Consider the following 57671-nt stretch of genomic DNA (forward strand, 5'->3'; position numbering starts at 1 on the left):
GACCACATGTGAAGACCCACAGAAAAAGCATTTTTTGTGCCATATTTATAATAATCTTCACAAAGATATTAAAATCAATGCTTTACTGAGGTTTCATCCTGAATTTTGTCGACTAGGCCGATGATTCAGATTCGGACCATTTGCGATAGAATACAAACAGGGGGCTGGAAATTTTCCAGCCCCCTGTCGTTATGGTGTAGAACCCGGTGTGAGCTCTTTACTTAACCGTCAGTTTGGTGGTGATATGATTTTTCTCACCGATGATGCGCATGACATAGATGCCCGGAGCTATACCGTTCAGCGATACGGGCGTCTGTTCACCAGCCTGTATGTCGCCGGCATATTGACTGTACACCTCGGCACCGTTGAGGGCATAGAGGGCAACCGTCACGTGCTGGTCGTCGCTGGGCAGCAGGAAATAGCAACTCTCTGCGGCCGGGTTGGGATAGACCATCGGGCGGGTAGGAGCTCCCACCTCTTCGATACCCGAGAGTTCGAGACAATCGACCAAACCGTTGTAGGCATCGATTTTACCATAGCCCCACAGGTTGTTGCCCACGCCGGCAATGTCGCCCGTGTAGTTGTCGGTCTTGGCCGACTGGGCAAAGATTTCGCGCACCTGCTCGGGTGTGAGAGTAGGTCGGGCCTGCAACCAGGTAGCCAATACACCGGTGACTACCGGCGAGGCCATCGAGGTACCTTCCATCGAACCAAAATAATAGCTCTTGCCGTTGACACTTTCCTCTTCGACTACAAAGTCGTAGTACTCACCTCGGCGGTTGTTGCAGGTTGAGGCGTTGAACGACGATACGATCATCGTACCCGGTGCGGAGATATCGGGCTTCATGCGGCCATCGGCCGTGGGGCCATGGCTCGAGAAGGTGGCCAGTTGATTGATCGTTTGGTATGAGTTGTCATACATCGAACTGTTTTTGTGCGAGATATGATTGCTGCTGGTATAGGCTCCTACGGAGATGATTCGTTTACCGGTACCGCCAATTTCTCCCATGCTGGAGTCGTTGTCGCCGTTGGTAAATCCACTCAATCCGAGGTTGGAGAATGAGGTGTAGGGCGTGTTAGTCCAGGCGTTGATCGTAGTCCCTTCGGTGGACGACACTTCAAATCCTACATAGTAGTTACTTATCGAGAACACATTTTCTATATCGATTGTAATATTCCCTTTGTCGTTGTTGGGATCTTTGGCTGTAGCGATATAGATGTTGCCATAGACACCTGCGGGATTGGATATCTTTTGGCTGGTACTGGTTGCCGTCGAAAAGGCATTGGAAGTATAGACCTTTTTGTTGTTGCGGGGATCGTAAACGATTATTTTAATCGAGAGGGTTTTGTCGGCATCACCCCAGATATCGATGGCCGTACTTTGTTGTTGGCCCAAATCGACCAACGTCTTCAAGGTGTCATTGCTGCTCGATAGAGTCTTTTTTACATGCATGTTGTCTTCGGCTTCGTTACCGGCAGCTCCTACCAGCAAGCGGCCTTCACCTTGCAGCGAGTCGCAGATGCGGTCGAAGGTCGATGTGCCGTCGTGTGGCCCGATGTGGTAACCGAGGCTCATGTTGATGACACAAGGTTTACCCACCGACTCGGCATAGTCGTAGATGTATTTGATACCGTCGCTGATGCTGGTGTTGCTGCTGCTGGTATCGTAGAGGTTGTAGCTTACAAATACCAGGTCGGCATCGGGGGCTATGCCGTAGTATTCGTTACCGTGGTAGGCACCTGCAGCAATACCGGCCACATGGGTGGCGTGACAGTCGTTCATGTCTTGTTGAGCCGCTTCAATCGATTCGGCAGTGGTATATTCGCGGCCGTAGTAGTAGCCCGAAGGAGGTGTACCTGTTGCATTTTGGTTCCATACACGTTTTACACGCAGGGTCTCACCTGCCGTGTCGTAAAAGTTGATGTGGTTGTACTGGAAACCGCCATCGATGATACCGACCACGACATCTTTACCCGTGTAGGCTTGTGTGAGTCCGGTACCGGCGTGCAGGGCATCGACGTTGGAGAAGGTGGCGCTGCGCACATTATCCATGAGTTTGTGTACCGGACGCCCGATTTCGATATATTTGACCGAAGGCAGTTGCGATACGGCTTCCAGACTCTCGGCCGGGATGCGCACCGAGAGGATGGTACCATATTGGGCATTGATGGTCACATTGTTTTCGGCGAGACCTTCGAGGTTGTTCTCGTCGTTGAGGTGGAGAAAGGCCGAGACTATCGTCCGGTTATTCTCTTGAGTTACGGCATAGGTCGATTTCAGCTTTGAGCGTTGAACCGTGGGAGTCGATTCGTAACTGCGCAAAAAGTTCTGAGTCGATGGCGACATCTTCTCTTCGGCATGCAGGCCAAGTTGGCAGAAGAGGGCCAATAAACAAACTGAAAGTAATACTTTTTTCATCTATTTAGTTATTAAAATGTAAGATTCAAGAAACGGTTATCGGGGTTGTACGGGCGACGAAGCCTCGATATAGACAATACCCGGCAGGTTCACGAAACTGGCGAGGCTACGCAACGGCATGCCGAAGCTGTAGGTCGTGTCGTTGTACTTTACGCAGTGGCCTCCCAATTGGGTGAGGCTCTCGGTTGTAAAGCCGGGTGTCGTCTGGAGGAATCCCGTCACGAGATATTCCCCGTTTTGGTTACGCAGGGAGAAGCGTTTGATCAGTTGGGCCGAGGGGGTATATTGCTCGGCCGGTTTCCCCGATTGTGCAACTTCGTCTTTCCAGGCATCCCAAAGCATACGGAATGAGGTAGATACAGATATATCTTTGGGTAGAGTGTAGTTGGTCGTCTCGACCATGTTTTCTGTTTTCGACATATTCTTGTTTGTGTGGCATCCAGCCAGGGCAAAGGCCACCAATAGGGCCATACATGTAAATCTCCACATAGTGATAAATAGTTATCATTAGGCGGGCAAATATAAAAAATTTTTGGTCTGAATGTTATTTTTTTAGACTGAAAATATTGTCATTTGCAAATTTTTAGCTCAAGAATTGCATCAATTGGAGCTTTGATAAATGATTCTGGTAACCGGGATTTACATCCGGTCATTTTGATTTCAGACGCGATGATAGCAACGAGTTCAACTCCTCTTCCGAGGGGTTGTTGGCTACGATGGTACCGTCGGGGCCGAGGAGTACGAAGTGGGGGATACCTTGAATCACATACGACAGAATGGCGTCGGAGTCCCAACCCTTGGGGTCGCCCAGTTGGGGCCACTCCATCTGGTTCTCGTGTACATAGTCGAGCCAGGCCTGGGTATCGGTGTCGAGTGAAATGCCTATGATTGACAGCTGGTTCTTGCCATATCGATTGTAGAGTTGTTTCAGAAAGGGCGTTTGCCGTTGGCAGGGCGGGCACCACGAGGCCCAAAAGTCGAGCAGTACATACTGGCTGTGCCCGATGTATTGCGACAGTGTTACCTCTCGGCCTTCGGGGGTCTGCAGGGTAAGGTCGGTATAGGGCATGTTGGGGGCTACGTTTTTCATGCGGGAGAGCATGCGGGAGAATTTCTGGATGGCCGGATTTTTTTTGAATTCTTTAGCCGCGTTGTCAATGAGTCGCCGTTGTTCGTCTGGAGAAAACAGAAAACTGTTTTGCAGGAACAGATAAACCGAGGTCACGTTGTCGGTATTGGCTGCGATATATTCACGAGTGAGTTGGCCGAGCCCCTCCTGCTCTTTTTCGAACGCCTGTTTCAAGGCCGTGAAGGTACTGTTGGTGAGTCGCCCCGTGAGATAGTCGCTCAAGTAGAGCCGGGTGATGGCCTGAATGTGTTTGTCGAACGTTTGCCGTTGCTCCTCGTAGGCTTGCAGACGGTTGTTGAGCGGAGTCCCCGACAGGTGAGTGGTCGAGTCGAACACGACCTCTATCGTGCCGGGCTCGAGAGCGAGGAGCAGGGGTGGCACTTGTGAGGCCCGTTCGTCGCGCGGTACCAGTATGGCAATGGCCGGTTCGTGTTGGTATCCATTGAATGTAAAGTACCCGTTCTTGACTGTAGCGCTGTCGATGATTTCGAAACGCTGGTCGTTCAGGCGTTGCAGGAATAGGGTCGTGCCATCGGGGAAGAGGTGGGTCTGTCCGTCGATTCTGTATTGGTCGGAACAGTTGACCAGACACGTTGCCAGGGTTATATATCCTATCAGTCGTACTAATTTCATGGTTGTCTTGAATTTCCGTTTATGTATAAACAGAAGATTTTCAACAAGGTTTAACCGACGGGTAGGATTAACAATTGGCCGCCAGGCCGGGTTGACGGTAGGAAGTTGCCCTTGGAGAGCCGATGATTTGAAAGGAAAAGTTATGACATGGACCGGGAGCCGGCCATGTGGCATGAGTCGTCAACGAAACCGCTTGAACATGCGGAATATGCGCGACATGAGCCGGAAGCCCCATATGGCACTTTCGAGCAGAGTGACACCACTGAGCAGGTTGCTCCCGATGTACTTGGTGACCGATCGGGCCTCGGTAAAGGGAGCAATGGCTTGGCGATAGGCCTCATCGACATTTTTTCGCTGTTCGGCGATGGCGGCTTTCAAAGCCTGCCGTCGGGCGGTAATCTCTTCAAGAGTAAGCCCTTGTGAATGGGTTCGCGGGTTATTCATGTTATTGAGGCGTTTTGTCGTTATCGAGTAATACACGTGAGATAAATCGGGTAATTGGGGCCAGTATAAGCCGTTGCTTGAAAATGACAACAATAGCGATAAGCAACAGGAACAGCCCACCGAGCAGGGCATAGCTCCCTACGATTCCCACCAGAGGCTCCAGCAGATAGACCAGGGCAAACGACAGGTATATGCCGGCTCCTACGGCAAGAACCAAAATGATGATGAACAGGACCGACATGCCCAGGATAACCGATATTTTCTCGGTCGCTGTCAACTTGGCATAGTCGATTTGCAGCGAGATGTATTTTTTACTTTCGTCGAAGAGGCGCTTGAATGTATTGTCGGGGGTATCGGACATAACGGTATGGAATTAGAGGAGAAACAGATACATACCGATGAGAGTATCAAAGCCCCTTGGGAGTACCTTGATATTCTCATCGTTACAGGGGCGTAGCTATTTTACGCCTTTTACCTCTTCGGCAATCTGGTCCACGAGTTGCTCCATCTCTTCTTTTTTCAGGTGGATACCTTTGTCGTGAAGCATTTTGCAGATGCGAGCTCTGGTGTCGGAACCTTTTTCGGGCGCGAACAAGATACCGGCTACAGCACCCACGGCGGCTCCGCCGAGGAATGCAAACAGTAAATTAAGACCTTTCATAGTTGTTACATTTTAGATGTGACTATACAAAGATAACAAAACAAACGAAATATTGTTAGCCTGCGATGAGAATAATTTCGCTTTTATGAATTGTTTTACAAAAAATTATAAAGGATAAAAGAGGAGCCGAGTCATGTATCGTTAAAGTTGCTATCTTTGCAGTCGCTTTGTGGAGAGAGGCTTTTTTTAGCACTGTCGGTCACGATTGACAGGAGTGCATGAGGGCTCGATACTCCAAGGTTTTGAGAACAAAGCGAAGATACCAAAAAAGATTTTCGGGAAACTATGTCTGAAGAGTCTATTTTCATTAAAGGGGCACGAGTCAATAACCTCAAGAATATCGATGTAGAGATACCTCGCAACCGGTTTATTGTGATTACGGGGCTGTCGGGGTCGGGTAAATCGTCGTTGGCATTCGATACCCTCTATGCCGAGGGGCAGCGCCGTTATGTAGAGAGCCTGTCGGCTTATGCTCGCCAGTTCTTGGGACGAATGAGTAAGCCCGAGTGTGACTATATCAAAGGCATTCCCCCGGCAATCGCCATCGAACAGAAGGTCAATACCCGCAATCCCCGCTCGACCGTAGGAACCTCGACCGAGATATATGATTACCTGCGTATGCTTTATGCCCGCATTGGCAAGACCTACTCGCCTGTATCGGGTGCGTTGGTCAAGAAACACCAGGTCGAGGATGTGGTCAACTGTGCTCTCGGTTTTCCCGATGGCACCCGGTTTGCTCTGCTCACCAATTTGATTTTGCCCGAGGGTCGCGACTTGAAAACCCATTTGCAGATTTTGCAGAAGGAGGGTTTCCCGCGGGTTGAGGTCGAGGGCCGTTTTGTGGCGATAGAGGATCTGTTGGCCGGTGACACGTTGTCCGATGCCGATCGGGTGCGCCTGGTTATCGACCGCTTGAGTGTGTCGCACGAGAACGATACGATTAGTCGGCTCTCCGATTCGGTCGAGACCGCCTTCTTCGAAGGGGGAGGGGAGTGTATCGTACAGATGCATGCGACCGATGGGGTGAAGGAGTTCAATTTCTCGAAACGTTTCGAGGCCGACGGCATTACTTTCAACGAACCGAGCGACCTGATGTTCAACTTCAACAATCCCGTGGGGGCCTGCCCCAAATGCGAAGGCTTCGGCAGTGTGATTGGTATCGACGAAGATCTGGTGATTCCCAATAAAACCCTCTCGGTCTATGACGATGCCGTGATGTGCTGGCGGGGTGAGAAGATGAGCGAGTGGAAGAGAGACCTTATTCGCCAAGCCGAGTCGCTGCATTTCCCCATACATCGGCCCTACTTCAAACTGACCGACCGCGAGAAAGATATCCTGTGGCATGGGGCTGGCGACTTTGAGGGAATCGACGGCTTCTTTGCCATGCTCGAGGCCAACCAATATAAGATACAGTATCGGGTGATGCTTGCCCGCTACCGGGGCAAGACTACCTGTCCAGTGTGCAAGGGGAGCCGATTGAAACCCGAGGCCGAATATGTGAAGGTGGGAGGGCGATCCATCACCGAGCTGGTGAACTTGCCTATCGGGGAACTGAAAGACTTTTTCGACAAGCTGCAACTTGATGAGCACGATACAGCCGTTGCCAAACGGTTGTTGACCGAGATTAAAAACCGCATACGTTTCTTGCAGGAAGTGGGTCTCGACTACCTCACGCTCAATCGGTTGTCATCGACCCTATCGGGTGGTGAGAGTCAGCGCATCAATCTGGCCACCTCGTTGGGCAGCAGCCTGGTAGGGTCGCTCTATATCCTCGATGAACCCAGCATAGGACTACATTCGCGCGATACGCACCTGCTCATCAAGGTGCTTCGCGAGTTGCAGGAGCTGGGCAACACGGTCGTGGTCGTAGAACACGACGAAGAGATTATTCGGGCTGCCGACTACATCATCGACATAGGTCCGCTGGCCGGTAGGCTGGGGGGCGAGGTCGTATATCAGGGCACTCTTGCGCGGTTACCCAAGGCCACCCGCAGCTATACCATGCGCTATTTGACGGGCGAGTGCAAAATCGAACTGCCGGCCGTGCGCCGCAAGTGGAACCAGTATATCGAAGTCGAGGGCGCTGCACAGAACAACCTGAAATCGGTCAATGTGCGTTTCCCGCTCCATGTAATGACCGTGGTCACGGGAGTGAGCGGTTCGGGCAAATCGTCGCTGGTGCGCGATGTCTTTTACCGGGGCCTCTTGCGCTATTATGGCGAGGGAGGGGAGATGCCGGGAACCTATTCCCGCTTCACGGGCGATATGGATCGTATCAAAGCCGTCGAGTTTGTCGATCAGAACCCTATTGGCAAATCGACTCGATCCAACCCCGCCACCTATTTGAAGGCGTTCGACGAGATACGCAAACTCTTTGCCGACCAGCAAGGAGCCAAGCAGATGGGATTCTCACCGTCGTACTTCTCGTTCAACTCCGAGGGCGGTCGTTGCGAGGAGTGCAAGGGCGAGGGTTCCATTACCGTCGAGATGCAGTTCATGGCCGATATCGTGCTCGAGTGCGAAGCCTGTCACGGGAAACGTTACAAGCAAGAGGTGCTCGAGATTGAGTATCGGGGCAAGAACATTAGCGATGTGCTCGACATGACCATCAATCAGGCCATCGAGTTCTTCTCGGAGGTGGACGGCAGCCAGGAGAAACGCATTGTCAAGCGGCTGAAACCCTTGCAGGATGTGGGGCTGGGATATATCAAACTGGGGCAGTCGTCATCGACTCTCTCGGGCGGTGAGAACCAGCGGGTGAAACTGGCCTATTTCCTCAGCAACGAGCGTCAGGATCCCACGCTCTTCATCTTCGACGAACCCACCACCGGTTTGCACTTCCACGATATCAATACTTTGCTCAAGTCGTTCAACCAACTCATCGACCGGGGGCACACCGTGCTGATCATCGAGCATAACATGGACGTGATCAAATGTGCCGATCACATTATCGACATGGGGCCCGAAGGCGGTAAAGAGGGCGGATATGTCGTATGTACAGGTACGCCCGAAGAGGTGGCCCGTTGCGAGGCCTCCTATACGGGTAAATTCCTGCGTGAGAAATTGGGACTTTAGCGGATGCGGTCCATGCTGCGCACCAGCTGCTCGTCTTTGTTGATGGCTTTATAGGCCAGAATATCGAGCACGAGTGCCACGAAAGGCATGATGTCGTAGGCTGTCCACGAGGTGTGTGTGGCCGACAGGTCTTTCTGGAAAGTATATCCACTCAGGAAAATAATGATGTAGAAGGTTACCAGAAAGAACGCATTGATCATGCAGATTCGGGCCTGTGTGGGCCGGTTCTTATAGAGGAAGATGGCAACGAGCGACAACACGGTGATGACTATTCCCAAAACGAAGACTCCCCATGTAGGCGTGAAGACCGTGGTTTTCGTGACCGTAGCAGCCGCTTCGGCAACATCGGTGGAGGCCGGTTCGGCTATTACGGTAGAGACACCTTGTGAGGTAAAGCTGTAAAGCCCGTCGGGCGTGTCGAACTGGGCAATGGGGCAGAACAGGAATGTGGCCATCAGTGCGGCAGCCAAAAACAGATAGATCGATTGAATACGTTGTATCATAGCTTCTTTTGTATAATTCGTTGAGTATATTTGAGGTTACAATCTCTCGCAAAGATAGTGTAAAGCCGGGGTAGAAACAAATTTTATCTGTTCGAGATTGGGGCAAAAGTTGTCGCTCGGGCAGAACCGGCCATGTAAAAAACGATTGGGAACTCCCTTTCGGGGGGGATGAAGCGGCTTGTAAAGGACAAGCCGTGAAATACGTTTTTGCGGCACACTATTTGCAGGTTAAGTTTGTTATATTGGAGAAAGCTCCTTAAATTTACTACGAATTTAGAACAGAACAGATGATTACGACCGAAATTGTAAAACGGCAATACGAGATATATGCCCTCCTGGCCGAACGCAGGCTCAAGGATGCCTTTGGTAAAATAGCTACACTCATCAACGAGTTGCAAGACTGGCTCAGTCGCGATAAACTCAACGAGATGGAGATGTCGTACAAGTATATGATACAGTATATGCTCGACGGCGTGGAGGATCCCGAGCGCAAACGCATCTATGACCATCTGGTGGTATCGGCCTATGCACTCACCGACCGGGTGTCCGACGAGCTGTCTGCGCAGGTTTCGCCGGCCCAGTACTACGGTTGGCGACGCTATGTGAAGGCCAGTAGAGCCGATGCGACTCTTGCTTCGCAGTGTGACCGTTGCGACCAGGCTCTCAACGATCTTTCGCTTGCCTCGCTGTTGAGCGAACAGGAGCAGGATGCCACCAAAATCAAGTCGTTGAAGCATCAGGTCGAGGATGAGGCGGGAACTCTTTTCATGGATGTGTGGACCAACTATCCCGCCCGTGAGGAGGATTATGCCACCCTGCGTGATGCGCTGTATTCGGGTCGTTTCCCCGACGACCTGGTGGCGCTGTTGATTTCGGCCCTGTTGCTGAATCTGCTGCACCGTTTCGACGAAGAGAAGCTGTTGGTACTGCTCGACGGTTACCGGCAGACTTCGCCCGAGATACAACTGCGCTCATTGTGCGCCGCCCTTATCGTGATGTATATGTATCGGGAGCGACTGCCGCTGTTCAAGAGTGTGCAGCATCGCATCGATGCCCTGGGCGAGGAACCCGGGTTCAAGAGCGATGTGCGCAACATATTCCTGCAATTCATCAAGACTCAGGAGACCGAGAAGATTACTCGCAAGATGACCGAGGAGCTGCTCCCCGAGATGATGAAACTGGGGCCGTCGCTCTACAAGAAAATCAAACAGGAAGACCTCATGAACGATATCAATGCCCTCGAGGAGAATCCCGAGTGGCAGGAAATGCTCGACAAAACGGGCATCGCCGATAAATTGAAAGAGCTCACCGACCTGCAAATGGAGGGGGCCGATGTCTTCATGAGTACCTTCTCTCACCTCAAGAGTTTCCCCTTCTTCCAGTTGATACAAAACTGGTTCATGCCGTTTACGCCCCAACATACTGCTTTGGCCGGGATGCTCGACGGCAAGGGGGGCGAGATGTTCAAGAAGATGCTCTCGGCCTCGTCGCTGCTGTGCAACTCCGACAAGTATTCGTTCTGTCTGAGCTTGTCGCAGGTGCCTGAGGCGCAGCGCCAGGTGATGATGGGGCAGTTTGGAGCCGAGAATGCAGCCCTGCAGGAGATGGCCAACGAGGAACTCTTGAAGAAAGAGCATACCCGCGAGAACATATCCAACCGCTATATTCAGGATCTATATCGGTTCTTCAAACTCTATATCCGCCGGTCGGAGTTTATCGACCCCTTTGCCCAGCACATCAACCTGCTGCATGTATCTGTTCTCGAGCCGCTGTTGAGCGGGCAGGATAGCCTGCGTCTTATTGGCGAGTACTACTTCCGCCGCGGTTATTACGACGATGCCCTCGAACTGTTTGAACGGCTTTCGGCTACCTATCACTCCGATACCGAAATATACCAGAAGATAGGCTTCTGCTACCAGAAGAGGGGAGAGTATGCCGAGGCACTCGAGGCTTTCCTCAAGGCCGAAATCATTGCTCCCGACAACTTCTGGACCATCAGGCGCATCGCTACCTGTTACCGCAACCTGAAGAAACCCGAGATGGCCCTCTCGTATTATCATCGGGCCGAGAAGATACAGCCCGACAACCTGTCGGTACAGATGAACATAGGCCACTGCTATGTCGAGCAGAAAGATTATGAAGAGGCGCTTAAATACTATTTCAAGGTCGATTACCTCGACCCCGACGGCGGAAAAGCCTGGCGACCCATTGCCTGGTGTTCGTTCCTGGTAGGGAAGAAAGAGCAGGCACAGCGCTATTATGCAAAAATCCTGACGGCAAAACCTACGGCACTCGACTATCTCAATGCCGGGCATGTGGAGTTTTCGTTGGGACACATCAGGCAGGCCATCGACTACTATCGTCGCAGCATCGAACTCGACGGGGGCGATACCGGCAAGTTTATCGCCAACTTCAAGCAGGATGTCCCCGACCTGGTGGCCTCCGGTATCTCGTCGAGCGATATTCCCATCCTGCTCGACCAACTCATGTATGGGATTACCGATGCCCGTTAAGGAACGATAATAGGCGTTTTTTGCCCATACACGTATTCTCGTTCGTCGTTTATTGCCTATCTTTGCACACCCATAGAGAAATGGGTAGATGCATATGAAACGAATAACTTGTTTTTTGGTCTTTTGGATTGCCTTCGTACAGCTGCCTGTATGGGGAGCTTCGCTGGCCGATTATCGAGAGAAACTATACGACTTGTTTATCGAGCAGAAAATTCCCCAATGGGGAGCCGTGCTGTCGCAGATGAGTGCCGATCAGTCGTGTGCCACACTCGAGGGGCGGCACGAAATCCTGTGCGGATATTATGGTCTGGTGGGCCACTTGGTCGATAAGAAGCGGAAAACCGAAGCGCAGAACTATCTGAAAACGGCCTTGGCTCTTGCCGACAAATATAAAAAACAGTATCCCCGAGATGCCCGTTTCAAGGCTTTATATTCCAATCTGCTGGGCCTCAAAATAGCCCTTTCGCCTTTGAAGGCTACCACGCTGGCATCCAATATGCTTTCGACCGCTCGTGAAGCTTACCGGATAGCGCCCAACGACAGTTGGGTATCCATCCTGTATGGCAACATACTCTTTTACATGCCCGGCATGTTTGGGGGCGACAAGGCCAAGGGCCTCGAGTGTTATCGGCATGCCCGGCAGACGATGGAGAAGAATCTCTCGACCAATTCGCACCACTGGCTCTATGTGCAGTTGCTGGTGACCATAGGCGTGGTCTATGAGCATGACGGGAATTACGAACAGGCTCTTTCCATGTATAAGAACATAATGAACAAATATCCCGACTATGCATTTGTGCGCGAGGTGCTCTATCCTCGAGCCCAAAAAGCAGTGCGGGAGAAACAGTAAGCTATGAACGATTATATGCAGGTGCGGCTCGATGTGAAGCCGTGTAGCGAGGTAGCTACCGATGTGTTGGCTGCCATGTTGGGCGAAATCGGTTACGAGAGTTTTGTTCCCGACGGAGAGGGGGTAACCGCCTTTGTACCTCAGGGAAAATATGATGAGGAGCAACTCAAGTCGATACTGAACCGGTTCCCTCTCGAGGGGGTATCGGTCGAGTGGCAAGTATCCTTTGTCCCGGGGCAGGACTGGAACGAAGAGTGGGAGAAAAATTATTTCAAACCCATTGTCGTGGGCGACGAATGTGTGATACACAGTACATTCCATAAAGATGTGCCCCAGGCCCGATACGATGTGCTCATCGATCCCAAGATGGCCTTCGGTACCGGCCATCACGAAACAACCACTCTCATGTTGCAGGCTATTTTGGCCACCGATTTCACGGGGCGGTCGGTACTCGATATGGGATGTGGCACGGCCGTACTGGCCATATTGGCCGGCATGAAGGGGGCTTCGCCCGTGGTGGCAGTCGATATCGACGAGTTTGCGACCGAGAATGCCCAGGAAAACGTGCGGCTGAATCGTGTGCCCGATATTGAGATACGCCTGGGTGGTGTCGAGGTCCTGAAACAAGAGACGTTCGATTTTATTTTTGCCAACATCAACCGCAACATACTGCTGGCCGATATGCACGCCTATGTCGATCGCATGACGAGCGGGTCGCGCCTGTTCATGAGTGGATTCTATGTGGAGGATATCCCGGCTATACAGGCCGAGGCCGAGCGGTTGGGATTGCGAATGGCCGGGCATGCCGAGAAAAATCGGTGGGCCCGGGTAGAGTGTGTGAAAGATTAACGAGTCATGATGCGCAAAGTTTGGCATTGGACAAAACGTATAGTTTTGTTCTTTTTTCTCTCGACGATGATAGTCGTGCTGCTATACCGGTTTATACCGGTGTATGTCACCCCGTTGATGCTCATTCGATCGGTTGAACAGTTGGCCAGCGGACAAAAAGTCGAGTGGCACCACCATTGGGTACCCATCGAAAAGATGTCGCGGTATATGCCCATGGCTGTCATTGCCTCGGAGGATAACCGGTACATGACCCATCACGGTTTTGATTTCGAGGAACTGAAGAAGGTAATCAAGAAGAACAAGCACCGCAAGCGTCCTCGTGGAGCCAGCACCATTACGCAACAAACCGCCAAGAACGTGTTTCTGTGGCCCGGGCACTCCTATGTGCGCAAGGGCCTCGAGGCCTATTTCACCGTACTCATCGAGCTGTTTTGGGGAAAAGAGCGCATCATGGAGGTCTATCTCAACTCCATAGAGACAGGCAAAGGTATCTATGGGGTAGAGGCGGTAGCCCAGCAACACTTTCATAAGACAGCTGCTCGCCTCACACGGTCGCAGTGCGCGCTCATTGCCGCCACGCTACCCAATCCCAGGCGTTTTAATTCAGCAGCACCATCGGGGTATATGTTGAGGCGCCAGTCACAAATCGTATCGTTGATGGGGAAGATTGCACCGGTCGATTTTACAAAATGAAAAGGGGAGGGTGTGTCTTTCGAGGTTAATCCAATTGCGATTGTTCCATCTCTTGTCGCAGCACTTCTATTCTCTTTTGATAATTTTTGATGAGTTCTTGCAGTAGTTCAATTTCTTGCTGTTTCGAATTATGTAAAGCGGTCTTGTTGTTTGATATATTTTTAATATTTTTATAAGTTTTAACAGGCTCAAGAGCGGTAAAATTATTATCCGCTTTATCGATGATATAGGGATTTGGACTAATAAAATAGGACTCTTGGCACTCGTTGTCGCTGACCAGCGTAAAGAAATCGGAGATGGGAAGATTCCAATGGTTGGCAATGTTCAACAGAACATTGATATTCATGTTTCCTCCTCTTACGGCTTTGCCTATCGTATTCTTGTCCAATCCCAGCTCTTTAGCTGCATCTTTGTAGGTTAGGCCTTTCCGATGCAAAAATTTTCGCAGCAAGTCTCCAGAATAAACAAGCTTTTTACCCTCTTTCATAGGAACAAAAGTGTAAACAGTTAAATCCAATTCAAACCTATTATGTTAGTTTGTTCTCTACTAATATATAAAAAAAAATCGACAACTGTGCTGTAATGCTTGTTGTATGGGATATTTTAGGCGATGAAACGACATGGACAAGGGGTTAATTCAATGCTTTACAGTATGCATAAAAATTACAGAAAAAATTCTTTATTTCGAACTATTTGTACTATTTTTGTTGGCAAATGTCGGGCACAAGAAATTTAATCTGTGCTTGACCTTATTTTGTGAACAATCCAATCAATAAATAGTTTGGCTTAAACAACTTAACTAATAACAACTATGGCAGAAAGTAAAGAAAAACTGTTTGACCAGTTCCCGCCGGTCTCCACGCAAGAATGGAAAGACAAGGTCATCGCCGACCTGAAAGGAGCTGATTTTGACAAAAAACTCGTATGGAGGACAAACGAAGGGTTTAACGTAAACCCCATGTATCGTGCCGAGGATATTGCGAATTTGCATACCACCGATTCGCTTCCCGGTGAGTATCCTTTCGTGCGGGGAACCCGTACCGACAACAACTGGCTGGTGCGTCAGGATATCAAGGTTACCGATGTCAAAGAGGCTAATGCCAAGGCTTTGGACATCCTCACAAAAGGAGTAGAGTCGCTGGGCTTTGAGATTTCGAAAGATTTGATTTCGGTAGAGAATCTGGAAACTTTGCTGCATGGTATCGATGTGGAGAAAGTCGAACTGAACTTCTCCTCTTGCATGAAAAGCACGGTGAAACTTGCCGAGACGGTAGCCGCCTATCTCAAAACGACAGGCGCCGATCTGACGAAAGTATCGGGATCTATCCGTTTCAATCCGTTCAAGCGCATGTTGACCAAGGGTCGCGATTTTGCCGACTATGCCGATGAGGCAGTGGCTGTCATCAATGCCGTGAAGGAGTTACCTCGGTTCAGAGTGCTGGCTGTCGATGCCGTGATGCTGAACAACGCAGGCTCTTTCATCACCCAGGAATTGGGCTTTGCTCTGGCCTGGGGTAACGAGTGGCTGGCCGCTCTCACCGAGAAGGGTCTGACCATTGACGAAGTAGCCAACCGGGTAAAATTCAACTTTGGTATATCGTCCAACTATTTTATGGAACTGGCCAAATTCCGGGCTGCTCGTATGCTGTGGGCTCAGATTGTAAAACAATACAATCCTGCTTGCGACTGCGCTTGCAAGATGGTCGCTCACGCACAAACCTCGGAGTTCAATCAAACCGTTTTCGATGCATATGTCAATCTGCTCCGTTCACAGACCGAGACTATGTCGGCAGCCTTGGCCGGTGTAGATTCAATCACCACGACTCCCTTCGACAAGGCCTACAAAGAGCCCGATGAATTTTCGGAGCGTATCGCCCGCAACCAGCAACTGTTGCTCAAGGAAGAGTCGCATATCAACCGCATTACCGACCCGGGAGCCGGTTCGTACTATGTCGAGACCCTTACGGTATCGATTGCCGAGCAGGCTTGGAAACTCTTCCTCGAGGTCGAGGAAAAAGGCGGTTTCTACAAAGCCGTGAAAGAGGGCTTCGTTCAGAACCAGGTAAACGCTTCGGCCGAGACTCGTCATACTAATGTAGCTCGCCGCAAAGAGATTCTGTTGGGTACCAACCAATACCCCAACTTCAACGAGGTAGCTGGTGACAAGATAGTCAAAGGCGAGGCCTGCGGTTGCGGTTGCAGCAAACACGAAGGCGAACACCACTGCGAACCCGAATTCCCCGTATTGAATACCAAGCGTGCCGCCAGCGACTTTGAAGCCTTGCGCCTGGCCACCGAGCGTTCGGGCAAACGTCCTTCGGTATTCATGCTCACTATCGGCAACCTGGCCATGCGTCTGGCCCGTTCGCAATTCTCGGCCAACTTCTTTGCTTGTGCCGGATACAAGATTATCGACAACCTCGGTTTCGAAACCGTACAGGCCGGTATCGATGCAGCTATCGAAGCTAAAGCCGATATCGTGGTACTCTGCTCGAGCGACGACGAATATGCACAATATGCTCCCGAAGCCTTCAAGCTGCTCGACGGGCGTGCTCTCTTTGTCGTAGCCGGTGCTCCTGCATGTATGGACGACTTGAAAGCTCAGGGCATCACCGAGTTTATCCATGTTCGTTCCAATGTACTTGATACGTTGAGATCGTTTAACGAAAAACTTTCGATCTGAGAAAGTCGTTCAATTTTGTATCACTCAAGAAAAACAAAAAACAATGAGACCTAATTTTAAGAATATAGATATTACAAAGGATGCTTTCGCTCACTCGGCAGGGAAAGTAGCCAGCGAGGGTGAGAACTGGATAACTCCAGAACAGATTCCCGTTAAACCCATTTATACCAAAGAAGACCTCGAGGGTCTTGAACACCTCAATTATGTAGCCGGTATCCCGCCTTTCCTGCGTGGCCCGTACAGCGGCATGTATGCAATTCGTCCCTGGACCATCCGTCAGTATGCAGGTTTCTCCACGGCCGAAGAGTCCAACGCCTTCTATCGCCGCAACCTGGCTTCGGGTCAGAAAGGTCTTTCAGTAGCCTTCGACCTCCCCACACACCGTGGCTACGATGCCGATCACGAACGTGTAGTAGGCGATGTGGGTAAAGCCGGTGTATCTATCTGCTCGCTCGAGGATATGAAAGTGCTCTTCGACGGTATCCCCTTGAACAAGATGTCGGTATCGATGACGATGAACGGTGCCGTACTTCCCATCCTGGCCTTCTATATCAACGCCGGTCTGGAACAGGGAGCCAAACTCGAAGAGATGGCCGGTACGATCCAGAACGATATCCTCAAGGAGTTCATGGTGCGTAACACCTACATCTATCCGCCCGAATTCTCGATGCGTATCATTGCCGATATCTTCGAGTTCACCTCGCAGTATATGCCCAAGTTCAACTCGATTTCGATTTCGGGTTACCACATGCAAGAGGCTGGTGCCACGGCCGATATCGAGTTGGCCTATACGCTGGCCGACGGTCTCGAGTACTTGCGTGCCGGTATCAATGCCGGTATGGACATCGACTCGTTTGCACCGCGTTTGTCGTTCTTCTGGGCCATCGGTATGAACTTCTTCATGGAGATTGCCAAGATGCGTGCCGCCCGTATGTTGTGGGCCAAGATTGTAAAACAGTTCAATCCCAAGAACCCCAAATCGCTTGCTCTGCGCACACACTCGCAAACGTCGGGTTGGTCGCTCACCGAGCAAGACCCCTTCAACAACGTGGGCCGTACTTGTATCGAGGCTATGGGTGCCGCACTGGGTCACACCCAATCGTTGCACACCAACGCTCTCGACGAAGCCATTGCGCTGCCTACCGACTTCTCGGCACGTATCGCCCGTAACACGCAGATCTACATCCAGGAAGAGACCTACATTACCAAGGAGATTGACCCCTGGGCCGGTTCATACTATGTAGAGGCTCTTACCAACGAGCTCGCACACAAAGCTTGGGAGCACATCCAGGAAATCGAGAAACTGGGTGGTATGGCCAAGGCTATCGAGACCGGTATTCCCAAACTCCGTATCGAGGAGGCTGCCGCTCGCACGCAGGCTCGTATCGACTCGGGCAAACAGACTATCGTGGGTGTGAACAAATACCGTCTCGAGAAAGAGGAGCCCATCGATATTCTCGAAGTCGATAATACCGCTGTTCGTAAAGAGCAGATCGAGCGTTTGCAGTATCTGAAATCGCACCGCGACAACGACGCCGTCAAAGCCGCCCTCGATGCCATCACCGAGTGTGTGAAGACCAAGCAGGGCAACTTGCTCGACTTGGCAGTCAAGGCTGCCAAAGTTCGCGCTACGTTGGGCGAAATCTCCTATGCTTGCGAGAAGGTAGTAGGTCGTTATAAAGCAGTAATCAGAACAATATCAGGCGTGTATTCATCAGAAACCAAAAAAGATGCCGATTTCGTTCGGGCAACGGAATTGTGCGAAAAATTTGCCAAGAAAGAAGGTCGTCAACCGCGTATCATGATTGCGAAGATGGGTCAGGACGGACACGACCGTGGTGCTAAAGTAGTTGCTACGGGTTATGCCGACTGCGGTTTCGACGTAGATATGGGTCCGTTGTTCCAGACTCCGGCCGAGGCTGCTCGCCAGGCTGTCGAGAACGACGTACATGTGTTGGGTGTCTCTTCATTGGCTGCCGGTCACAAGACTTTGATTCCCCAGGTAATCGAGGAGTTGAAGAAGTTGGGCCGCGAAGATATCGTAGTGATTGCCGGTGGTGTTATTCCCCCGCAAGATTACGACTTCCTCTACAAGGCCGGTGTGGCTGCCATCTTTGGTCCTGGTACCTCGGTAGCCAAAGCCGCTTGTCAAATTCTCGAAATTCTTCTCGACGAATAATCTTTTGACAGAAGATATAAACTCAGGCAGGGCGCGACCTTATTGGGTTGCGCCCTGTTTTTTATCTGGGGAGACAACTTGACGGTTGAACGATAGCGCCCTATTTTTTCGATAACTTTGTCTATACCAAAACACAGGGTAATAAAAATTTTTTACCGCTGGATAATAGAAATCGATTGTATATATATTATATTTACCCATCTTTCTAAACCTGATAATATGAATAAAAATTTTATCTCATTGATTGCGAGTGTATTGTTTGGGATAACCTCGCTGTATGCCATACCGGCAAGGTCTGTTCCCGAGACCATAATCCAACCCGATGGGACGGTGGTTACCGTTAGAATGGTCGGTGATGAGTTTTATCATTATCGAGTAACAGCCGATGGTATTCCAGTCGTGCGTTGTGCCGATGGTTATTATCGGTATGCCGAGTTGTTGCCCGACGGTACTGCTCAGGCCGGTCAAGTGATAGCCCGTGATGCCCAGTTGCGCACGGCATCGGATAAAGTCTATCTCGAGCAGTTGGCAGCCCAGAAGGTATCGCAGGGTATGGTTGCCCAGCACAGACTGAAGAAACAGCAGAAACAGCGTAGCATTGCCCGGAAGGCGACACAGGCGACCACGGGCAGCGATATCCATGGCTTGGTACTGTTGGTCGAGTTTAGCGACAAGAAATTTAATGCGGCAAATACTCGCGACGATTTCGAAGAGATGATGAACAAGGAGGGGTATAACTATCAAGGCGCCATAGGTAGTGCACGCGATTATTTCATCGCACAGTCCGATGGCAAGTTCCAGCCCACCTTCGATGTGGTGGGACCCATTACCCTTGACAAGACGATGGCCTATTATGGAGGTAACGACCGATATACCGGCAATGATGCCCGTCCCGAGGAGATGATAATCGATGCTTGTCGGAAGGTAGAGTCAACGGTCGATTTTACCATCTACGATCGCGACAACGACGGCTTTATCGATTTGGTCTATGTCATTTATGCCGGTTATGGCGAGTCGGCCAACGATGAGGCCGGTTCGCTCGACGATACCATTTGGCCCCATGCCTGGTATGTATATCAAGGAGCCGGGAAGTCGGTATCGGTCGATGGAAAATATATCGACGCCTATGCCTGCTCGGCCGAGTTGCAGGGAAATACCGGGACCTATCGTGATGGCATCGGTTCGTTCTGCCATGAGTATAGCCACACGTTGGGCTTGCCCGACTTCTACGATACCGGCGGTTCCAATTATGGTATGAGCACCTGGAGTTTGATGGACTATGGTTGCTACAACGGTCCCGATATGAACGACGACGGTCACAGCGACGGCTCTGTACCCGTAGGTTATACGGCTTATGAGCGTGAATTCTGCGGCTGGATTACAATCGAGGAACTGACCTCGCCGGCTACCATCACGCTCGAAAATCTGGCCGACAGTAAAAAAGCCTACAAGATTGTATCGAGTGACAAGGATCAGTACTTTACTCTCGAGAATCGTCAGCAGATGGGGTGGGACCAGTATATGGCCGCTTCGGGTTTGATGATTTTGAAGGTCGATTACGACCAGACGATTTGGGATAACAATATCGTCAATTGTGAGCCTACTCGCCAATGCATGACTATCATGCCGGCCGATAATCACCGCAGCTTCTACGACGAGGCCGGTGACCTTTATCCCTACAAGGGTAACAACTCGTTTACCGACGAGAGTACACCTGCGGCACGAACCAATGACGGGTTGTTGCTGGGTAAGCCGGTTACCAACATCACTCAGGAAAATGGTGTGATTACCTTCGATTTTATGGGTGGAGGGACCTTGGTTGAAGCGCCTGTGGCCAATGAGGCAACGGGGGTAACCACGACTGGCTTTACCGCCAACTGGTCGCCGGTTGAGGGTGCCACCAGCTATACGCTTTATGTCGATCGCAAGCAGCCGTCGGCCGGGGGCGATATCCTGTTGTCGGAAGATTTTGGCAAATGTACCACGGCCGGTACAGCTAATTTGGGTGGAACCACCTCGTTTAAAGAGGTAGATGCCCAATATTTCCAACAGTCGGGTTGGAGTGGCAAGTATCTCTATCCCGAGGTTGGAATGATGAAACTGGGCAACTCGTCCAACGGTGGTGCCTTGTGTACGCCCGCTCTCGATTTGTCGTCGTGCGATGGTACATTTACCGTTCGATTCGATGCTTCGCGATACGACAACGATAAGGAGAAAAGTGTCATGAAGGTTTATCTCGAAGGCGACGAAGCCAATGCCCAATCGACCGAACTGCTTTTGCTCGATCCCATCACCTATGAGATGACTTTTACCGGCGGAACGGCCAATAGCAAGATTGTGCTTGAATCGACATCCAGCAGTGGTAAGAAGAGAGCCTATATCGATAATATCGTGGTGTATAGCGGTGATGTTCAGCTCGACACCCAGGCCAAACCGGCTGCTGTTACAGCCGAGTGGCCCATGGAGGTGACGGGGATTACCGAGACCTCTTATCCGCTGACGAATCTCGAGCCGGGCTATATCTATTCCTATAAGGTAAAAGCGGTTACAGCCGAGAACGAGGAGAGTAACTACTCCAATACGGTGAAGGTCGATTTAACCGGCTCGTCGGGCATCTGCGGCATCCTTGAGGTCAATCATCGCATCTATGCTGCCGAAGGTGGTATAGTGGTTGAGTGTGAGACCACACAGCCCGTCGAGGTGGTCAATCTTGCCGGCCAGGTGGTAACCTCTACCACGATACGTGGTCGTGCCATATTGCCGGTGCCTGTGGCAGGGGTCTATATCGTGCGTTGCGGTACGGCCGTAGCCCGTGTAATGGTTCGATAGTGTAAAGAACGATGATACTGTAAGACCGGGGCCTGTTTTTCAACGGCCCCGGTCTTTTTTGTGCGCGTACATGCCAGTTTTTGTGAGAGGCTGAGACCGATATTCTAATTTTTGTTAGCGTTATTGGGAGAAAAGGAAGGAATCGCTATATTTACTCCTCAAAAGCAGGACTTTTATGGCACAGAGCTATTGGCGTGACATAGTGGCAAGGCCACTGAAAAAAGAGAAGTTGGAAGAGTGTGTAGCCGAGCGGCTGCAATACGACCCGACTCTCGACGAATTGATGGCTTTGGCGTTGGGCAATACCCCCGAAGCCTTTCGGGCATCGCGTTGTGTAGCTCTTGTTTATGAATGGGAGAGGCCCCTGTTTTTGAAGTACAAGAGCCGGTTTGTGACCGACTTCGCACAAGTGGTTCATCCCGGGGTGCGTCGTATATATGCCCGCTTGTTGCAACACTTGTTGGCGCGAGGCGAATATAATCCCGACAGGGAGTCGGCCGAGCATCTGGCCGAGGTCGTTTGCGACTGGAGCGTTGAACCGGGAGTAAAGCTATCGACACTGGTATGGACCCTCTCGATACTGAACGATTTGGCGTCGCAAGTCGAGTGGGCCGAGGCGATGATGTGGCAACTGGTCGAGTTGAACGACGTGGACCGCTCACCAGGCATGAGAGCTTTGTTGCGTAGGGTGCGCCAATCATTTAAAATAGCTTAAATGGACTCTGTCACTCTCGAGAACTTGTGGATATGATTACATTTGTAGAGAGAATCCTGTGGGAAAAGGAGGTTTTTATATGAGAAAGTTTTTGTTTTATATCGTAGTGGCAGCCTTGTCGCTGACAGGGTGCCGGTCGGTATCGGTACTTTCGTTTGATGTGTGGCGGCCGGCCAAAGTGACCTTCCCGCCTACCATTCAGCGGGTAACTGTTGTAAGTAATTCGGCAGAACCCAGCGAGAAGGAAGGGAATAGGTATAAGGACGTATCGGGTAAGGAATATACACTGGTTGTTCCGCATGACAGCACAACCTACCGGTTGGCCGAATGTATAGCCCTCGACTTGGCCGACGCACACTATTTCCCCGAGATTACCATTTTTTATGACGATTCAATCACTCTGCCCAAGGGGCTCTATCCGTTGTTGAACGATACTCAGTTGGCTGCAATACGGGGGGGGGCCGATCACACGGCTGTCGTTTCGCTCGATCGCACCGATATGGCCGTGAATATGGAAGATCAGATTCTGCAAGACGATTGGGGTGGGACAGCTCTTGTGACCAACCTGTCTGTGGCTACGACGTTGGTTTTGCGGGTTTATTGGCCCGATAAGGTAGAACCTACTACTCAAATTGTGAACGATACGGTTTCATGGCAGGCTTTTGGCTATACGCCCGGTGATACCCATGGCAGGTTGCCCCAGACCTCAGAGTTTATTCAGGAGGTCATGACTCATATCTCTCGTCGGGTGCGCGACCTGTTTATTCCTCACGAAGATAGTGTAGAGCGTTATATCTACACCTCGACCGAACCGGCCATGAGCGATGCCTATGATTATTGGCAACAGCAGAAGTTCACCGAGGCTTCGTACTTGTGGGAGTATGTATATGAAGAGATGAAAAACAAGACCAATCGGGCCATGGCCGCAGCCAATCTGGCAGTATATAACGAGTTGTTCGACCGCTACGACGAGGCTATTGGGTGGGCCGATAAGGCAATAACGCTTTTCCAGGAGAAATCGAAAGGAAACGAATCGGTCGATGTGGCCATGCTCGAGGAGTACCTGCATCAATTGCGGGTGCGGAAGAACGACAATTCGACACTTCAGCTTCAGATGTAATGAGGCTTGACTTGATGCAATAAGAAAATCGGCAGAGAATAACATACATGTCTATTCTCTGCCGATTTCTTTATGGAAACGATTCGCCTTTCAGCGTTCGAATGTTATGGTCACATTGCCCGAACCTACCGCGGCAGCCAGCCCCGAGGGGTTGTCCACGCGACCTATGCGGGTGTAGCGGTAGGAAGTAGAAAAGCTCTTGTAGAACAAGACAACGCACGACGAGCCGTATAGCATGAGGTCTCCCTCTTGTATGGTACCCGGCGATATGGCTTGGGTAGGCAGACTTTGGTCGAGATAGACATACTTTTCGTTACCATTCAGTTCGCTCATGGCTAAACGCATGGGCAGCATGGCTGCAAAGGCTTGTGCCGTAGAGTTGTCTTCGAGAGTAGCGGTAAAAGAGGCATTGCCTATGGTTAATTTCAGAGTCATAAGATCAATGTTTTCGGGGTTATCGTTATCATTGTCTTCGTTGTCCGGGGAGGATAGCCACTGGGCCATCGTTACGGTCACAAGCGGTGAGTATGGGACTGAAGGACGTGGCAACGAGTAGGATGATGATCAGGAGGCGCCGTTTCATATTTATTTCGATTGGGTTTCGTCGTCGGTTTCGATAACATGAATCAGTCGGGCCGGTACCCCACCCACAACCGTGTTTGCGGCAACATCTTTGGTTACTACGGCTCCGGCAGCCACTACCGCATTGTCGCCTATGGTGACACCTTGCAAAATGGTGGCATTGGCACCCACCCACACGTTTCGGCCCAGTACGATGGGGGCGGGGTAGGTCGTCTTGCGGTCTTGAGGAGCGAGCCCATGGTTGAGGGTGGCAAATACGACCCCATGACCTATTTGGCAACCGTCGCCGAGGGTAATGCCTCCGTGGTCCTGGAAGTGACAGCAGTCGTTAATGAATACATCTTCGCCCAGGTGGATATTCTTTCCAAAGTCGGCATAGATGGGCGGGAAGAGCCGTACCGTAGCCGGTATGGGCTGGCCGGTGAGTTGAGCGAGCAGTTCGCGTATTTCGTCGGGGGTATGGTACGAGCCGTTCAACTGGCAGGTGATGCGTCGGGCCTCGTCACTCATCCTGTTCATGAATTCACCGATTTCGGGACCGCAGAGCGGTTTACGGGCGGCCGTATGTTTGAGAAATTCTTCGAGAGTCATCGTGTTTTTATTTTAAGTATTTACGGAAGAATGCTTCGATCTTGTCGAAGGGGATGATATCGGTGCGGTCGTAGAGATCGACATGAGAAGCTCCGGGAATAATCATCAGTTCCTTGTTGTCGCCGGTGAGTTTCTTGAAGGCGTCTTGGCTGAAGTATAACGAGTGAGCCTTTTCGCCGTGAATCATGAGCACGGCGCTTCGTATCTCGTTGCTGTAGGTCAACAGCGGAGTATTGATGAACGAGAGGGCCGAAGTGACATTCCAGCCGCCATTGGAGTTGAGCGAGCGTTTGTGATAGCCGCGTGGTGTCTTGTAGTAGGCATAGTAATCCTTGACGAACTGGGGCGCGTCGTCGGGTAGTGGATCGACGACACCACCGGCCAGAGCATAGGAGCCGTTGCAGGCATCGATGGTGCGCTGGGCGTTGAGTTTCTGGCGCAATGCATAGCGTTGGTCGGCGTCCATCGAGTCGAAATAGCCGTTGGCATTGACCCGGCTCATGTCGTACATGGTCGAGGTGACCGTGGCCTTGATGCGGGTGTCGATAGCTGCTGCGTTGAGTGCCATGCCGCCCCAACCGCAGATGCCCAGGATACCAATGCGCTCGGGATCTACATTGTCGCGTATCGACAGGAAATCGACAGCGGCGCAAAAGTCCTCGGTGTTGATGTCGGGCGATGCCACATAGCGAGGCTCGCCGCTGCTCTCGCCCGTGTAAGAGGGGTCAAAGGCGATGGTAAGGAATCCGCGTTCGGCCAGTGTTTGGGCATAAAGCCCCGAAGCCTGTTCTTTTACGGCACCGAAGGGGCCCGAGATAGCGATGGCCGGCAATTTGCCTTCGGCATTTTTAGGGATATACATATCGGCAGCCAAGGTGATGCCGAACCGGTTTTTGAAATACACGCGCTCGACGGTGACCCGATCGCTTGGGGCAAACGTCTTGTCGTTTTCTTGTGCTTGAATCGTATTCATTGTCATACAAATTAAAAACAGGGTGAAGATAAAATTTTTCGTATTCATGACTATTCTGGTATAGGCCCGCTTTCGTGGCCGATTTATCGACTACAAACATAGTGGGAGTTGGGGAAGTGAGTTGTATATAAATTACAGAATTTCATACCCAAATCCCGGGTTGGTCTCTTAAATGGTGACGATAAGGGGACGTAAAAGAAAACGCCCGGAGAATCATCTCCGGGCGTTTCCCTTATGATTTATGCGGGGTATTAGCCTTGGATAGCGGCGATACCGGGCAATACTTTTCCTTCGATAGCCTCGAGCAGAGCACCACCGCCTGTCGAAACGTAGGAAACCTGATCGGCCAGACCGAACTTGTTGACACAAGCTACCGAGTCGCCACCACCTACGAGCGAGAAGGCACCGTTCTTGGTAGCCTCTACGATAGCCTCGGCAACGGCACGAGAACCGGCAGTGAAGTTGTCGAACTCGAATACACCCGTCGGGCCATTCCAGAGGATGGTTTTCGATTTCTTGATTACATCGGCAAAGAGAGCTTCCGATTTGGGACCGATGTCCATACCCTCCCAACCGTCGGGAATTTTGTCCACGTCGCAGAAGTCGGTGTGAGCATCGTTCGAGAAGTCATCGGCGATTTTGGCATCGACAGCCAGCACGAGGTTTACGTGGTTGGCTTTGGCTTTTTCGATCAGTTCGAGAGCCAGGTCGAGTTTGTCGTCTTCACAGATGGAGTTACCGATTTTGCCACCCAGAGCTTTGGTGAACGTATAGGTCATACCGCCGGCGATGATGAGGTTATCGACTTTGGTCAAGAGGTTTTCGATGATATCGATCTTCGACGAAACCTTCGAGCCACCCATGATGGCGGTGAAGGGACGTACCATCTCTTTCATTACTTTGTTTACGGCAGCAACCTCTTTACCCATGAGGTAACCAAACATTTTGTTCTCGGGGGTAAAGTATTCGGCCATCAGAGCCGTAGAAGCGTGAGCACGGTGAGCCGTACCGAAGGCGTCGTTTACATATACGTCGGCCAGGCTGGCGAGTTCTTTGGTAAACTCTTTCTGGCTGGCTTTGATAGCCTTCTTGGCAGCAGCTTTCTCTTCGTCGCTGGCATCTTCGGCCAAGCCTCTGGGTTTGCCCTCTTCCTCGGCGTGGAAGCGGAGGTTCTCAAGCAACAGCACTTCGCCCGGTTTCAGAGCAGCGGCAGCGGCTTTTACCTTGTCGCCTACACAGTCATCGACAAATTTTACTTCGGTGCCCAGCAGTTCGCTCAGGTGAGCTACGATGTGACGCAACGAGAATTTATCTTCGGGACCTTTTTTGGGACGGCCCAGGTGCGAACCGATAATGAGGCTGCCGCCATCGGCCAGGATCTTTTTCAACGTAGGCAAAGCCTTTACCATACGAGTGTCGTCGGTGATATTAAAGTTCTCGTCGAGGGGAACATTAAAATCTACGCGTACAAATGCCTTTTTACCGGCAAAATTGTAATTGTCAATTGTTTGCATATCGTTTAATATTTAGTATGTAACTCGTTTCTGTTTGGCAAATTTAGGTAAAAATCGATTATCTTTTTACTATTAAATGCTATTTTCTCTAAAAATCAGAGTAATCCCTTGCTGTGCAACAGATGTTCCATCTCGTATTGCACCTTGAGGGCCTCTTCGCGGGCGGATGCGGCAAACGATTCGTCGGTTGCGGCATAGATGATTTTGCGCGAAGAGTTAACAAGCAGACCACACTCGCTGTTCATTCCATAGGTGGCTACCTCTTCGAGGCTGCCGCCTTGGGCACCTACGCCCGGCACGAGCAGAAAATTGTGGGGGGCAATGCGGCGAACGTCTTCAAACAGCTTGCCTTGCGTGGCTCCTACGACAAACATCAGTTGCTCGTCGGTAGCCCAGGTCTGTGCCACACGCATTACCTTCTCAAACAGGCGTTCGCCGTTGGCATCGGTTGTCAGCTGGAAGTCGTGCGACCCTTTGTTGGAGGTGAGCCCCAGCAGGATGACCCATTTGTCGGGATATCCGAGGAAGGGTTTCACGCTGTCTTCACCCATATAGGGGGCCACGGTCACGGCGTCGAGATCGAGGTGGCAGAAGAAGCTGCGGGCATAGAGCTCCGAGGTATTGCCTATGTCGCCTCGCTTGGCATCGGCGATAATGAACTGGTCGGGATAGTTCTCGCGCAGATAGCTCACGGTCTTTTCGAAGGCTGTCCAACCCATCACGCCCAGACTTTCGTAGAAAGCCAGATTGGGTTTGTAGGCTACGCACAGGTCGGCCGTGGCATCGATAATGGCTTTGTTGAAGGCAAAGATAGGGTCTTCGTCCGATTTCAGATGCTCGGGAATCTTTTGAATGTCGGTATCCAGTCCCACGCAGAGGAAGGATTTTTTCCGCTTGATATTTTCGAATAGCTGTTTCTTGTTCATGATATAGGGGATTATAGTTCACTCTCTTTCATTCGCTCGGCATTTTCGGCCACGATGAGGTGGTCTATGCAGTCTTGTATATCGCCGTCCATAAAGGCTGCCAGGTTGTAGATGGTATAGTTGATGCGGTGGTCGGTGATGCGCCCCTGCGGGTAGTTGTAGGTGCGAATTTTGGCCGATCGGTCGCCGGTCGATACCATGGTCTTGCGTCGGCTGGCAATATCGTCGATATACTTCTGGTGCTCTTTGTCGTAGATAAACGAGCGTAACCTCGAGAGGGCTCGCTCTTTGTTTTTGGGTTGGTCGCGGGTTTCGGTACACTCGATGAGTATCTCCTCGGTCACGCCGGTAATGGGATTTTTCCAGTTGTACCGCAGCCGCACGCCCGATTCTACCTTGTTCACGTTCTGGCCGCCGGCACCACTCGAGCGGAAGGTATCCCATTTGATTTCACCCTCGTTGATCTCTACATCAAACTCTTCGGCCTCGGGCAGCACGGCTACTGTGGCGGCTGAGGTGTGTACACGCCCCTGGGTCTCAGTGGCGGGTACCCGTTGCACGCGGTGTACACCCGATTCATATTTGAGGGTGCCATACACGTTGTCGCCTGTCACGGTGAAGATAATCTCTTTGTATCCGCCCGAGGCACCCTCGCTGTAACTGCTCACCTCGGTTTTCCATCCCTTGGTCTCGCAATACTTGGTGTACATGCGGAAGAGGTCGCCGGCAAAGATGGCAGCCTCGTCGCCGCCCGTTCCGCCTCGTATCTCGACAATGGCATTCTTGCTGTCTTCGGGGTCGGCCGGTACAAGCAGCAGCTTTATCTCTTCTTCGAGTTGTGGCAGCTGGGCCGTGCACGATTCGAGTTCTTCTTTGGCCATCTCGCGCATCTCGGGGTCGCTCTCGGTTTCGAGTAGCTGGCGCGATTCGTCAATGCCGTTCAGCAGTTGTTTGTAGCGTTTGGCCGCTTCGGATATTTTTTCAAGTTCCCTGTATTCTTTGGTGAGTTTTACAAACCGTTTCATGTCGCCGATGACGGCAGGGTCGGTAATCAATGTTCCTATTTCTTCAAATCGGATAAGCAATCCTTCCAATTTTTCCAATAGTGAATTGTGTTCGCTCATTAGGACAATATTTGCTTTTGGGGCAAAGATACGAAATTCGCTCGATTTATTTTAACAGTAGGGTTGAAAAGATGACTCGGTGCAGAACGAGTGGTTTTTCACCATGTCTGCACCGGGCCATCTGATATACAGAGTAGTAGTTTGGGGATAAAACGTCTGTGAGGAAAGATTGTTTGTGGGGGTAGGAAACTTAACGTGTTTTAACAACAAAATCGCCAGATTCCCATAGAGGGAGTCTGGCGATTGATGATTTTTTATGGTTACCCGAATTAGAACCAGCGAACGTAGGCCAAATCTTGACGATGGGGCAGGTCGGGGTTCTGGGGGAACATACGGAACGAGTAGCGGAATACGCCCGAGTCGTTGAGCAGGTAACGCAGTTTGTAGGTTACCTTGGTTCCGTCGGTTTGAACCGGTTTCATTTCGAGAGTCTTGTACGGCTCGGTGTTGCCATCTTCGACACTGGCGATAACAAGCTCTACACCCAGGCAGTTGCCCAGACCCTTGTTGTCGAGTACGACAGTCATTTCATACTCTTCGCCTACATGGGGGTTGTAGAGCAACCCGTCGGGAATCGATACCGAGTAGATTTCGATGTCGTTCCATTTCGATACGAACTCCTCTTTCCAGGCGGCAATCTCTTTGGCTTTGGCAAAGTGGTCGGCCTTGAGTAGTTTGGTGCGTTTGCCCTCTTTCATGTAGAAGCGGTCGATGTAGTCGTGCAACATGCGCTCCATGGTGAAGTTGGGTGCAATCTTGGCAATCGAGTTCTTGATGTATTGTATCCACTCGGGAGAGTAGCCCTTGCTGTTCTTGGCGAAGTAGAGGGGTACGATTTGGTTCTCGAGCATCGAGTAGATGGTAGCGGCATCGAGTTTGTCTTGTTGGCTTTGATCCTGGAAGGTGCGTTTGTCGGTGAGCGCCCAGCCGGCACCTTCGCGGTAGCCTTCGTACCACCAGCCGTCGAGTACCGAGAAGTTGAGCACACCGTTCATCTCGGCCTTTTCGCCCGATGTACCCGATGCTTCGAGCGGACGGGTAGGAGTGTTCAGCCAGATATCTACACCCGAGATGAGTCGTTTGGCTACCTTCATGTCGTAGTTCTCGAGGAAGATAATCTTGCCGAGGAACTCGGGCATGCGCGAAATTTCGACAATCCGTTTGATCAGACCTTGACCGGCGCCGTCGGCAGGGTGGGCCTTACCCGAGAAGATGAACTGTACCGGGTAGTTGGGGTTGTTGACAATCTTCGAGAGACGGTCGAGGTCGGTGAAGAGCAGGTGTGCGCGCTTGTAGGTGGCAAAACGACGGGCAAAACCGATGAGCAGGGCGTTGGGGTTGATTTTCTCGAGAACCGAAACGATGCGCGAGGGGTCGCCCTGGTTTTTCAGCCAGGTTTCGCGGAAGTCGTCTTTCACGAACTTCACGAATTTGTTCTTCAACGTTTGACGGATGTTCCAGATAATCTCGTCATCGACGTCGTAAATCTTCTCCCACATCTTGGGATCGGATTGATGGCCCATGAATTCGGGCCCGAAGGTCTTTACATAGAACTCTTTCCACTCCGATGCGGCCCAGGTAGGCATGTGTACGCCATTGGTCACATAGCCCACGTGCAGTTCGTCGGGGCTGTATCCTTTCCAGATGGGTTGGAACATCTTTTGCGAAACCTTGCCGTGCAGCCAGCTCACACCGTTTACCTCCTGGCAGGTGTTGCAGGCAAATACACTCATCGAGAATTTCTCGTTGGTATCGGGGTTTTCACGACCCATGTTCATGAGGTCTTTCCATTCGATACCCAGTTTGGCGGGGAACTCACCCATATACTTGCCGAAGAGCGACTCGTCGAAATAGTCGTGACCGGCCGGTACGGGAGTGTGCACCGTGTAGAGCGACGAGGCACGTACTACCTCGAGGGCTTCGCTGAATTTGAGGTGCTCGTTCTGTACATAGTCCACCAGACGTTGCACGTTCAGCAGGGCGGCGTGACCTTCGTTGCAGTGGTAGAGGTCGGTTTTAATACCCAGTTTGTTCAACATCAAGATACCGCCAATACCCAGCAGGTACTCTTGTTTCATGCGGTTTTCCCAGTCACCACCGTAGAGCTGATAGGTGATGGAACGGTCCCACTCGCTGTTGGAGTCGAGGTCGGTATCGAGCAGATACAGGCTGATGCGGCCCACGTTTACCCGCCAGATGTGGGCATAGACGATGCGGCCGGGATAGGGAACCTCGAGTACCATGGGACGGCCGTCTTTCTCGGTCATCTGCTCGATAGGCAACTGATTGAAGTTTTGAGCTTCGTAGTTGGCAATTTGCTGACCGTCGATTGAGAGGGTTTGGGTGAAGTATCCATATCGGTAGAGGAAACCTACGCCTGTCATATCTACGTTGCTGTCGCTGGCCTCTTTCAAGTAGTCGCCGGCAAGAATACCGAGACCGCCCGAGTAGATTTTCAGCACATGGGTCAAACCATACTCCATGCTGAAGTAGGAGATCGAGGGAATATCCTTGCGTTTCTCTACATGAAGGTATTTTTCGAAATGCTCATACACTTCCTTGATGTCGTGCATGATTTGTTTATCCTTGGTTATCTCTTCGAGTCTTTCATACCCGATGCGTTGCAGGAATAGAACGGGGTTCTCGTGAACCGCTTTCCATAAATCTTTATCTATCGTTTTAAACAAGTTTTTGGCCTCACTGTTCCATGACCACCATAGATTTTTTGCTAAGACTGCCAGGCAGTTCAACTCTGCCGGAACTTGCGATTTAACAGTAATATCACGCCAGTTAGGAGTGTTTGTGTTGCTTACTTGTACTTTCATAATAGAATATTGAATTTATTATTAAGTCTTATTCTGATGTTAGTATTCCGAGTCTTTTTCTACGGGCTTGCGTTGTGATGCTTTTTCCAATGCCAGGTGAAAAGCCTGCGAGTAGTATTCGATGAAGTTTTTCCATTCGGCTTCGAGCGAAACGGCCGTGGCTGCCTGTGCTATCTTCTCGCGTTGTGCCTTGCTGCAGTGGCTCAGGGCGAGAACGGCATCGGCCAGTTCTTCCGAAACCTCTACAAAGTTGAAGTCGCTGCGGTGCAGCACCTTTACGCCCGATTTCCTCAGCCCTTGTTCCTTGCGGCTGTTGATCCATTGACCGAATCCCGAAAGGTCGGTCGTGATGGTGGGTACCCCAAACGCAATACTCTCGAGCGGGGTGTAGCCCCACGGTTCGTAGTACGAGGGGAACGCTGTGGCGTCGAGGCCGATGAGCAGGTCGTAGTACGATAGATTTACAATGCCGTCGTCGCCTGTCAGATAGGAGGGTATGAAGACAATCTTCAACTCATTCCCGGTGGGGTTGTCGAGGTGCAGGTAATGTATTTGGTTCACCACACTGTCCTGATCGTAGTTGTGGAGCGTGTGGGTGATAAAGGGCTCGGGCAGGGGAGTCGTCTCGTGATTCTGTCGCTTCAGCCGGTCTTGCAAATCGGCACGGGGCACGTCAACCCATGCGGGCACCAAAACGAAAGCGACAACTTCGCGGCCCAGGTCGGAACTTTGTGCTACTCGTTTGATGGCATCGACAAAGAGATCGATACCTTTGTTTTTGTATTCATATCGTCCCGAGGTGGCAATGAGGAATGCATTCTTGTTGGGACGTTCGCCCGTGAGGGCTTCGGTAATATCGAAGAGCTGCTGGCGGGCTGTCTTACGACGCTCGTTATAAATATCTTCTGCCGGGACGAAGTTGCGTTCAAAACCGTTGGGGGTCACAATATCGGGTTTGCGGTCGAGCAATTGTGTGCACTCTTTGGCGGTGATTTCGCTCACTGTCGTGAAGCAGTCGGCCTCGATAGCTGCCGTTTTTTCCAACGAGTGTTTCGATACGATGTTCAGTTGTTCGGCCATCTGGTCGCCATTGTATCCGGCCAGGTAGTCATACAGAGGTTTGCCGTTGCCGGCAATCGACCGCCCTATCGAGGTAGCGTGAGTCGTGAAGAGCGTAGCCACCTGCGGCAGTGTGTATTTGATATGCAGCAGTCCCATACCGGTCATCCACTCGTCGAAGTGGGCCACCACGTTGTACTTCTCGCCATGGATAAATTTGTAGAAACTCTCGATGACCAGTGCGGAGGCATAAGCAAAGGCACACGATTCGTCGTAGTCGCCATAGGCCGGCAGTGAGTTCACGCCATAGCGGTTCCACATCTCACCGTAAAGGTCGTTTTTGTAGGCATAGAGCGGTTTGAAATCTACCAGAATCACGATAGGGCGACCCGGCACATTCCAGCGGCCCACCTTAACCTTCATGTTTTGAGGCAGACAGGCTTCGCGTTGCCACTCTTTCAAAAGCGTTTTCGAGCGAGTAAAATAGGGTGAGGGTTTATCGCCCCAAATGTCGGGACCGATAAAGATGATTTTATCTTTATATTGTTTCTGTAAAGTCTTTGCCTTGGTCGAAAGTACCGTGTAGATACCGCCTACCTTGTTGCAAACTTCCCAGCTAACTTCAAAAATATAATCTGGTGTGAGTCGTTTTTCCATTACTTTAAAATCATTTCCTGTTGTTCCTTGGGAAATGGAGAGTGCAAATTTAGAGAAAATATTTTGTAACACAGCGATAAAATAATTTTTTTGCAAATTCTTGGTCGGCCGAGTAAATGAACTTTATAGATAAAAGCAGCTTTTTGCTCCCTTTGCTCAAGGCTATCTTTTCATTCTGTTTTTCTTGTAATCAGAAAAGGTGTATTAAATTCTTCGGATACACGGGCCTGGTGCCGTTAAGTGATTGGAGTGGAGGCTCTCTTGTTCTTGGAAGAAGAAAATTTGATTAAAGAAGGTTGAGAAAACTTCTTTTTCGTTTGTCTCTGCGCTATCCTTTTGTTATCTTTGGCACAGTGTAAACTAAAAATAGATGAGCTATGGCTAACAAAAGATCACTGAAAAAAGAGATTAACTACATCGCTGGCGAATTGCTGGCCGAGTGTCTGTTCAATAAATATTATGTGCCCGGGATCGATGCCGGTAAGGTTGACGAGCTGATGGGTAAAATCGCCGGGATTCAGGACGATTTCCTGTGCCGGGTGAGCGCCAATGGCGACAAGGATGCCAAGAAGGTAAAGATATATTACAAAAAACTGCGTGCCGATTTCGACAAGGCAATCGACGGCGTCTTTGAAGAATTGGCTGCCCTTAACGGTTGATGGCTGCCATGAAACGGGCCATAAGCCGCCTTGTGCTGAAGATATTGGGGTGGCAGGTCGTGGTTACGCAGCCCGACTATCCCAAGTGTGTCATTTGCGTGGCGCCCCACACGAGCAACTGGGATTTCTTCATCGGTAAGTTGGCCTATTTGTCGATAGGCCGTTTCGCCGGGTTCATGATGAAGAAAGAGTGGTTTTTCCCGCCGCTGGGCGCTCTGTTGCGTTCGATGGGCGGGGTGGCTGTGTCGCGCGACCGGCACACCGATATGGTGTCGCAACTGGTGTCGATATTCGACTCGCGCGAGCGCTTCTCCATCGCCATTACTCCCGAGGCTACTCGTAAACCCAATGCCGACTGGAAGAAGGGCTTCTATTATATCGCACAAGGATCCCATGTGCCTATCGTGCTGGCCTATATCGACTATAAGGAGAAGCGGGTAGGTATTGAACGTACATTTATCCCTACGGGCGATGTCGAGGCCGATATGCGGGAAATCAAGTTGTATTACAAAGATTTCCACGCACTCAAGCCCGAGAATTTTGTAACCGGATTGTAAGTATTCGTTTTGAGGTCGGGCAGACGGTTTGGTTTGCCCGACCTCTTTTATATAATCGAGTGTATGAATGAAATCCTGAGGGTCGCCCTGGTGCAGACCGATATTGTGTGGGAAGATAAAGAGCAGAATCTGTTGCACTGCGCTGCGGTGTTGGAGGGGCTTTCGGGTCGTTGCGACCTGGCGGTACTCCCCGAGATGTTTACTACGGGGTTTTCGATGCGGGCCGAAGAGTTGTCCGAACCGGTATCGGGCCCTACGGTCGAAGCCCTGATGGGCTGGGCTCGTCGCTATAACCTGGCCTTGGCCGGTAGTTTCATGGCCCGGGAGGGCGAGGTGTGCTACAACCGGGGTTTTATGGTCATGCCCGATGGCGAGGTTCATTACTACGACAAGCGTCATCTCTTCCGCATGGGGGAGGAGGGGCGTCATTTTGCAGCTGGCGACCGGCGTCTCGTGGTGAACTATCGCGGGTGGAATATTGCCTTGCAGGTTTGCTACGACTTGCGTTTCCCGGTTTGGTGCCGCAATGTGAACAACGAATATGACTTGCTGCTGGTCGTGGCCAACTGGCCCCAGTCGCGAGCCTATGCCTGGAGCAGCCTGCTGGTGGCCCGGGCTATTGAAAATGCAGCCTATGTGTGCGGTGTGAATCGCACGGGGCACGATGCCACCTCGATGGTCTATCGGGGAGACACGATGGCTGTGGGGGTAAAGGGCGAAATTCTGGCCGAGGCCGAACCTTTTACCGAGCAGGTGGTCGAGGTGGAGCTCGACCTGTCGAAGGTGCGCCGCTTCAGAGAGAAGTTTCCCGTATGGAAAGATGCCGACGATTTTCTGTTGCGGTGATTCTTGTTTAAGATTTAGAAGGTTTAAAAGGAAAGTGGCAGCGACCCTCTCGGGCCACTGCCACGCTTGTTATTGTGTGTAATCTGTAAAAGTCGTGTTTATGGACGGGTTTCAGGAGCATCCGTTTCGCGTAGCTTGCACTCCCAAATGACCCCTTTGTCGATGGCTCCTTCGAAAAACTGTCTGACCGCTTCCCGACGGGCCGGTGGCATGAGGCCGCCGTATTTGAGGCACATCTTGCCCTCGCTGTCATAGACCGTGGTGGTGTTCTTGTCGAAAGCTCCCGGTGTAGGCATATAGATTACATAGTAGAGAGCCCCCTCTTTCTCATAGAGGGTAATGCGGCACTCGGCTTGTGATAGTGCCTTTTTCCGTTCTTTCAACCAGGCGATTTCATCGACGGGGTTGTGTCGGTTGGGATTCTTTTCGACTACATATTTGCTGCCGGCACAAGAGAGCAGCAGTACTCCGCAGAACAGAACGATGAGATTGCGAACCGTTTTCATAGGGCATTTCCTTTTTAGGCTTTATAACGTATCCACTTGATCATCTCCTTGTAACTGGGTTTCTTGCCATACATGAGTATGCCTACGCGATAGATTCGTCCGGCAACCCAGGCCAACCCAATGGCCGAACCGTAGAGAATAACCATCGAGAGAATGAGTTCCCACATCGATACCCCAAAGGGGATGCGCACCATCATGACAATGGGCGAGGTGAAGGGTATCATCGAACACCACATGGCCAGAGGTCCGTCGGGATTTTCGGCACTGAAAATGCCGGCATAGAGGGCAAAGATGATGATGAAGGTGATGGGCACCATGAATTGTTGCGTGTCCGACTCGTTATCGACGGCCGACCCGATGGCAGCAAAGAGCGAGGCGTAGAGGATGTATCCGCCGATGAAGAAGAGCACGAAGCAGACGAGCAATTGGGTGATGTCGATGCTGCCCAACATTTGTTGAATCTCTTGCATGGCTCCCATTTCACTGGTTAACTGGGCCGTGTCGATACTGCCTACACCGCCGGTCATGGCAGCCATGTCGTTCATTTGCGAGGGATCGACACCTCCGCTAATCGAGAAGTAGGCTCCGGCCGAGAGGAATATGCCCACCAGGAAGATAATCCAGATACCCAACTGGGTGAGGCCCACCAACCCGATACTGGTAATTTTGCCAATCATCAGCTCAAATGGTTTGACCGACGAAACCATCACCTCGACGATGCGGTTGGTCTTCTCTTGCATGACACTCGACATGACCTGTCCACCATAGAGCATGAGGAACATGTAGATAACCAGTGTCATGACCATACCGATAATCATGACCATCTCGGTCGAAGTTTGGGTTTCGGCTCCGTCCTCCTCGAGTCGAATAGTATCGACCTGGAGGTTGATGTTCGACTCCTCGATCATGCGTTTGATATCGGGAATGTTGTAGGAGAGTAACTTCTCGTCCTTGAGGTAATCTTCCATTTGCGAAGTGATGGCCAACTCGCAATTGGAGGTAATCTGCTTTTGCGAGTAGATGGTCATGGCTCGGGGATTGTTGAGCAGGTTGCCCTTGATGATGACGTAGGCATAGGGCATACTTTCGTCGTCTTTATTGCCCTCGGCCCGCATCTGCTCGGGGGTAAAGGTTCCTTGGGTGTAGGTAAAGTGGTATTCGTCGGTGTCGTGATAGATATCTTTGTAGAGACCCGTTTGGTCAATCACGGCAATAAGCCGAGTTTCGTCGCCCGAGAGCTTGGAGAGCCAGATGGGGGCAAAGACAAGAGCTACCATGATGATGGGAGAGAGAATCGTCATGAGGATGAACGATTTCTTTTGAACCCGGGTGAGGTATTCGCGTTCTATGATAAGCGGTATTTTACTCATGATTCAGTGTGTTTAGCTAAACGTTTTGTTTTTCTTCGAGGGCCGATTCGCCCACGGTTTCGATAAAGATTTCGTTCATGGTGGGAAGTATCTCTTCAAACCCGGCGATTTGGCATTGTTGGGTAATCAGGCCGATGAGTTCGTTGTTGCTCATGGTTGTGTCGCGTTTGCGCAGGGTATAGGCGTGTCCCCGGGCAAGAGCCTGTTCCCCGATTATCTCGTAGAGATCGTTGCTTTGCAATTCTCCTTGTTGAACTTCGACCTGGAAGAGGTGTTTCTTGTGCTGTTGACGAATCTCGGCGACTTCGCCCTGTAATACGACGTGAGAGCGGTTGATGAGGGTAATCTCGTCGCACAACTCCTCGACCGACGCCATGTTGTGGGTCGAAAAGATAATGGTTGCTCCCTTGTCGCGCATCTCGAGAATCTCGCGTTTGAGCAGGTTGGCATTCACGGGGTCGAATCCGCTGAAGGGTTCGTCGAAGATGAGCAGTTGCGGGTTGTGCATCACCGTGGTGATAAACTGTATTTTCTGCTGCATGCCCTTGGAGAGCTCTTCGATTTTCTTTTTCTCCCAGCCTTTGATGTCAAATTTCCCAAGCCAGTAGTCCATGCTCTCTTTGGCAGCTTTTCGCGACAACCCTTTGAGTTGGGCCAGATAGAGAATCTGTTCGCCCACTTTCATCTTTTTATATAGGCCTCGCTCCTCGGGCAGGTAGCCTATGTGCTCGACATCCGAGGGGCACAGCGGACGCCCTTCGATGAGTACTTCACCTTCGTCGGGGGCGGTAATTTGATTGATGATACGGATTAAAGTCGTTTTACCGGCTCCGTTGGGCCCCAGCAATCCGTAAATTCCATTGCGCGGAACCCGCACGGTGACATCGTCGAGTGCCCGGTGAGAAGCATATTGTTTGACAATGTGATTGGCTTCGAGGTAATACATAGTGTTTTTAACAATAGGTATGTGATTGATGAGACAAAGAAAACTATATTTTCTGGATTGTACAAGTAAAATGATAAAATTTTATTGTTTTTCGATAAAAAAATATTGAATATAATTTCTATCTGGGCGATATGATGCGATCGCCTATCTGTTTGGCCAAGGTGGTTCTCACCCGGTTGAGCTCGACGTTTTGCTCGATGAGCTCGTTGACCCGCTGGTCGTCTTTGGCTTGCGTAGCCTCTTTGAGTTGCTCTTGTATCTGCTTGATCGACTGCTCGAGTATGGCGTTTTTCAGCTCGTAAATGGCTCGGGGAATAAGTTCCCACAGGCGGTCGGTCTCGGTTTCGACTTTCTGGAACTTGGTGTGTACCTTGCTGAGTTGGTACTTCTCGCTCACCAAATCGACAGCCAGCAGGCTGATCTCGCTATCGGGGTAGGTCGTGAAGTATCGTTCCAGGAAGTTTGTTTCGAAGGTTTGCAGCTCTTCGTCCATTGCACGGGTAATTTGTTCCTGAGCTTTGGCCTCTTTTTTCTGTTTCTCGGCTATGTCGCCACTTTCGAGTCGTATCTGTTCGATAGCCTCATCGATTTGCTGCCGGGCCTTTGCTTGCCATTCGCTTCTTAACTGCGACAGTTGCTGGGCTTCATGCTCACGCTGTGCAGCCGTAAGCTCGATGATTTTCCGGTACAGGGGATTGCTCAACTCGATGCTGTCGATCGAAAGTTCCTCGACGATATATTCCCATACTTTTTGCCACGAACCGTCGGCCGTCTCGAAAAGGTTGCGGTAGCCATAGCGCATGATGTAGCGGATAATTTCCCGCTCGTATTTCTCGAGAGGCGAGTAGCGTGCTATTTGTTGAGAGAAGGAGTCGCCGCCGGGATGGGACGTGGCCTCTGTATCGACCGGGGCCGGCACGTCGTCGAGCGCGTGGGGCGGGGGAGTCTCGGTCGAATCGGTAGCCGTATGCGCAGGTGGAACCTGGGTAGGTTGTGTGGCTGTTGTCGATTGCTGGGTCGAAGTCGCAGTGGTGGTATTATATCGACTGCGCGTTGCCTGTTGTTCGGCCCGGTGTTGCCGGCGTTTATTCAACTCCGACAGCAGTACCTGTTCGTCGATTTGCAACAACCGGCTGCACTCCTGCACATAGACCGAGCGCACAATGGCGTCGGGGATGAGCGAAATACTCTCGACGATATTCGAGATAATGGCTGCCCGCTTGATAGGATCTTCGCCGGCATCCTCGAGCAGAAGTTGGGTCTTGAACCGGATAAAGTCGGTTTCGTGTTCCTTGATGTATCGGGTGAACGATTCGGCGCTTTGGCTCTTGGAGAAAGAGTCGGGATCCTCGCCGTCGGGCAGGAGCACCACTTTGATGTTGAGCCCCTCCTGGAGGATGAGGTCGATTCCCCGCAACGAAGCCTTGATGCCAGGAGCATCGCCGTCGTAGAGTACCGTGATGTTGTCGGTAAACCGGTGGATGAGTCGTATTTGCCCGTGAGTGAGTGCCGTGCCCGACGAGGCTACCACATTCTCGATACCCGACTGGTGCATCGACAGTACATCGGTATAGCCCTCGACCAGGTAGCAGCACCGTTCCTTTTCGATAGCCCGTTTGGCTTGATAGATGCCATAAAGCTCGTCGCTCTTGTGGTAGATATCCGATTCGGGCGAATTGAAGTATTTGCTTATTTTTACTCCCGATTTGAGAATACGTCCGCCAAAGGCCACGACCTTGCCCGATACGCTGTAAACCGGGAACATGACACGCCCCGAAAACAGGTCGTAGATGTTGTGGTTTTGATTTTCGCGGCATAGTCCCGTTTTAAGCAGATAATCGATTTTGTAGCCCCGTTTTTGGGCCTCCTGGGCCAAAGCATCGCGTTTCTCGGGAGAGTAACCCAATCCAAATTTACGGATGATGTCTTCGTTGAAGCCCCGTTCCTTGAAATAGGCCAGGCCCACGGTACGGCCTTCGTCGGTCTCGAGTAACGATTTGCTGAAAAATTCTTGAGCGAAAGTGTTGATTACAAACATGTTTTCACGGTCGCTCCGCTTTTGTCGCTCCTCGTCGGTGAGCTCCTTTTCGTGGACTTCGATATTGTATTTCTTGGCCAGGTATTTCAGCGCTTCGTAGTAGGAGAGCTGCTCGTGTTCCATGATGAAGTGAATGGCACTGCCTCCCTTGCCGCAGCTGAAGCATTTGCACACCCCCTTCGACGGCGATACACTGAACGAGGGTGAGCGATCGTCGTGAAACGGGCACAACCCCCAATAGTTGGCACCCCGTCGGCGCAGGCTGACGAAGTCGGAGACGACATCGACGATGTCGGTCGCGGCCATAATTTTATCGATGGTTGCCTGGTCTATCATGCTTTCTCTTTTTCGAACTACGAAGATAGCGATTTCTTGGCGATAATGATTCGCTGCATATCTACTTTTTTCGGTGTTGCAAATATAGGGTAGAGTTATTGGCTTTTGAATCTATTTTACTAAAACTGTGTATTTAAATAATAAATAATGTTGTACATGAGAACTTTTTGAGTAAAATCTATTGTCTTCAGCACGAAAAATACATATCTTTGTCATGTGTTTTTCATAGTATTAGATTTAAGGTTAATGAAGATTGGTTGTCGTGAGACAACCTTTCCTTTTTTAAATTCAGTTGATTTCCTTTTGAGTTGCCATTTTGGCTCATCGAGATGTCTGTTTTGCCGTGTGGAACGTGGAGTCGGGTGTATTCTACATAACTCTTGAAATAAATCAGGTGTGATATATCTTTGTGTTTCATCTTGTTACTCACTCTTTGGTCCCTGAGATAGGGCTTTTTATAATCTGTATGATATTTTCAAAATGAAGTTTTTTCTATATTCTTTTTGGAAAACTGTTTATATTCTTCAAAATATTATTACATTTGTATAAACATTTTTGAACCCAAAGTAGTAACTAAAAAAAATGGTATGAAAAAATTTACTTTTGTCTTGGCCGCTACGGCCTTGTGTGTAAATGTCGGCTTTGCCCGTACATTTGAACCGATGAATCGCTTGACTCCGGTTAAACAAGTAGCCATCGAGAAGATTGAGAAATCCTCGTTGAGCAGAACTTTACCGGGTACTGTTGAAACCAAATTTGATTTTGTTAAGGAGAATCAAAAACGTATTGCCAAAAAACCGGCACAAGTCGCTGCTTTGACGGCGCCTGAAGCTCTCCCTGCAACAAATGTAACCGCTTCTTATTTTGTAGCTAACTGGAATGCAGTGTCGGAAGCTAATTATTACGAAGTAGATACATATAGAACATTTACTACGGCTACCGATTCGGTTGAATATTGTGCTTTGTATGAAGATTTCTATTTTGCAAAGGCAAGCGATGAGTCGATTACCAACTATCTTAATGGTAGTACCTACCGTTCTCAGTGGGTATTGATCGATGGTAAGTTGGGCGATCAGTCTGTTATTCTCCCTGCCGCAGCTGCAGAGGGTTGCGAGTTGGATACTCCCCCGTTGGATTTGAGAGCTGGTGGTGAAACCGGGTCTATCCATTTCAGTCTCAGTGTAGAGGGTACGACCGGTGATAAGGTTTATATAGGGTATTATTATGATGAAAATGGTTCAAGCAAAGCTTATGCTTTGGGAGCCCTGACTTTGGGCGATGGCGGGTTGAAAGGAAGTTATTCGGTTCCAGATCTTCCGTTGACTGAAGAATCGGGATTTTTCTTATATACGATGGCTTCGGAGAATACAGGTGATATAAAGGTTAATGGATTCGTTGTATCACAAACTCTTGCTCCCGGTCTTGAGTTTACGGCTTTCCATGATTATGCCACGACCACGGGTACATCGGCTCAGGTATTTACGATGGAGAGAGATGTAATGTCCGAAGGCGTAACTGATAATTTCTTCTATGGTGTATTTGCCTTGAATGTCAATATGACCACAGGTCAAGTTACCGATGCTTCCAATGTTTCAAATTTGATTGATGTAGATGGCCAAAGTGGTGTAGAAGGTGTACAAGTTAGCAATGACAAGATTTTCGTACACGACAATCTGCATGTTGTTCTTGAAAAACCGGCTACAATCGCTGTTTACAATATGGCCGGTGTATTGGTTATGAGTGTTGAGGGTGTGGAAGGTGAGAATGAAATCGCCTTGCCCGCTGCCGGTGCCTACATTGTAAAAGCCGGTAACACGGTAGCCAAAGTGATGAAATAATCTTTTAATAGAAATCAATAAGACGAGGGGCTGCATCGACAGGATGCAGCCCCTTTTTGTGTAATGGAGAAAGAAGGATTCCCTTAAAACTCACGGGCACACTCTTGCAGTACCTCCGAGAGGGTGGGGTGTGCGTGTACCATCTCTTTCAACTGGGCTACGGTAGTAGCGCGGTTCATCAGGGCCGAAATCTCCTGCACCAGGTCGGCGGCGTGAGCCCCGAAGATATGGCCGCCGATGATGCTGCCGTTTTCGTCGGCAATGAGTTTGCACAAGCCGTCGGGTTCGCCCATGCTCACCGCCTTGCCGTTGGCCCGGAAGAGCGACTTCTTGGCCGTGAAGGCGATGCCCCGCTGTTTGCACTCCTCTTCGGTGAGTCCCACCATCCCGGCTTCGGGGTGGGTGAATACGGCCGAGGGTATGATATTGAGGTCGATATGGCTTTCTTCTCCCAGCAGGTGGTCGATAACCTTGCGACCCTGGAACGATGCGGCATGGGCCAGCATGCAGCGGCCGTTCACATCGCCTATGGCATAGACGTCGGGCACATTGGTCTGCAGGTTGTCGTCGGTCTCGATACCTTTAGGCGAGTAGTGTATGCCCACGGTGTCGAGTCCAAGCCCTTCGACTCGAGGTGCTCGGCCGGTAGCAATCAATACGGTGTCGGCTTCGACCGTGTGCTCCTGGTTTTTCCAGGTGTAGTGTATGGTCATCCCCGAGCCGTTCGACTCGATAGAGTTTACCCCGGCCTGGTTGAAAAATTCGATGCCCCGCTTGGCGAGTACCTGTTTCAGTCGTTTGCTGATGTCGGTGTCGAAGTTGGGCAGTATCTCTTTGGCAAATTCGAGCATGGTGACCGTGCTGCCGAAGCTGCGGAAGATAGAGGCAAACTCGAGTCCGATGACTCCGGCCCCTATGATGCAGAGTCGCGAGGGGATATGGTCGATGTCGAGCAGTTGGGTTGAGGTGACTACCCCGGGCAGGTTACTCCCCGCGATGGGCGGAATCTTGGCCGTCGAGCCGGTGGCAATGAGTATGTGCCGGGCCGTGTAGGTCTCGCCCGAGGCGCTTTTTACGGTGTGGGCGTCAATCAGTTCGGCCCGCTCGGGCAGGTAGGTGATGAGTTTGTGTTTCAGCAGGAACTCGATGCCGGCGGTGAGTTGGCCCACCACTTCGTTCTTGCGGGCTACGACACGTGCCATGTCTATGGTAGGGGTGGCAGTGCTTATGCCCATCGCTTCGCAGTGGGCGATGGTGTCGGCCACCTCGGCACTGCGGCAGAAACATTTGGTGGGGATGCATCCCTCTTGCAGGCAGGTGCCTCCGGCTCGGCGTTCTTCAAACAGGATGACACTCAATCCCTTTTTGGCCGCATAGAGGGCCGTTTCATATCCGCCAGGGCCAGCTCCTATGATGATAATATCGCTGTTCATGTGTATAGGAAATAAAAAAACGGAGCAGGGGAAGACGCCATGCGCCTTCCCTGTCTCCGTAAAGGTGAGGTTTTAATAATTCAAATCTTTGTAGCGCAAGATAGGATTCTTGGCTGCGGTCGTTTCGTCGAGGCGGCGTACGGGAGTCACATGCGGTGCGCTCTTGACCATTTCGGGGTCGTCGATGGCTTCGCGGGCCACGGTGCGCATGGCTTCGATAAACTCGTCGAGCGTCTCTTTCGACTCGGTCTCGGTAGGCTCGATCATGATCGACTGATGGAACAGCAGCGGGAAGTAGATGGTAGGTGCATGGTATCCATAGTCGAGCAGGCGTTTGGCTACGTCGAGCGTAGTGACGCCAGTCGATTTATCGAGCAAGCCGTCGAATACGAACTCGTGTTTGCAGATTCCCTCGATAGGGAGGTAGTAGCAATCCTTGAGCGATTCCTTCACATAGTTGGCGTTGAGTGTAGCCAGCTCTCCGGCGTGTTTGAGGTTCTCTTTACCCAGGGAGAGGATATAGGCATAGGCCCGCATCATCACCCCGAAGTTGCCGAAGAATCCCGACACGCTGCCCAGGCTGTCGTCACTACCTTCGACCGCATAACGGTCGCCGTGTTTCACCACGTGTGGACGGGGCAGATAATCGACCAGTGCGGCTGCCACACCTACGGGGCCGCTACCGGGACCGCCGCCACCGTGAGGCGTCGAGAAGGTCTTGTGCAGATTGATGTGCATGATGTCGAATCCCATATCGCCGGGACGGCAACGACCCAGCAGCGGGTTGAGGTTGGCTCCGTCGTAGTAGAGCAGACCACCGCAACCGTGTACCAGCTTGGCAATCTGGGGAATCTCTTTTTCAAAGATACCCAGCGTATTGGGGTTGGTCATCATGATACCGGCAATAGTATCGTCGAGCAGCGGTTCGAGTTTGGTCACATCGATGGTACCTTCGGGGGTAGAGGGAACCTCGACAATCTCGAGGCCGCACACGGCCGCACTGGCGGGATTGGTACCGTGGGCACTGTCGGGTACGATGACCTTGGTGCGTTTCAAGTCACCCCGTTTGATGTGGTACTGGCGCATGAGCATCAGACCGGTCAACTCGCCGTGAGCTCCGGCAAAGGGGTTGAGCGTGAATTCGGCCAGACCCGAAATCTCGGCCAGAGCATGAGCCAACTCGTAGTAGAGTCGCAGGGCACCCTGTACCGACTCTTCGCTCTGCCGCGGGTGCAGCGAGGTGAAGGCCGGCAGAGCCGCCATCTCTTCGTTGATTTTGGGGTTATACTTCATGGTGCAGGAGCCCAGCGGATAGAAGCCGGTCTCGACACCGAAATTTTTGTTGGACACGTTGGTATAGTGGCGCACCACATCGAGTTCGCTCACCTCGGGCAATTCGGCCGGAGTCTCCCGCTTGAGCGATTGGGGAAGGTCGGCCAGCGAATAGTTGCCGAAATCGGATTGGGGCAGGGAGTAGCCTACACGTCCCGGTTTTGAAATTTCGAATATCAGTTTGTTGTAATATTTCATGGCTTATCCCTCCTGTTCGATTAGTGAAACCAAATTGTCAATCTCTTCGCGGGTGCGTTTCTCGGTCACGCAGAACAGAATTGCATCGTTGGTTCCCTCGACGGGGATACCGGCCAGGAAGCCTTTCGCCTCGAGATGTTTCATCAGCTGTTCGCGGTTGAGGGTGGTGCGCACGGCAAACTCCTTCAGGAAGGGTTTGTCGAAGCAGAGCGAGAATTTGCCTGTTGCCAGCAGTTTGTCGCACAGATAGTGGGCACCGGCATAGGATTTCTCGTTGACCTCTTGCATGCCCCGTTTACCCATGAGGGCCATATAGATGGTTACATACAGTGCCATGAGCGACTGGTTGGAACAGATGTTGCTGTTGGCCTTCTGGCGGCGTATGTGTTGCTCGCGGGCTTGCAGCGTGAGCACGAAGGCCCGTTTGCCATCGACATCTTTCGTGGCGCCTACGATACGGCCGGGCAACTTGCGCATCAGGTCGTGGGTTGAAGCCAGATAACCTACATAGGGACCGCCGAAATTGAGCGGCATACCCAGCGACTGACCGTCGCCGCAGGCAATGTCGGCACCCCATTCGCCGGGCGTCTTCAGTACGGCCAATGCCGAGGGGTCGGCATAGACGATGAAGAGGGTCTTGTGGGCGTGCAGGCTGTCGGCAAAACCGGTGTAGTCTTCGATAATGCCGTAGCGGTTGGGCGAGCTCACGATTACGCCGGCCACATCGTTGGCCTCGATCATCTGCTCCATGGCGGCCTTGTCGGTGACACCCTCTTTTTCGGGGATGAACTCGAGTGTCACGCCGTGGAACCGGGCATAGGTCTCGACAACGGCAATCACCCGCTCGCTCAAGGTGCGCGACACAAGCACTTTGTTGCGCTTCTTGGCATGAGCCACGGCCATGAGCATGGCTTCGGCCGTAGCGGTGGCACCGTCGTACATCGAGGCGTTGCAGCACTCCATGCCGGTGAGTTCGCACATCATGCTCTGGAACTCAAAGATGTATTGCAGGGTACCTTGCGAGATTTCGGGTTGGTAGGGGGTATAGGCGGTGAGGTACTCCGAGCGGGCGATGAGTTGTCCTACGACCGACGGGGCATAGTGGTCATAGGCTCCGCCGCCGGCAAAGACGGTGAGCGGGTGGTTCAGGCTGCCCAACTCCTTGAAATAGCTTCGTACCTCGTCTTCCGACATCGATTTTCTCAAGTTGTAATCTTTGTCGAAGCGGATGCTTTCGGGAATTTCGGCGTAAAGGTCGTCGAGCGACGATACACCTATCCGTTCCAGCATCTCGGCGATATCCGATTCGGTATGCGGGAAATACTTGTACATGATATCCTCCTTCGTCGGTTATTCGCAAATTGCTTTATAAGCCTCGGCGTCCATGAGGTTTTTCAACTCTTCGGGGTCGCTTATCTTTACTTTGCAAATCCAGTTGTTGAAAGCGTCTTCGTTCAACAGTTCGGGTTTGTCTTCCAGGGCTTCGTTAATCTCCACGACTGTTCCGCTGATGGGCGACAGAAGGTCGCTGGCGGCTTTTACGCTCTCGACGGCTCCGAACTCTTCGCCTTGGTTCAGTTCATCGTCCACTTCGGGCAGATCGACATATACAACGCTACCCAGTTGATGTTGGGCATAGTCGGTGATACCGATATAACCGAATTCGCCTTCAACTTTTAACCACTCGTGTGATTCGGAATAATAAAGTCCGTCCAATACTGTACTCATAATCTTGTTATTTTTAGGTTTGTCAATAAATCATTTTTTATAGTTCTTTTCGTAGAAGCGCTTTTTAACAACCGTTCCCTTGAAGAATTTCTTGCGGATGTGAATCTCTACTTCGGTACCCAGTGCGGCATAGGCACTGTCGATGAGAGCCATGCACACGCTCTTGCCGGTCGATATCGAGTTGTAGCCGGTAGTTACATGGCCTATCACTTTACCGTCGGCATACACTTCGTAGCCGCTGCGGGGGATGGCTTTGTCGGCCAGTTCGATACCCACGATTTTGCGTTTGGCCCCTTCGGCTTTCTGTCGGGCAATAGCCTCTTTTCCGATGAAATCGTCTTTATCGAGTTTGACAAACATACCCAAACCGGCTTCGATAGGGGTGATGTCTTTTTCGAGTTCGTGGCCATAGAGCGGCAAACCTACCTCGAACCGCAGCGTGTCGCGGCAGCCCAGTCCGCAGGGAAGCACCTGTTTCGAACCTACCAGCACATCCCATACCCGGTTGATGAAGGCATGGCTGCCATAAATCTCGAAACCGTCTTCACCGGTATATCCCGTGCGCGATACGATGATGGTCTCGCCGTCGCACTCGATCTCCTTGCAGGTGTAGAATTGCAAATCCTTTACCTCGAGGTGAAGCAGCTCTTCGATACAAGCCTCGGCCCGGGGACCCTGCACGGCTACCTCGCCGTAGTAGTCCGACTGGTTTTCGATGTTGAGGTTATAGCCGGCGCTGTGCTCGACAATCCACTGGTAGTCTTTGGCTATGTTCGAGGCATTTACCACCAGGAAGAATCGCTCTTCGCCCATCTTATAGACCAGCAGGTCATCGACGGTGCCACCGTCGGGGTAGAGCAGCATGCCGTAGAAGATTTTCCCCGGCTCGGCACCCCGTATGTTGTTGGTGAAAATGTAGTTGATGTAACGCTCGCTGTCGGGCCCGGTAATGAGTATTTCGCCCATGTGCGACACGTCGAATATACCGGCGGCATGACGCACGGCATTGTGTTCCTCGATAATCGAGGTATATTCAATAGGCATATCGAATCCGCCGAAAGGCATCATCTTGGCACCTAGGTCGAGATGCTTCTGGTGCAGACAGGTTTTTAAGATATCTTCCATAGTCAACTGGTGTTTTTTATGATAAAATCTATGTATGATCGTTGAACAGAATATCGGTGAAGGCGGCCCGGTCGAGCCGGTGAATGTAATGTTCGATGGGAGTTTCGTCGAGTACACGGTCGAAAGCTTCGCGGGTGAAGGGCACGTCGCGGAACCGATTGAGAAACTCGTCGATTTCGCCCACCGGAAAATAGTCGCCCATGAGATTCAGAGTCTTGACGATACCGTTTTTGATTTCGATGCGGGCCTCTATCTCGCCGGCCGAGCCGTAGCCCCGGCGCACCAGCGTATAGCGCGGGTTGTTGCCCAGGATCCACTCTTCCTTGAGATACTCTTTTTCGATTTCGCCGATGCGGTCGATGTCGTCGGGGGTGAGGCACTCTTCACTGTCGCAGAGCGATGTGCGCATGAAGCGCTTGAATTCCTCGATGTCGATGTCGAGATACTCCTTGAGGTTGGTCACGCGCTTGCGCACCGATTCTACTCCTTTGGTAATGAGTTTCTCGTTGCTGGGGGTGATGGAGAGTACCAGATTCTCGAGGTCGGTATCGAAGAGCATGGTGCCGTGTACGATACTGCGGCCCCCCACGCGGTAGAAGGCGTTGCCCGATACCTTCTTGCCCTCGACCGTGATGTCGTTCCGTCCCGAAGCCATGGCCTGCACGCCCAGTTTGTTCAGCGTGCGGGCGATGAGTTGCAGGTAGCGGTCGAAGGTGAAACTTACGTTGAAGTCGTCGGTAATGTAGGAGAACATGATGTTGCTGAAATCGGCATAGACACATCCTCCGCCCGATTTGCGCCGATAGTATTCGATACCGTGTGAGCGAACGTAGTCCATGTTGATTTCATTTTCCATCAACTGATTACGGCCAAAAATAACGGTGGGGTTTACCTGCCACATGAAGAAGCAATCTTCACCGCTTCGCGTGCGGGCTATGTATTCTTCCATAGCCAGATAAAACGATAGGCGGCGGACTGTCGAGTCCGGCAGGGCGATATATCTCATAGGTATCAGGTCAACAGTAAATATACCTTACAAATTTATATATTCTTTTGTAAAGGACGATAGATTGTCCCGAAAATTTCTCGAATTTTCTTGTTGTCCCGGTTTTGATGCTTTCAAATTGTACAGGGTGAGCAGCGGTAGTCTTGTGGGTGTGTGGCGGTTTGGCTCTGTTGGCCTGTGAGTATGGTTGGGTAAATATGTAAAAAGCCCGCATCTCACGCGGGGTGAGCAAGCAGGCTTTTTATGTTGTTCGAGGACCGATTAGCGATTCACTTGATTGATAATGTTCCCATCGATATATTGGCGTATGTTGTCGGCGGCAATCTGCATCAGTCGTTCGCGCGCTTCGAGGGTGGCCCAGGCGATGTGCGGGGTGATGTAGCAGTTGCGGGCGGCGACGAGCGGGTTGTCGGGCCGCGGCGGTTCCTGCGACAACACATCGACTCCGGCAGCTTTGATGCGTCCGTTGTTCAGGGCTTCGGCCAGGTCGTGCTCGTTGACGAGCGGGCCGCGTCCCGTGTTGATGACGATGGCCGTCGGTTTCATGCGGGCAATGGAGTCGGCATTAATCAGGTTGCGGGTCGAGTCGGTGAGGGGACAGTGCAGAGTGATGACGTCACTCTCGGCCAACAGAGACTCCCAAGTGACAGGCGAGACATAGTCGGGCAGCTCTTCGCGGCTCTTGGAGGTTTTGGCCAGTACCTTCATGCCAAAGGCATGGGCAATGCGGGCCACGGCACTGCCAATGTGTCCGAATCCTACGATGCCGATGGTCTTACCGGCCAGTTCGAATACCGGGCTCTTCAGGTAGCAGAAGTCTTTGCAGCGGGCCCACTCACCGGCCTTTACGCTTTGTGAGTGGGTGGCCACATCGCTGGCTATGTTGAGCAGGTGGGCAAATACCATTTGTGCTACCGAATTGGTGCTGTATGAGGGGATGTTGGTCACTACGATACCCCGCTCTTTGGCAGCCTCGATATCGACAATGTTGTATCCTGTTGCCAATACTCCGATGTAACGCAATTGCGGCAGCTGGTCCAGCGTGGCGGCACTGAGCGGAGTCTTGTTGGTGAGCACAATGCCGGCACCGGCAGCCCGCTCTACGATTTCATCAACGGCGGTGCGGTCATAGACGGTGAGCTTGCCCAAACGCTCGATTCCCTCCCATGACAGGTCGCCGGGGTTCAGACCGTACCCGTCGAGGGTCACAATGCGGTGTGCCTGGCGATGCTCTTCGGTGGCTTTTTCGGTCGTTCGTTTCAGCTCTTCCCAAGAGACTTCACCCTCTTTTACTTTATAGCCTTCGGTAATTTTCCACTCTTTCATTTGTATGCTTATTTTATCTCTATGGCATTTTTTACCTTTTCGTCGGTGAGGGCAATCTTCAACACGTCTTCGATATTCTTGACATAGTGGAAGGTGAGTCCTTTCAAGTAGGTATCTTTAATCTCTTCGATATCTTTGCGGTTCTCTTCCGAGAGGATAATATCGCGTATGCCTGCACGTTTGGCAGCCAGTATCTTCTCTTTGATACCGCCCACGGGCAGCACTTTGCCCCGCAGAGTGATTTCGCCAGTCATGGCCAAGTGGTCTTTCACCTTGCGTTGCGTGAAGGTCGAAGCCAGCGAGGTGACCATGGTAATACCGGCCGAGGGTCCGTCTTTGGGGATGGCACCTTCGGGTACATGGATGTGCACGGCCCATTTGTCGAATACGTCTTCGTTGATACCCAGCAGCGAGGCATGCGACTTGATGTATTGCAAGGCGATGATGGCCGACTCTTTCATCACGTCGCCCAAGTTGCCGGTGAGGGTGAGCTTCTCGCCCTTCGATTTGCTCAGGCTCGATTCGACAAAGAGTATCTCGCCGCCAACAGCCGTCCACGCCAGGCCGGTAACTACGCCGGCATAGTCGTTGTTCTCGTATTTGTCGCGGTTATACTCTTGGGCTCCCAGATACTCGTGCAGATCGTCGAGGGTAATGTGGGGATTGTATTCCTTGCCCGATGCTTTCATGCGGGCAATCTTGCGCATGATGCGGGCAATCTTCTTGTCGAGTTCGCGCACGCCCGACTCGCGGGTGTATTGATCGACGATAGCCGCCATCACTTTCTTGGAAATGACCACGTCGCCCTCTTTCAACCCGTGATTTTCGAGCTGTTTGGGCACCAGGTGGCGACGACCAATCTCTACCTTCTCTTCGAGTATGTAACCGCTGATGTCAATCAGCTCCATACGGTCGAGCAGGGGTTGCGATATGGTGTTGAGGTTGTTGGCCGTGGCGATGAACAGAATCTTCGACAGGTCGTAATCGATGTCGATATAGTTGTCGTGGAAGGCATTGTTTTGCTCGGGGTCGAGTACTTCGAGCAAAGCCGAAGCCGGGTCGCCCTTGAAGTCGTTACCTATCTTGTCGATTTCGTCGAGCACGAATACCGGGTTGGAACTCTTTGCCTTGATGAGTCCCTGGATGATACGTCCCGGCATGGCGCCGATGTAGGTGCGACGGTGTCCTCTGATTTCGGCTTCGTCGTGCAAGCCGCCCAATGAAACACGTATGTACTTGCGGTTCAGAGCCTCGGCAATCGATTTGCCCAGCGAGGTTTTACCTACACCCGGGGGACCGTAGAGGCAGATGATGGGCGACTTCATATCCCCCCGCAACTTCAGCACGGCCAGGTGTTCGATAATACGCTCTTTCACTTTGTCAAGACCGTAGTGATCTTTGTCGAGTTGCTTTTGCACATGGTTCAGGTTGAAGTTGTCCTGCGTGTATTCGTTCCACGGCAACTCGAGCAGCGTGTCGAGGTAGGTATATTGTACCGAGAAGTCGGGCGACTGAGGGTGCAACCGCTCGAGTTTGCGCATCTCTTTCTCAAAGATTTCGGCCGTCTTGGCATCCCATTTCTTTTTCTCGGCCCGTTCGCGCAACTCCTGTATGTCCTGGTCCTGCATGTTGCCGCCCAACTCCTCCTGGATGGTGCGGATCTGTTGTTGCAGGAAGTGCTCCCGCTGTTGCTGGTTGAGGTCTTCGCGAGTCTTGGACTGGATGTCGGCCTTGATTTGCAGCAACTGCGCCTCCTGGGTGAGCATCTCGTAGAGTTTGAAGAGCCGCTCCTTAATGTTGTCGATCGAGAGCAACTCCTGTTTCTGAGCGGCCGACAAGGGGATGTTGGCTCCCAGGAAATTAATCAGATAGTGGGCGTTGTCGATATTGCGGATGGCAAAAATCAACTCTTTGGCCTGGTCTCCGATATTCTTCAGCAACTCGAAGGTGAGGTCTTTCAATGCCGATACCAGCGCCTCGAACTCCTTGTCGTTGGGCTCGGGCAGTATTTCGTTTTCGAGCGACACATTGGCACGCATATAGGGGAATGTTTCGGTCACTTCGTCGATTTTGAACCGTTTCATTTTCCCTTGCAGAATTACCGTTGTGCTGTCGTCGGGCATCTCGAGTATCTTGATGATTTCGCCGATTACGCCCACCTCGTAGAGGTCGTCGCGGCCCGGATCTTCCACAGCGGCATCACGCTGGCAAACCACCCCGATGGGAGTATGGTTGTTCTGTGCGTCCTTGACCAGTTGCAGCGATTTGGGCCGTCCCACATTCACCGGGATGGCTACTCCCGGGAATAATACCATGTTGCGCAGGGCAAGAATGGGCAAACCTTTGGTGTCCAACGTCTTGCACTCCGAGTCGTTTTGCCCGGATATTTCGGTAAACAGAGGCATAATCGAAGGGGTATTTTCGTCGTTTTCGCAAATCATAAATTTGTTCTTATTCTTAGGTGTATATTTCAATATTGACATTTTGGCAGAGACTCCTTGTCTCTACGGACAAAAAGTTTACCGATTTGTCTTATTTTTTATAATCCTACAACAGGCGTGCCAAAGTTACGCAAATAAGGTCGCAATGTCGCAATTATTATGTTTTTTTGTTTATTTTGCACGGTAAACCGTGAATCTATATGGCAAACTCTTTTTTCAAATTCAAACAGTTTACAATATACCAGGAGCGCGCGGCTATGCGAGTGGGTACCGATGGCGTTTTGCTCGGGGCCTGGTGCCGGTTGGAGGGGGCTTCGCGTATTCTCGACGTAGGCACCGGCACGGGGCTGATTGCCATCATGGCGGCTCAACGTTCGGCTGCTCGTATCGATGCGGTGGAACTCGACTTTGGGGCCGCATGCGATGCCGCTCAAAATGCTGGATTGTCGCCATGGAGTGACCGGATAACGGTCTATGGCACCGATTTCGGCAGTTGCTATAGTCGCTATTCCCATCCGTTGTATGATCATATTCTGTCCAACCCTCCCTATTTTGTACAGTCGTTGTTGCCTCCCGATCGCAAGCGTGAACGGGCTCGACATACCGGCTCGCTCGACTACGAGACCCTTTTCGAAGGAGCCTCGGCATTGCTTTTGCCCGGGGGGCGCTTGTCGATTATCTCGCCGGCCGACCTGGAGGAGCATCTTGTTTTTGTGGCCATGCTATATGGTTTTTATCCTGCCCGCTTTACCTATGTGTCGGGTATTGCCGGGCGGGCACCCAAACGATTGCTGTCGGAGTGGAGTAGGGAGCGCAAACCGTTGGAAACAAACGTCTTGGCTGTCGAATGTCGCGGCACCGGTTATACCCCCGACTATGTGGCGCTCACCCACGATTTTTATTTGAAGATGTAGAACACGGAACAAATGCGGTATCCCGACTGTTATAGTAGTAATTTGTGTAAACCATAACATTAATTACAATCATTATGAAGGATATTGCAACTATGTATTTCTGGGGCAAAACCAAGTATTGGTGGGCCCTGATTGTCGTGGGACTGTTGATGATTCCCTGCGGATTGTGGCTTTGGTCGCAGCCTGCACTGGGCTACGAGATACTCTCGATGCTGTTGGGGTGGATGTTGATTCTTTTCGGGATTGTGCAGCTCATTGTCTCGAATAACGTGAAGCAAAAAGTGCGCGGGTGGGGCTGGTGGCTTGCCGGTGGTGTAATCGATATACTCATCGGGTTTATCCTGGTGGGCAACCTTTCGTTCAGCGAAACGGTACTGCCATTCTTTTTTGCCTTTATCTTCTTGTACAAAGGGGTTTCCAACCTTACCTCGGCCTTTTACATGACCTCGACGCACAGATACTGGTGGGTCTATCTTGTCAATGCCATTCTGTTGCTCATTCTTGGATTCCTGTTCCTGTCGATGCCTTTTATGGCTACCTTTTCAATTGTATTTTTGTGTGCGGCTGCATTCCTGTATTGGGGTATTACTCTCATTCTTTTCGGCTATTCGCTACGTCCCGGAACAAAATAGTCGTACAGCCGCAATCTTGTATATGCAAAGCGCTCTCTTTTCACGGAGAGCGCTTTTTGTTTAAGTGAGTTAAAACCTTTTGCAAGTGTGCCGTATAAACAGGAAAAGAGTATATTTGTAGAAATTTAAGGAAATTGGGCGCAGTATTTACCGGCATTTCCGTTTCATTAATAAAATGGTCATTAAACCATTGTGCAAAAGAGAAGTCTAATAGATAAAATATAATTTCAATAGAGTAATAAAACAAGGAGAAGTGGTTATGAAAATAAGAAGATTTGCCCTGTTGATTATATTGTCGATGTTTGTAGGGAGCTTTGCCAGGGCGAGCTCGTATGTAATTGAAGACGATATTTATTATAACCCCGATGATAAAAATCCCATTGTGGAGAAAAAGGAGAAGGAGAAAGCTGCTCAACAGGCTGCACAGCAGGTTCAGCAGGCTGCTGCTCAGGATACGGTCGTTAAAAAGACGTTGATGATGACGAGCGACCAGCACTTCCGTGATGTCGATGAATACAACCGCCGGGGTGGTTCGTCAGAGATGACCCTCGAGCAGGTGGCTGCCAATCAGACCGAGAATCATATCGAATATAACATTGTCGATGAGAATGGCGACGACGGGTATTACCTGAATGGTTTTACGGGTTCCGACTCTGATTATGAATATGCCATGCGCATACGCCGGTTCCACAATCCCAAGTTTGTCGTTTCGTTGAGCGATCCCTATTATTCCGATATCTATTTCCTCGACAATAACGACTGGAATGTGTATATCACCGACAATTATGCGTGGGTAACTCCTACCTGGACCAATCCTTGGTACTGGGACTATATGTGGACCCCTTATTCCTACACCAGCTGGTCGTGGCGTTGGTCGTTCAGCCCGTGGGGGTTCTCGTTTGGGTATAGCCCCTATTACTATGGATGGGGCGGTTACTGGGGTGGCTATTGGGGATGGAACTCGTGGTATAGTCCTTACTACTTCCACCATCATCATCATCATCACTATTATTCGCCCTATTACTATCATCGGCCCTATTATGGGTGGAATCATTCACGTCCGCAATACACGCCCAACGGTCGTCAGCCCAATCGCTACGGAGGCAGTGCCGTTTCGTCGGGCAGTTCGGTATCGACCAACGTTCGTCGTGCAACGGTAGGTACCGCATCGGCATCGAGCACGCCGGGACGTCGCGCTGCAACCAGTGTCACCTCGACTTCCAATGGCACCAGCTCGATTAACGGGGTTCGTACCAACCGGGGTACGGTGATCAGCAATAGCACCAATTCAAGTTCGAACAGAGGTTACAGTTTCGGCAGTGCCAATACTTCGCGCCGGGGCAGCAGCTCGTCGTCGAGTTCGATTTCGGTCCCCTCGACTACACAGAGTCGCCGACAGACCACAATCAATAGTGGAACAAACAACTCTTCGCGAAATAGCTACAATAGCAGCGTAGGGACTACTCGTCGAGGTAGCAGCAGCTCTTCGTTCAACCGGGGTTCTTCGACATCGGGCCGTTCGTCGGGGTTCTCGAGTGGTTCATCGTCGAGTCGTCGCTCGTCGGGATTCTCAAGCGGTTCATCAAGTCGTCGCTCGTCGAGCAGCTATTCGGCACCTTCTTCCTCTTCGTCGCGCCGAAGCAGTGGAACAACCTCGCGTGGTTCCAGTGGAGGTGGCCGTGGTGGACGCAGATAAACCGGGTGTAATTATATTCAAGAATGAAACATATGAAAACTGTAAAATATGCTTTGGCTGGAGTTGCTCTTTGCAGCAGCTCCATGCTCTTTGGTCAAGGCGTAGTCGATGCCTTGAAATACTCTCAGCAAGACATACGGGGTACAGCCCGGTATATGGGAATGGCTGGAGCTTTCGGAGCGTTGGGTGGCGATATTACCACATTGAGTCAGAACCCTGCGGGAATAGGAGTGTATCGTAACTCGGATGTGGCGGCAACTATCGATTTTTCAAATCAGGTGAGTACGGTAAATACGGCTGGTGAGAAATATACCGATAATAAATTCAAGTTTGCCTGCAACAACTTTGGGCTTGTATGGACCGTTCGGTTCAATCAGGAGGCCTTGAGAAACGTCAATTTCGGGTTTGCCTATAACAAGCAGAAGTCGTTTGATCGCTCCTACAAGACCAGTTATTCGGGTATTACGGGTGCCAGTTCATTGTCTGGCTATATTGCCCAAATGTCCAATGGTTATACGACAAATGATTTGGCTTATAACGATAACTCGAGTTACGACCCCTATAACAGCAACCCTTGGCTGAATGTGCTGGGTTATCAATCTTATTTGATTAACTCGAAAGGAAACGACACGTGGAACAGTATTGTGGGTACCGGCAGTACGGCTACCGGCGATTTGTTTGTGCGTGAGAAAGGTTCTATCGACGAGTACAACTTCAATATCGGGGGTAATATTTATGATGTGTTCTATTGGGGGTTAGGTATTACCGTGACCGACTTTTCTTATGACCTCCAAAGCGGATATGGCGAAAACTTTACCAACGGTTATATGCCCAACGACGATGGCACGGTTGGTACGGCCAATACCAACGGATGGTATCTCATGCAAAATCTGTTGCATACCAATGGCTCGGGCGTGAAGTTCAACGTGGGGGCCATCATGAGAGTGACCAATAGTTTCAGGTTGGGTTTGGCTTTCCATACCCCCAATTACTATAAAATGACCGATACTTATGCAGCTTCTGTAGCCTACAATTTCGATCGCAGTGGTACCTCATACAACGATCGGGCCGAGACGCCGAGCGGTAGTTACAGCTATGAATTCCGTTCGCCCTGGCGTGTTATTGCCAGTGCAGCCTATGTATTTGGCAAAGGGGGTATCTTGAGTTTTGATTATGAATATACGGCCAACGATGATAT

46 protein-coding genes (1 of these 46 running past the window's edge) are annotated in these 57671 nt (G+C 51.1%); 18 read left to right on the top strand and 28 right to left on the bottom strand.

The window, feature by feature from the left end:
* Positions 1 to 217: 217 nt before the first annotated feature.
* The 6 genes from B5G10_RS00005 to B5G10_RS00030 all read right to left on the bottom strand — a co-directional run bounded on the left by B5G10_RS00005 (position 218) and on the right by B5G10_RS00030 (position 5286).
* Positions 218 to 2419, bottom strand: a complete 2202-nt coding sequence (locus tag B5G10_RS00005) for a S8 family peptidase (RefSeq protein ID WP_087422725.1) — start codon at positions 2417 to 2419, stop codon at positions 218 to 220.
* A gap of 36 nt (positions 2420 to 2455) precedes the next feature.
* Positions 2456 to 2839: a hypothetical protein gene (locus tag B5G10_RS00010; protein WP_143241010.1), complete on the bottom strand. Its 384-nt coding sequence runs from the start codon at positions 2837 to 2839 to the stop codon at positions 2456 to 2458.
* A 229-nt stretch (positions 2840 to 3068) separates the two neighbouring features.
* Entirely contained in the window at positions 3069 to 4181 is a 1113-nt protein-coding gene (locus B5G10_RS00015) for a thioredoxin-like domain-containing protein (RefSeq protein WP_158098747.1), read from the bottom strand.
* A gap of 180 nt (positions 4182 to 4361) precedes the next feature.
* Entirely contained in the window at positions 4362 to 4625 is a 264-nt protein-coding gene (locus B5G10_RS00020) for a hypothetical protein (protein WP_087422728.1), read from the bottom strand.
* Position 4626: 1 nt separating this feature from the next.
* Entirely contained in the window at positions 4627 to 4986 is a 360-nt protein-coding gene (locus B5G10_RS00025) for a phage holin family protein (RefSeq protein WP_087422729.1), read from the bottom strand.
* A gap of 96 nt (positions 4987 to 5082) precedes the next feature.
* Positions 5083 to 5286 carry a YtxH domain-containing protein gene (locus tag B5G10_RS00030; protein ID WP_087422730.1) on the bottom strand — a complete coding sequence of 68 codons (204 nt, stop codon included), beginning with the start codon at positions 5284 to 5286 and terminating at the stop codon, positions 5083 to 5085.
* A 285-nt stretch (positions 5287 to 5571) separates the two neighbouring features.
* Between B5G10_RS00030 and uvrA the strand changes: the two genes are divergently transcribed.
* Positions 5572 to 8361: an excinuclease ABC subunit UvrA gene (gene uvrA / locus B5G10_RS00035; RefSeq protein ID WP_087422731.1), complete on the top strand. Its 2790-nt coding sequence runs from the start codon at positions 5572 to 5574 to the stop codon at positions 8359 to 8361.
* Here the strand turns inward: uvrA and B5G10_RS00040 are convergent.
* Positions 8358 to 8864, bottom strand: a complete 507-nt coding sequence (locus B5G10_RS00040; protein WP_087422732.1) for a DUF4293 domain-containing protein — start codon at positions 8862 to 8864, stop codon at positions 8358 to 8360. The genes uvrA and B5G10_RS00040 overlap by 4 nt on opposite strands.
* A 287-nt stretch (positions 8865 to 9151) precedes the next feature.
* Between B5G10_RS00040 and B5G10_RS00045 the strand changes: the two genes are divergently transcribed.
* From B5G10_RS00045 to mtgA, 4 genes are all read left to right on the top strand, one after another.
* The gene (locus tag B5G10_RS00045; protein WP_087422733.1) at positions 9152 to 11377 is read left to right on the top strand and encodes a tetratricopeptide repeat protein; all 2226 of its coding nucleotides are present in this window, start codon (positions 9152 to 9154) and stop codon (positions 11375 to 11377) included.
* A gap of 94 nt (positions 11378 to 11471) precedes the next feature.
* Entirely contained in the window at positions 11472 to 12227 is a 756-nt protein-coding gene (locus B5G10_RS00050; protein WP_143241011.1) for a hypothetical protein, read from the top strand.
* A 3-nt stretch (positions 12228 to 12230) separates the two neighbouring features.
* Positions 12231 to 13076 carry a 50S ribosomal protein L11 methyltransferase gene (gene prmA / locus B5G10_RS00055; protein ID WP_087422735.1) on the top strand — a complete coding sequence of 282 codons (846 nt, stop codon included), beginning with the start codon at positions 12231 to 12233 and terminating at the stop codon, positions 13074 to 13076.
* A 9-nt stretch (positions 13077 to 13085) separates the two neighbouring features.
* Positions 13086 to 13769 carry a monofunctional biosynthetic peptidoglycan transglycosylase gene (gene mtgA / locus B5G10_RS00060; RefSeq protein WP_087422937.1) on the top strand — a complete coding sequence of 228 codons (684 nt, stop codon included), beginning with the start codon at positions 13086 to 13088 and terminating at the stop codon, positions 13767 to 13769.
* A gap of 25 nt (positions 13770 to 13794) precedes the next feature.
* On the opposite strand, the gene B5G10_RS00065 is transcribed toward mtgA, so the two are convergent.
* On the bottom strand, positions 13795 to 14256 hold the full coding sequence (locus B5G10_RS00065) for a helix-turn-helix transcriptional regulator (RefSeq protein ID WP_143241012.1): 462 nt from the start codon (positions 14254 to 14256) through the stop codon (positions 13795 to 13797).
* 324 nt (positions 14257 to 14580) lie between these two features.
* Between B5G10_RS00065 and mutA the strand changes: the two genes are divergently transcribed.
* The 5 genes from mutA (at position 14581) to B5G10_RS00090 (ending at position 23295) form a co-directional block, all read left to right on the top strand.
* Positions 14581 to 16452 carry a methylmalonyl-CoA mutase small subunit gene (gene mutA / locus B5G10_RS00070; RefSeq protein ID WP_087422737.1) on the top strand — a complete coding sequence of 624 codons (1872 nt, stop codon included), beginning with the start codon at positions 14581 to 14583 and terminating at the stop codon, positions 16450 to 16452.
* A gap of 43 nt (positions 16453 to 16495) precedes the next feature.
* Complete coding sequence (scpA, locus tag B5G10_RS00075; RefSeq protein ID WP_087422738.1) at positions 16496 to 18631, top strand: methylmalonyl-CoA mutase; 2136 nt, start codon at positions 16496 to 16498, stop codon at positions 18629 to 18631.
* A 219-nt stretch (positions 18632 to 18850) separates the two neighbouring features.
* Positions 18851 to 21460 (top strand): M6 family metalloprotease domain-containing protein, encoded by a 2610-nt coding sequence (locus B5G10_RS00080; protein ID WP_087422739.1) that lies wholly within the window; start codon positions 18851 to 18853, stop codon positions 21458 to 21460.
* Positions 21461 to 21635: 175 nt separating this feature from the next.
* Positions 21636 to 22175: a hypothetical protein gene (locus B5G10_RS00085; protein ID WP_143241013.1), complete on the top strand. Its 540-nt coding sequence runs from the start codon at positions 21636 to 21638 to the stop codon at positions 22173 to 22175.
* Between the two features lie 79 nt (positions 22176 to 22254).
* Complete coding sequence (locus B5G10_RS00090) at positions 22255 to 23295, top strand: DUF6340 family protein (RefSeq protein ID WP_087422741.1); 1041 nt, start codon at positions 22255 to 22257, stop codon at positions 23293 to 23295.
* Positions 23296 to 23385: 90 nt separating this feature from the next.
* Here B5G10_RS00090 and B5G10_RS00095 read toward each other — a convergent pair whose 3' ends face one another.
* From B5G10_RS00095 to B5G10_RS00130, 8 genes are all read right to left on the bottom strand, one after another.
* Complete coding sequence (locus tag B5G10_RS00095; protein ID WP_241147688.1) at positions 23386 to 23730, bottom strand: cyclophilin-like fold protein; 345 nt, start codon at positions 23728 to 23730, stop codon at positions 23386 to 23388.
* A 150-nt stretch (positions 23731 to 23880) separates the two neighbouring features.
* Positions 23881 to 24468, bottom strand: a complete 588-nt coding sequence (locus B5G10_RS00100; RefSeq protein ID WP_087422742.1) for a DapH/DapD/GlmU-related protein — start codon at positions 24466 to 24468, stop codon at positions 23881 to 23883.
* Positions 24469 to 24475: 7 nt separating this feature from the next.
* Complete coding sequence (locus tag B5G10_RS00105) at positions 24476 to 25441, bottom strand: alpha/beta hydrolase (RefSeq protein WP_343285878.1); 966 nt, start codon at positions 25439 to 25441, stop codon at positions 24476 to 24478.
* A gap of 251 nt (positions 25442 to 25692) precedes the next feature.
* Positions 25693 to 26955 carry a phosphoglycerate kinase gene (locus B5G10_RS00110; RefSeq protein ID WP_087422744.1) on the bottom strand — a complete coding sequence of 421 codons (1263 nt, stop codon included), beginning with the start codon at positions 26953 to 26955 and terminating at the stop codon, positions 25693 to 25695.
* A gap of 95 nt (positions 26956 to 27050) precedes the next feature.
* A complete protein-coding gene (gene pyrF / locus B5G10_RS00115) occupies positions 27051 to 27881 on the bottom strand; it encodes an orotidine-5'-phosphate decarboxylase (RefSeq protein ID WP_087422745.1) in 831 nt (276 codons plus the stop codon).
* Between the two features lie 11 nt (positions 27882 to 27892).
* Positions 27893 to 29005, bottom strand: coding sequence for a peptide chain release factor 1 (gene prfA, locus B5G10_RS00120; protein ID WP_087422746.1), 1113 nt, complete (start codon positions 29003 to 29005; stop codon positions 27893 to 27895).
* 269 nt (positions 29006 to 29274) lie between these two features.
* Positions 29275 to 31830 (bottom strand): alpha-glucan family phosphorylase, encoded by a 2556-nt coding sequence (gene glgP / locus B5G10_RS00125; protein WP_087422747.1) that lies wholly within the window; start codon positions 31828 to 31830, stop codon positions 29275 to 29277.
* 39 nt (positions 31831 to 31869) lie between these two features.
* Positions 31870 to 33546: a glycogen/starch synthase gene (locus B5G10_RS00130; protein ID WP_087422748.1), complete on the bottom strand. Its 1677-nt coding sequence runs from the start codon at positions 33544 to 33546 to the stop codon at positions 31870 to 31872.
* A gap of 377 nt (positions 33547 to 33923) precedes the next feature.
* On the opposite strand from B5G10_RS00130, the gene B5G10_RS00135 reads away from it, so the two are divergent.
* From B5G10_RS00135 to B5G10_RS00145, 3 genes are all read left to right on the top strand, one after another.
* The gene (locus tag B5G10_RS00135; protein WP_087422749.1) at positions 33924 to 34205 is read left to right on the top strand and encodes a hypothetical protein; all 282 of its coding nucleotides are present in this window, start codon (positions 33924 to 33926) and stop codon (positions 34203 to 34205) included.
* An 8-nt stretch (positions 34206 to 34213) separates the two neighbouring features.
* On the top strand, positions 34214 to 34762 hold the full coding sequence (locus B5G10_RS00140; RefSeq protein WP_087422938.1) for a lysophospholipid acyltransferase family protein: 549 nt from the start codon (positions 34214 to 34216) through the stop codon (positions 34760 to 34762).
* Between the two features lie 63 nt (positions 34763 to 34825).
* A complete protein-coding gene (locus B5G10_RS00145) occupies positions 34826 to 35608 on the top strand; it encodes an amidohydrolase (RefSeq protein ID WP_087422939.1) in 783 nt (260 codons plus the stop codon).
* A gap of 98 nt (positions 35609 to 35706) precedes the next feature.
* Here B5G10_RS00145 and B5G10_RS00150 read toward each other — a convergent pair whose 3' ends face one another.
* The 4 genes from B5G10_RS00150 to dnaG form a co-directional block, all read right to left on the bottom strand.
* Entirely contained in the window at positions 35707 to 36114 is a 408-nt protein-coding gene (locus B5G10_RS00150; protein WP_087422750.1) for a hypothetical protein, read from the bottom strand.
* 14 nt (positions 36115 to 36128) lie between these two features.
* The gene (locus B5G10_RS00155; RefSeq protein ID WP_087422751.1) at positions 36129 to 37484 is read right to left on the bottom strand and encodes an ABC transporter permease; all 1356 of its coding nucleotides are present in this window, start codon (positions 37482 to 37484) and stop codon (positions 36129 to 36131) included.
* Positions 37485 to 37500: 16 nt separating this feature from the next.
* Positions 37501 to 38430 (bottom strand): ATP-binding cassette domain-containing protein, encoded by a 930-nt coding sequence (locus B5G10_RS00160; RefSeq protein ID WP_087422752.1) that lies wholly within the window; start codon positions 38428 to 38430, stop codon positions 37501 to 37503.
* A gap of 118 nt (positions 38431 to 38548) precedes the next feature.
* Complete coding sequence (gene dnaG, locus B5G10_RS00165) at positions 38549 to 40804, bottom strand: DNA primase (RefSeq protein ID WP_087422753.1); 2256 nt, start codon at positions 40802 to 40804, stop codon at positions 38549 to 38551.
* A gap of 587 nt (positions 40805 to 41391) precedes the next feature.
* Between dnaG and B5G10_RS00170 the strand changes: the two genes are divergently transcribed.
* Positions 41392 to 42642 (top strand): hypothetical protein, encoded by a 1251-nt coding sequence (locus tag B5G10_RS00170; RefSeq protein WP_087422754.1) that lies wholly within the window; start codon positions 41392 to 41394, stop codon positions 42640 to 42642.
* Positions 42643 to 42725: 83 nt separating this feature from the next.
* On the opposite strand, the gene lpdA is transcribed toward B5G10_RS00170, so the two are convergent.
* From lpdA to lon, 8 genes are all read right to left on the bottom strand, one after another.
* The gene (lpdA, locus tag B5G10_RS00175) at positions 42726 to 44075 is read right to left on the bottom strand and encodes a dihydrolipoyl dehydrogenase (RefSeq protein ID WP_087422755.1); all 1350 of its coding nucleotides are present in this window, start codon (positions 44073 to 44075) and stop codon (positions 42726 to 42728) included.
* A 72-nt stretch (positions 44076 to 44147) separates the two neighbouring features.
* Positions 44148 to 45605 carry an aminomethyl-transferring glycine dehydrogenase subunit GcvPB gene (gene gcvPB, locus B5G10_RS00180; protein ID WP_087422756.1) on the bottom strand — a complete coding sequence of 486 codons (1458 nt, stop codon included), beginning with the start codon at positions 45603 to 45605 and terminating at the stop codon, positions 44148 to 44150.
* 3 nt (positions 45606 to 45608) lie between these two features.
* On the bottom strand, positions 45609 to 46940 hold the full coding sequence (gcvPA, locus tag B5G10_RS00185; protein WP_087422757.1) for an aminomethyl-transferring glycine dehydrogenase subunit GcvPA: 1332 nt from the start codon (positions 46938 to 46940) through the stop codon (positions 45609 to 45611).
* A gap of 15 nt (positions 46941 to 46955) precedes the next feature.
* On the bottom strand, positions 46956 to 47333 hold the full coding sequence (gcvH, locus tag B5G10_RS00190; RefSeq protein WP_087422758.1) for a glycine cleavage system protein GcvH: 378 nt from the start codon (positions 47331 to 47333) through the stop codon (positions 46956 to 46958).
* Positions 47334 to 47363: 30 nt separating this feature from the next.
* Positions 47364 to 48458 (bottom strand): glycine cleavage system aminomethyltransferase GcvT, encoded by a 1095-nt coding sequence (gcvT, locus tag B5G10_RS00195; protein ID WP_087422759.1) that lies wholly within the window; start codon positions 48456 to 48458, stop codon positions 47364 to 47366.
* Positions 48459 to 48486: 28 nt separating this feature from the next.
* Complete coding sequence (locus B5G10_RS00200) at positions 48487 to 49464, bottom strand: lipoate--protein ligase (protein WP_087422760.1); 978 nt, start codon at positions 49462 to 49464, stop codon at positions 48487 to 48489.
* Between the two features lie 261 nt (positions 49465 to 49725).
* Positions 49726 to 50790: a D-2-hydroxyacid dehydrogenase gene (locus tag B5G10_RS00205; protein WP_087422761.1), complete on the bottom strand. Its 1065-nt coding sequence runs from the start codon at positions 50788 to 50790 to the stop codon at positions 49726 to 49728.
* Between the two features lie 8 nt (positions 50791 to 50798).
* Positions 50799 to 53195, bottom strand: coding sequence for an endopeptidase La (gene lon / locus B5G10_RS00210; protein ID WP_241147694.1), 2397 nt, complete (start codon positions 53193 to 53195; stop codon positions 50799 to 50801).
* A 236-nt stretch (positions 53196 to 53431) separates the two neighbouring features.
* On the opposite strand from lon, the gene B5G10_RS00215 reads away from it, so the two are divergent.
* The 4 genes from B5G10_RS00215 to B5G10_RS00230 all read left to right on the top strand — a co-directional run.
* The gene (locus tag B5G10_RS00215; protein WP_087422763.1) at positions 53432 to 54145 is read left to right on the top strand and encodes a methyltransferase; all 714 of its coding nucleotides are present in this window, start codon (positions 53432 to 53434) and stop codon (positions 54143 to 54145) included.
* Between the two features lie 74 nt (positions 54146 to 54219).
* On the top strand, positions 54220 to 54777 hold the full coding sequence (locus tag B5G10_RS00220; protein WP_087422764.1) for a DUF308 domain-containing protein: 558 nt from the start codon (positions 54220 to 54222) through the stop codon (positions 54775 to 54777).
* A gap of 259 nt (positions 54778 to 55036) precedes the next feature.
* Complete coding sequence (locus tag B5G10_RS00225; RefSeq protein WP_143241014.1) at positions 55037 to 56473, top strand: hypothetical protein; 1437 nt, start codon at positions 55037 to 55039, stop codon at positions 56471 to 56473.
* 32 nt (positions 56474 to 56505) lie between these two features.
* Positions 56506 to 57671 carry the 5' portion of a hypothetical protein gene (locus tag B5G10_RS00230; protein WP_087422766.1) on the top strand. It continues 466 nt past the right edge of the window, so 1166 of the gene's 1632 nt are visible here — the first part of the coding sequence; its start codon is at positions 56506 to 56508; the stop codon falls past the right edge of the window.

This window comes from Barnesiella sp. An55, from assembly GCF_002161555.1.
Taxonomy (GTDB): Bacteria; Bacteroidota; Bacteroidia; order Bacteroidales; family Barnesiellaceae; genus Barnesiella; species Barnesiella merdipullorum.

Excerpts from the sequence above, each read along its gene's own strand:
- B5G10_RS00145 (WP_087422939.1), top strand. The coding sequence starts at position 34,826 with ATGAATGAAATCCTGAGGGTCGCCCTGGTGCAGACCGATATTGTGTGG.
- scpA (WP_087422738.1), top strand. The coding sequence starts at position 16,496 with ATGAGACCTAATTTTAAGAATATAGATATTACAAAGGATGCTTTCGCT.
- B5G10_RS00050 (WP_143241011.1), top strand. The coding sequence starts at position 11,472 with ATGAAACGAATAACTTGTTTTTTGGTCTTTTGGATTGCCTTCGTACAG.
- B5G10_RS00140 (WP_087422938.1), top strand. The coding sequence starts at position 34,214 with ATGAAACGGGCCATAAGCCGCCTTGTGCTGAAGATATTGGGGTGGCAG.
- B5G10_RS00220 (WP_087422764.1), top strand. The coding sequence starts at position 54,220 with ATGAAGGATATTGCAACTATGTATTTCTGGGGCAAAACCAAGTATTGG.
- uvrA (WP_087422731.1), top strand. The coding sequence starts at position 5,572 with ATGTCTGAAGAGTCTATTTTCATTAAAGGGGCACGAGTCAATAACCTC.
- B5G10_RS00105 (WP_343285878.1), bottom strand. The coding sequence starts at position 25,441 with ATGAATACGATTCAAGCACAAGAAAACGACAAGACGTTTGCCCCAAGC.
- B5G10_RS00090 (WP_087422741.1), top strand. The coding sequence starts at position 22,255 with ATGAGAAAGTTTTTGTTTTATATCGTAGTGGCAGCCTTGTCGCTGACA.
- B5G10_RS00130 (WP_087422748.1), bottom strand. The coding sequence starts at position 33,546 with ATGGAAAAACGACTCACACCAGATTATATTTTTGAAGTTAGCTGGGAA.
- B5G10_RS00065 (WP_143241012.1), bottom strand. The coding sequence starts at position 14,256 with ATGAAAGAGGGTAAAAAGCTTGTTTATTCTGGAGACTTGCTGCGAAAA.
- mutA (WP_087422737.1), top strand. The coding sequence starts at position 14,581 with ATGGCAGAAAGTAAAGAAAAACTGTTTGACCAGTTCCCGCCGGTCTCC.
- B5G10_RS00200 (WP_087422760.1), bottom strand. The coding sequence starts at position 49,464 with ATGAGATATATCGCCCTGCCGGACTCGACAGTCCGCCGCCTATCGTTT.
- B5G10_RS00155 (WP_087422751.1), bottom strand. The coding sequence starts at position 37,484 with ATGAGTAAAATACCGCTTATCATAGAACGCGAATACCTCACCCGGGTT.
- B5G10_RS00110 (WP_087422744.1), bottom strand. The coding sequence starts at position 26,955 with ATGCAAACAATTGACAATTACAATTTTGCCGGTAAAAAGGCATTTGTA.
- glgP (WP_087422747.1), bottom strand. The coding sequence starts at position 31,830 with ATGAAAGTACAAGTAAGCAACACAAACACTCCTAACTGGCGTGATATT.
- B5G10_RS00205 (WP_087422761.1), bottom strand. The coding sequence starts at position 50,790 with ATGAAAGAGTGGAAAATTACCGAAGGCTATAAAGTAAAAGAGGGTGAA.
- B5G10_RS00010 (WP_143241010.1), bottom strand. The coding sequence starts at position 2,839 with ATGTCGAAAACAGAAAACATGGTCGAGACGACCAACTACACTCTACCC.
- B5G10_RS00080 (WP_087422739.1), top strand. The coding sequence starts at position 18,851 with ATGAATAAAAATTTTATCTCATTGATTGCGAGTGTATTGTTTGGGATA.
- B5G10_RS00225 (WP_143241014.1), top strand. The coding sequence starts at position 55,037 with ATGAAAATAAGAAGATTTGCCCTGTTGATTATATTGTCGATGTTTGTA.
- B5G10_RS00160 (WP_087422752.1), bottom strand. The coding sequence starts at position 38,430 with ATGTATTACCTCGAAGCCAATCACATTGTCAAACAATATGCTTCTCAC.
- B5G10_RS00040 (WP_087422732.1), bottom strand. The coding sequence starts at position 8,864 with ATGATACAACGTATTCAATCGATCTATCTGTTTTTGGCTGCCGCACTG.
- lon (WP_241147694.1), bottom strand. The coding sequence starts at position 53,195 with ATGCCTCTGTTTACCGAAATATCCGGGCAAAACGACTCGGAGTGCAAG.
- mtgA (WP_087422937.1), top strand. The coding sequence starts at position 13,086 with ATGCGCAAAGTTTGGCATTGGACAAAACGTATAGTTTTGTTCTTTTTT.
- B5G10_RS00085 (WP_143241013.1), top strand. The coding sequence starts at position 21,636 with ATGGCACAGAGCTATTGGCGTGACATAGTGGCAAGGCCACTGAAAAAA.
- prmA (WP_087422735.1), top strand. The coding sequence starts at position 12,231 with ATGAACGATTATATGCAGGTGCGGCTCGATGTGAAGCCGTGTAGCGAG.
- prfA (WP_087422746.1), bottom strand. The coding sequence starts at position 29,005 with ATGAGCGAACACAATTCACTATTGGAAAAATTGGAAGGATTGCTTATC.
- gcvH (WP_087422758.1), bottom strand. The coding sequence starts at position 47,333 with ATGAGTACAGTATTGGACGGACTTTATTATTCCGAATCACACGAGTGG.
- B5G10_RS00025 (WP_087422729.1), bottom strand. The coding sequence starts at position 4,986 with ATGTCCGATACCCCCGACAATACATTCAAGCGCCTCTTCGACGAAAGT.
- B5G10_RS00135 (WP_087422749.1), top strand. The coding sequence starts at position 33,924 with ATGGCTAACAAAAGATCACTGAAAAAAGAGATTAACTACATCGCTGGC.
- B5G10_RS00095 (WP_241147688.1), bottom strand. The coding sequence starts at position 23,730 with ATGACTCTGAAATTAACCATAGGCAATGCCTCTTTTACCGCTACTCTC.
- B5G10_RS00015 (WP_158098747.1), bottom strand. The coding sequence starts at position 4,181 with ATGAAATTAGTACGACTGATAGGATATATAACCCTGGCAACGTGTCTG.
- pyrF (WP_087422745.1), bottom strand. The coding sequence starts at position 27,881 with ATGAACAAGAAACAGCTATTCGAAAATATCAAGCGGAAAAAATCCTTC.
- lpdA (WP_087422755.1), bottom strand. The coding sequence starts at position 44,075 with ATGAACAGCGATATTATCATCATAGGAGCTGGCCCTGGCGGATATGAA.
- B5G10_RS00020 (WP_087422728.1), bottom strand. The coding sequence starts at position 4,625 with ATGAATAACCCGCGAACCCATTCACAAGGGCTTACTCTTGAAGAGATT.
- B5G10_RS00030 (WP_087422730.1), bottom strand. The coding sequence starts at position 5,286 with ATGAAAGGTCTTAATTTACTGTTTGCATTCCTCGGCGGAGCCGCCGTG.
- B5G10_RS00045 (WP_087422733.1), top strand. The coding sequence starts at position 9,152 with ATGATTACGACCGAAATTGTAAAACGGCAATACGAGATATATGCCCTC.
- B5G10_RS00005 (WP_087422725.1), bottom strand. The coding sequence starts at position 2,419 with ATGAAAAAAGTATTACTTTCAGTTTGTTTATTGGCCCTCTTCTGCCAA.
- B5G10_RS00150 (WP_087422750.1), bottom strand. The coding sequence starts at position 36,114 with ATGAAAACGGTTCGCAATCTCATCGTTCTGTTCTGCGGAGTACTGCTG.
- dnaG (WP_087422753.1), bottom strand. The coding sequence starts at position 40,804 with ATGATAGACCAGGCAACCATCGATAAAATTATGGCCGCGACCGACATC.
- B5G10_RS00170 (WP_087422754.1), top strand. The coding sequence starts at position 41,392 with ATGAAAAAATTTACTTTTGTCTTGGCCGCTACGGCCTTGTGTGTAAAT.
- gcvPB (WP_087422756.1), bottom strand. The coding sequence starts at position 45,605 with ATGAAATATTACAACAAACTGATATTCGAAATTTCAAAACCGGGACGT.
- B5G10_RS00215 (WP_087422763.1), top strand. The coding sequence starts at position 53,432 with ATGGCAAACTCTTTTTTCAAATTCAAACAGTTTACAATATACCAGGAG.
- B5G10_RS00100 (WP_087422742.1), bottom strand. The coding sequence starts at position 24,468 with ATGACTCTCGAAGAATTTCTCAAACATACGGCCGCCCGTAAACCGCTC.
- gcvT (WP_087422759.1), bottom strand. The coding sequence starts at position 48,458 with ATGGAAGATATCTTAAAAACCTGTCTGCACCAGAAGCATCTCGACCTA.